The following is a 57,671-nucleotide window of genomic DNA, read 5'->3' on the forward strand; positions in this document are numbered from 1 at the left end:
CTTTAGATGAAGTACAAGAACATTTCTTCCCACAATTCTTATAATCCTTGCAAGTATATCGCTTATAATCCTTATCTTTGAATCTAAGTTCTAATACGTAACCCATCGGACATCGATAAGAATCTGTAGTTGGATCATACTTAAAGCTAGTTTTATCAAAACCACTCTCTCTTTTATCTCGATTTTCTTTTTGTCTTTTTATCAGTATTTCCGTACGTTCATCTACTGTTTCTATGATTTCTGACATATTAAAGTAACCTGTATCTGCTACTGCAGTTATGTTATCTTCTTCAAATACTTCCTTCACTTTGTCTACCATGTTAGATAACTGGCCTTGATCATTGACATCATTCACTACCTCAGCTTCAACAAGTAATTTGTGTTTACTGTCAACAACTGTTTGGAGGTTATAACACACTTCAAACTTTCCGTTGTTCTTCATTGACTTCGCTTCTGGATCCGTTAAACATACTTGAGTTTTATCTTGCTCTTTCAACTCTTGTTTAAGGTGTTCTAACTGTTCGATTCGTTCTCTATAATTTTCTACTTTCTCTTTGATTTCTTGTTTCATACTTTCTTTTTCTGTTGTTTTTAAAACATCATTGATATACTCTTCTATCTTCGATTCATAGTACTCTACTTTCTTTTTGATGAGGCTTTTATTATAATGCTTATTCTTTGCACTATTTGCTTTTATCTTAGTTCCATCAATAGCTACTAGACGGCCATCAATAAGTCCAAAGCCTTTTAACATCAACGTAAATTCTTTAAATAATTGTTTTATGGCCTTTTTGTTATCTTTCATAAACCCAGATAGAGTGCCATGATCGGGTTTGAGTTTACCTATGAGCCACATCACTTCAACATTTCTAGTCGCTTCTGTCTCCAATCTACGAGATGACCTGATACGATTCATATAACCATATATATATAACTTCAGTAAAATATCTCTCCTGTAAGGTTTTTGTCCTGCATTCTTCCCAGAAAAAGTGGTGAAACCTAGGTCTTCTAGATTCAAACTATCTACATAAGCGTCTATCACTCTTACTGGATTATCTTCACTCACATAATCATCCAATGTATTTGGAAATAAATTAATCTGATTTCTACCTTCTCCTTCTATAAACGCCATAGTATCATCTCCCTATTGTACTTATTCGACATAAAGAGCCAATATCTTTTGGATAAGAGTAGAAATCCCATAATTGTTAGACAGACTCACGTACGGTGTTGTGAGAGGGGCGAAAATAATGTCCTTATTTTCCCTCTACTCGTTTCGTCATAAATAACATCGTCTTCTTCTAAAGAATCCAATAGTTTATTACAATCACTTGACTCAATTACAACAATGGCATAATATGCTTTCTAATCAATTCAATTCTATCCTTGGCACGTGGCATAAAGCGAGAAGCAATAGCAACTACCAATTCCTTTTTAGGGTTTATGAATATTACATTTCCACCATCGCCTAAAGCTGCATAGCCATCATCAACAACCCACCACAAGTAACCATATGGCAAGTCTCCCCAGCGATTTTTTTCCTTTGTGCTTTCCTCTGTCCATTGTAAAGATAGAATTTGCTTACCGTTCCATACGCCGCCATTTAAATATAACTGACCGATTTTTATCATATCTCTTGGAGTTAAAGTAAGCCCCCAACCAGCAGTATTTACACCTTTAGGATCTGCTACCCAACCAGTTACATACTTATCCTTGAGAAAAGATAAATAGTCTTCTTTATTTTGTATAAAAACATTATTAGGAACTTTGATTTCAAGAGGTTTAAATAAGTTCTCCTTAGCAAAGTCAAGCACTGATTGACCAGTTGCGTTTGTAAGAATACCTGATAAAATATTTAAACCAACGGTTGTATATTTAAACTTCTCAACATGGTTTTTGCCCCCTAGCAAATCTAACGCAGCTTTTACCCAATTATCATTAGAATAGACCTTTGTATATGGTTCTGACTTGTATTTAAATGGTGCAGTCATTGTCAACAAATTTTTGATGGTGACTTCTTGTATAGTTTTTTCACCGCGCTTAATTGTATAATCAGGGAAAAATTCTAATACTTTTTGTTCAATATTTTTAACATATCTTTTATCTATTGCAATACCAATAAGTACTGATATGATACTTTTAGTTACAGATGCTACATGTAATACATCTTCGTGTGTATACCCATCAAAATATTTTTCATAAACCAAACTTGTATTTTTTGCAATAGCAATACCTGCTATATTGGAATAATCATTTTTTACTAAATCCTCAAAATTAGAAATAGAATTATTATTCATTTTCCCCTTTTCGTATAGACACATTGACGTCAAATATATCAAGACACTCCTTTTAGTTAAAATCTAACAATATTGTTATAATAAAGAATAATTTGTTATAAAAATATATTCAACTATTTATTTACAAAAAGAAAAAATGGTCCTGGTTCAAATAAATTAAAGAATGAGAACACCTGGATATAATGACTTTTAGAGATTAACTGTATGATAAAATACTGCAAAAAAGAATATTAATGATATAACTACAAGTACAACAAACCTAAATTTTTTTGAGGTCGGAAGAAAAATAAATTTTGCTGTTGTATGTGGAAGAAACAAGCCTATTGTAATGATTATTCCGATAATAGCCCAAAGAAAAGCTGTCTGAGAGATTTGATGTGGATATGTGATTACACCGACACTAAAGAGTAAAACTATTAACAAGGTATTAACTATCAATCGCCTTTTAAATTTGATCTCCAAAATTAATACCTCCCACTAGTTATCTACCTAATTATGATATATATTCAAATATATGAGAATTATTTAAAGAAACTTAAGTAATTGTGTAAATTAGATGTAAAAGTTAAGAATCTCAGATTCCCACCAATAGAAATATTAGCTATACCCGATTGTGTTTTAACATCAATGACTGAAACAGTGTTATTCCCAGAACTACATAAGTAATTATTTTCATATGATGATCAGCGGGAAAAATGAGAATAAATACAATTTCTAAAATAAAAATTCCTCCCTACTCTGGAAGCGGAAGGAGAGTAAAGAGGAACGCCATTACACAATCTTAAAATTTTCCCTGTTTGTTCGTAAAAGGAGGAAACAGGAGGAGAGTGATAATTATGGTGTGCTTCTATGTTATGCAAGAATTTTTGTTAAGCCTGTATTAATGTGCTATGGCAGATAAATCATTTTTATAAAACTCAATAACAAATAGGGGTAGTTATTATTCTATAACAAGCTTTTCATAATTAGATTTAATAGAAAAATAACAGAGGGAACTAGAGATGAAGAATGACTCAATTAACAATATCTTCGTATGATATGTTCCTTTACTTAACTGACCAAATAGGAAAAAATTAATATACCCATCACCACAATTGCCCAAAGTGATAGGAATTCCTTTGCTATAATTAACATATGTATATCCACCTTTCTCTATGGTGAATGATAGTCGGTTTAATGGTGAGTGTTAATAATCTATAAGCATAGTTGAATCTACTACATACTGAATTCTATGTAGTGGATTCAACTACGTAAGCTAATTTTCCATTAGGAGAGAAGGTAACTGAACCTATGTTACTTATTAGCATTGGAATTGGAATTGTAGTAATTACAGAGTGAGTTTTAACATCGATGACGGGCACAGAATTTTCATTTGAAATCGTAACATAAGCAATTTTCCCATCAGGAGTAATAGCAACATCATTTACATTAGCATTGATACTAGGATTAACAAGGGTAGTAGAAATTAATGAATGTGTTTTTACGTCTATGACGGATACGACACCACCGAAGTTTGTAGCATAAGCAATTTTTCCATCAGGAGTAAAAAGGACTCTAATTGGATCAACAACTTGTATTGTAGCAATGACAGAGTGCGTTTTTACATCAATAACTGATACATTTCCAGGTTGTTGTTGAGATCTAGTTGTAACATAAGCAATTTTCCCATCAGGAGTAAAAGCAATATCTCTTAGATTTTGACTAAAAGTCACAGTAGCAATGACAGAATGTGATTTAACGTCAATGACAGACAAAGTACCATCTCCACTATTAGCAACATAAGCTAGCTTTCCATCAGGAGAAATGGACATTAATTCTGGACCTGTATCAACAGAAACAGTAGCAATGACTGAATGGGTTTTAACATCGATAACAGAAACAGTGTTGTCCAATTGGTTAGTAATATAAGCTAATTTTCCATCAGGCGTGAAAACGATGGTACTAGGATTGCTACCCACTAGAACAGTAGCAATAATTGAGTGTGTTTTAACATCGATAATTGAAATAGTATCTCCAAATGGGGGACCTGTACCTCCGTTAGTAACATAAGCAATTTTCCCATCAGGAGTAAAAACAACATTACATGGATTAATACCAGCTTGAATGGTGGCTATAACCTCCTGTGTTGGTATATTTATAGCAGATACAGTGTTAACATCTTCATTTGCAACATAAGCTAATTTTCCATTCGGAGTGATATCTAATGGTGATGTACCAATAGCTATACCAATTGGAAAAGTTGTTATAGCAGAATGAGTATTAACATCAATTACGACAGTAGCCAAAAAGTCCACCCCTATCTAAAAAATAATTTTTTTACAGTGTATGAGAAAAATGTATCTTTGATGTAAAAATTGTATGTTTATAACAAAAATCAAAATGTTATAGTAAATACAAGATAGGCTGTGGTTGACAGGGGGATGTTCTAGAAGATAAAACGATGAGAGGTATATCAAACTAAAAGTTTAATTTTATTAGGGGCTTCCCCAGTTGGAGACAGGAAACATATTCATTAATGAGTCTATCAGTTTATTAGACTAATGATCAACATGGAAATAGGATTCTACTAAATCGTGCTGTTAAAAAGTAAATCTACATTAAATTGTACAAAAGACAGATTTCAACTTATTATTCCAAGAGAGAATGAACAACATATACTTCTAAGAAAAATATGTAACCTCCCTGTTCAGTACATGAAAAGGAGGGGATTTTCACCGATTACCATCTTCTGATAAATTCAAATAACTCATTTAAGGATATTTAAAGCCCTTAGTAATGCATTTAAACTATTATCTGCATCTTTCTTACTATGAAACGCATTTGGCACTGTTAACCCTAAGTGATGATAACCTGGATAAACATGCAATTCTGTAAGTACTCCGTCATACATTAAACGTTTTGCAAAATCCAATGTCTCATCAGCAAATAATTCAATAGAGCCTACACATAAATATGTGCTTGGTAAGCCCTTAAATGTTTTGGCCCTAGCAGGCGAATAATATTCTGAAATGCCTTCAGCTCCAGGTTCTTGTTTAAGAACTGACTTCCACGCAAAATAATTGATAGCATTATCGAAAAAATATTCACCATTAAACGGATGGGCTTCTTCGATAGCCGTACGATCATCTAGCATTGGTACAGATAATTGCAAATGATGAATATTAAACTCCTGACAATCACGAGTAAATAAAGCTAATCCGGCAGCTAATCCAGCTCCAGCACTTTCACCAACAACAGCAATTCTATTAATGTCAATCTTTAATTCTTTAGCGTGGTCGATACACCATTTAATTCCTGAATAACAATCATGTAATTGAGCAGGTTGAGAATATTCAGGGGCTAAACGATAGTCTACAGAGACACCGATAAAATTATAGTGATGTGCTAGAAATGCATGTTTTTCATTATTCATTTCTGGACTACCAATTATCATACCACCGCCATGTACAGAATAAATTAATGGATTTAGGTGCTCAGCTTTATTTTTCGGTTTTGTAATTACTAACCTTACTTTAGAATCATCAAACAAATTATCAATCCTTATTTCTTCTATTTCAACATCATACCGTTCTATCATACTAGAAGTGAAAAACGCATTGATTTGTTCTCGAACTTCTAAATAATTGTCTGGTGTTAAGCTCAAACTGCCCATAGCATCTAAAATATCTCGTATTTCTGGATCAATTAAATGTTCACTTCGTTTAACTCTTTTCATAATACACCTCCATATTTAATTGTACATTTTAAATCAAATGTTCCGTATTTTGAGTATTAAATTGCTTTCTCAAAATTTTTCTAAAATTTCTTATAACTTCCAACACATTATCTCTTACAAGTATTAATCATCCAATAAAGTTATTTTACATACAGTTTTTATAAAACCATAGACACTTTAGTGTTGATTTTCCTATCTGGAAGTGCATGCTGCCCATTTATCGCTATAGAAATTGAACTGAGTCGAACGAGATTTTAAAGCCATTTTAAAGGATAAGCAACAAGCTTAAATGACATAAGTTTTTAATCTATATTAGAAATCCCACCTCTTAAAGCTTTTAATAAATGAATATGATCGTCTGAGGTGGTATTTCTTAGAATAAAATAAATCCCCATTTTCAAAAAATTAAAAATAACAAACGACTATTAATGAAATTATTGCTATAATTTATATTGAAAGATCTTCTACTTATCAGACATCACAGTCTTGATTTAAAGTGGGGATTCCTAACAAAAAACTAAACAGTTCCTAAAATACTAGGCCACTCCTGTAGTAATAAAGTTATGGAGAAATAAATTGGCTAATTCACTTACAATAAATCACAAGTAATATTATGTTTTATATGTTTCGGCTACGAATTTAATAGGAAAAGGTGATGAAATATGAGTATTTGGGACTGGGTGTCAGATTTTTTTTACTTCTTAAGTGATCTTTTCTCAACAAACTCCAAGAAGAAAGAGGAGGAGGAGTAGAATTAAGTATCATTCAGCTTGTATAGGTTAAAATATAGCTTCAAAACGAAAAGGGCTGATTTAAGCCCTCTATTCAACTCCATTATTGATTACTCTACTGAAATTCCATCATTTAACATTGGTGCTAATAGTTCTTCATCAACCATACCAATTGCATGCACTGTTTTTAAATTTACTAACTTTTGATAACCCTCTATACTTTTCACATCAAAAATATCATCATCTCCATCCCAATCCGGCTTTAAATATGAGGTGTAAATTTCATTTCCACCATCAAATACTAGCTCTGTGATGGAATTCAGATCACTATCTTCAAGAACTAATTCACTAAAATATTGAATAAGCTCTGGTATTGGAGGATTATCTTCATACCATTCGTAATTGTCGACAAATTTTTCTTCTAACTTTTGCAAATCATCTTCAAACCTTGTAAATTCATCTGATTCAATCAAGCTATTTATCACCACTAATTTAAAATTAAAATCACTAAACAAGCCTGCCTTGTCTTTATATGTATTCATAATTACATCACCTTCCACAAATTAATTAATGATATTTTTTCGCCATGCACAATTAAAAATCCTCTATTTTTTATGGTGAACAATAAAGAGGGAAGTTTAGCTCAAGAATTAAATGATCATATTCCTATTTCCGTAACACTTATTCATCCAGGAAAGTTACAAACAGCGTCTGGAGCTTATGACGCGGATACGAGTCCAATTGATGCGGCTAATAGGATATATTCTTGGCTTTTAAATGAGAAACAAGATATATCCGGTAAATTCTTTGAGCCATTAGGAATAGAAATGAGCTGGTAAGGTGTTTTAGCAATTTTAATAGATTTTACCATCAAGGTGATGTTAATTAAAGTAGCCTATTCTTATTCCACTGAATAGCGTAAGAATGTAGTTAAGGCCATCCTGTGACATTAAGAATAATATCTATTGAAAATAGACAACCAGTCTGAATGTCAGATCCGCTTATAGTAGACACTCAAAATTAAGCTCAGTTTGCTTGTCTACTAAAAGAGGATTTTTTTATGATTAAAGGTAGCAAGAGTTATGATATTAACTTTTTTAAAAATAGTTTTCGAATAGTACCAACTAATAAAGAATTATGTTGCAAATGCTAAGGAATTTAATATTCATCGTAAAAATGCACACAAAAATGAAGAGTAAAGAGTACCTCGGGAAAGGCGAGGGAGAAAAAAGAATTTAGTAAAGTCACTGGTAATCGCAACGAACATCCAGAATAGAAAATAAAACGATTAGAAGCAGAGCATGAGTGAACACATAAAACAAAAAATAGTTATTAGCTCATTAATGATTTAGCTAAACTGAATTATTCAATTTATGTAGCCTCTATGTTAATGTCGTTCAAAAAGGTATATCACGATATATCCTCTTCACCATATCATAAATATCACTTATTTAATAAGCCTCCGTCCGTAGACTAAAAGATGGTTACTATATGTGGGTAGTAGCTTTTAGTTCATCTATGTACTCATTTCAAACGTTGTCACCACTTTTTATATCGATCTACTTCATGTCATGTTGTCCTAAAATTACCATATTTATTTTGCAACTTCAACATGAATTCATTCGTCTAGCATGTATAAATGAGTTATTTAGGAGGCAGTTAGCAAAATTGGTAGGATATTATTACTTCTTGGATTTATACAATTGTTGTGATGCTGAAAACGAGATATTTTTAGTGGATACTGTGCCTAATATAATATTCTGATGTTTACATGTTTAATGAAAAGAGGTGATTACATTGAAATATATTTATATGCTTTTTAGTACTGCAATGCTGTTGTCAGCTTGTTCTAAATTAGAGAACGTTGATGATAGTTTATCATTTGAAGAACAAATTCAAGATTTATTACTTCAAAATCAAATTAACTTTGGTACCATCATTGATTATGATGTTAAAGCTAAACATGTTTTTGTCATCTATTAAAGTAAAAAGTATTTAAGACCTATAGAAGTAGCAGTTTTAAAAATGGGTAATAATAACCTAAATTGGGTTACTGGGTATAAAGATTTTTTGTATGAGGGCTCGTCAACACATTGCCAAAAGGTTTCTATATGTGTAACTTTAATAAGAGAAAGCGATCCTAATATTAAAGATGTGAAAATGTTTGGCAAAGCTGATAAATTAGTTAAATCTTCTATTGAATTGACAGATGGCTACACGGAAGAGGTAAAATATTGGATTATTTATACCACTTATGACGAATATAACAACGCTATATCCAATGATGTAGAGTACGTGATGAAGTAATGTATAGCTAATATAGCTGAATCAGGTGATTATTAATTTTACATATAAGGAGAATATTACTATGAATAATTCGTTGGAAGTAATTGAACTTACATCTGTTGACGACAACATAATAGAACTTGCTAATTTGTTAAAGGAAGTTGTTAGTAAGGGTGCTTCTGTAGGGTTTTTAGCACCTTTAAACACAGATACAGCGATAGAGTATTGGAGCAAAGTGCTTAAGCCTGGAGTGATTTTGTATGTTGCAAAGATTAATAATGAAATTAGAGGAGCTGTTCAGTTGCATTTAGCTATGCAACAAAATGGAACACACAGAACTGAGGTTTCAAAGTTAATGGTTGACCCAAGTAGTCGTAGGTGTGGTATTGCCTCAACACTAATGAAAACTATCGAGTCTAGAACAACGAATGAAGGTAGAAGTTTAATAATCTTAGATACTAGATTAGGTGATCAATCAAATATTTTATACAAATCTTTGGGTTATGTAGAATCTGGGACGATACCATCCTATGCACAGTCATCAGATGGCAAACTACATGGAACGGTTTTTTATTATAAATTATTGGGACAAAAGCAAACAACGTAGGAAACACTTAAGCAAATTTACGGTCATAAGATTAGACATCAAAGGAGAGGCATTCATGAAATCTGTAAAAATATTATTGTTTTTTTTAACATTAGGGTTAGGTACCTTAACTGCTTGTAGCTCTGTAGAAATGACGAAGGAAAAAACAAGTAAGAATGATCTACAAACAGAAAATATGGAAATTGACACACATATAGATAAAGGCGAACTAGCACATGAAGAAAATGCTATGCAAGAAGAAAGTAAAGATCAAAATGAACAATCAAATGAAGATAATGTGTCAGCTGAAGAAACTATGGAAAATGAAGATCAAGCAAACGGGAATAAATCATTATCAGTTCAGATAATTAAAGAAAAATTAAAACTAGGCCAATCGAATGATGAAGTTGAACATCTTTTAGGAAGTGACTATCAGAAAGGGATAGGAGCCAAGAATAGTGAACAATTGTGGAGGTATGATATAGGTAAAGACGAAAATCATCAACCACTTAACGATGAATTATTTGATGCTATAGACGTGGAAGGTTTAAATAGTAGAGTTATTGAGGCTCAAATATTTATTACTTGGTATGAAGATGGTACAGTAGAAAAATATTCTATTTATTATATTAATAACGAAACTGGAAATGTGGACAATTACCGAGTATATTACGATGAAAAAGGAGATATACAAAGAATCATAAAATAATAGCTAATTCTACTTAAAGCTAGGAGTAGCCATATATACCCATCCTAAAAAGTAGTTTTGTACGAGTTTACTGTTAATGACAACAGGCTTTTAGATTAAATACGAGTATGTGAATGAATTGAAAAAGGATTGCCATTTCAGTCTAGGCAATCCTTTTTGTTTAGTATGTTAAGCATCCCGCTATAATCAAACCAACTGCTATTGATAAAAGTAATAGGAAAAGACCTACCGCTTGATTGTCTTCATCAATTGCTTTAGTAATTTTAAATTGCGGAGTAAGTAATTCTGCTAAGAAAAAGACTACAATTTGTGCGACGATTCCTATGGAGCCCCAAATCATTAAATCAATAAGGTTAAGTGAATTAGCAGATGTAGAATATAGAACTATCCCTAAACCTACTAATCTACCACCAAGAACATAAGCAGCTGCTTTATTCCCAGCTGCAATTAATCGAAACTCTTTGTTTTTTGTTGTCAGCTCCATTAAAAATAATCCTATAATAAGCATAATAATATTAGTTCCTAAATATAGTAAGAAATTTACCATTTGTTATTTCTCCTTAAATGTATTTCTCATTCCGTACCAATTGGTAAGAAATAAGATTCATTTTCCAATGTCTAATCCTTAGAGAACACCATCTTAGATTCTTATAAAATGTTAATATCTGCGTTGTAAACCTTTTCATAATGTATGTGTCACAGGTTTAGTACAAATGGATTAAAAACCCTCACTTGTTGTCCTCTTACTGTTCGGAAGATATTCTTTGAATCAACCCCCAAATCCTCCTTTTGCTCCGGAACCAAAACCGGCCTTTGTAGTAGCATTTTTGTACGTTGAGGTAGATTTGTAAGAGTTATAAGCTGAGCTCTTAATCAATTTACTTTTATTAATATAACGTTTGCCATATAAAAAATAGTGTCCATAATAATCGGAATCGTCGTCATCACATTCCCATACACCCAACTCATTGTCGAATTCCCAATCTAAACAATCTTCATTATCTGGTACTTCGGGTAAGGTTGATTCCCCGCATCCAGTTAATGAAAGTGAAACAACAGCAGCGCTTACGCCTGAAATCATTTTCTTTGTTTTGTTAACTTTCATCAATTATCCTCCTTTTCACTTAATATATACTCATACTACCAAATATTATAATCTAATATACAAAAAAAGGGATTACCATCAAATTTTTATGGATTAGAACCATTGAAGTATATTCTAATATGTTTAATTTTAAACGAAGAATTGGCAATAAATTCAACCTTATATTTTGCAACTTTTTTTAAAGAGATTCGTCTTGTATATGAGAAAAAAAGTTGGACAATATTTATAATTTAAGAATCGAGGAAGTGTTAATGAAAAAATTAGTATTTGCTATAGTTTTAATAACGATCACAGTTATCTTTGCATTCATTTTAACTTATACAAATGTAAAAAATACACAACTTCATTATTACGACGGTGTCTTACTAAATGTTGGAGTAATCGGGACACTACCAGACGTTCAATCCCACAATGTATTATTACATCAAGCTACCTTAGAACAAATTGCTGACGATAATATACAATATGATGCTTTCGTATTAACAGAAGATGTTTTTCAAGAAGCATCGTTACGTACAAATAAAGAAGTCTTCGCTAGCAACTTTCATACGCCAGTTTTCTTTGTAGGATTATACAAACCTCTCTGGGTGTTTTTAGAGGATGATTATAGAGGTACTTATGATGATGCATTCTCTCGTGATTATATGGGGCATACACAAGGATATTTAATGACAGATGCAGAAAATCATCGAACATGGATATTAGGTAAAGGTCTATTAAAGGACAAAATAAATAATAAAGAAATCAATAATATATACTATAATTTATTTAAAGTTACCGAAAACATTAAAAATGGCAATGTTGAAAATGCCCTAGACTCTATGTCAAGTGAATAACCTTTCCACAAACCATATAATTGTAAGACAATTAGGTGAGAAAAGCTAAATCTTTTGGTTGATTTTTGTTATAGCAATTTATCCTGTAGATTAGAACAAACGTTTCAAGTGAACTATTTGGATTAATCAATGATAATAAAAAAAGAATAACACATGCTGGATGATCACCTTATTTTTATATTCATTTAACAGCATGCTTATTCTTTTTTTAGTAAGAACTCCTTATGTAGTAATTAGTCATTTACACTGAAGAAGCTAGCTTAACAAATTTATTAAACAATGGAATTTAGCTAATGAACGTCATACTTATAGTGGTAGCCACCGGTTAAAGAAAACCATTCTTTAAAAATACGATCATTTGATAATCCTTTTTCTAAACCGTCTAAAAGATTAGGATATTATCTAGGTTATAGCGTTGTAATTATTTTAGCAGAACAACTAGGATAAAACTTGTTGGAAATCAGTAATTTAAATTATTTTATGGCTACATTATGATTCACACTTATTCATTTTTAACAAAAATAACTATTAGATTTAGCTATTTATTGAATTCATTAACTGGAAGAAATATTCAGATTTATGAAACTTATTTAGGTTATACCATGAATGTAATGTGTCTGGCGTGAATACATCTAATGTTTTCAGTACTTCCATAGCAAATTCCAGAGGAGCTATACCTGATGCTGTTACCAGATTTCCATCACATACTACAGTTCCCAATTTATAAAACTGTTCTCCTTTATAATTCGGACAGCTCATTTTCATATAATCTAAGTTATTGCTAGTATGTTTTCTAGAGTTTAGGTAGCCAGCATTCGCTAACCCTTCAGTTGCACCACAAATTGCAGCAACAATTGTACCAAAGTTTAAAGCATCTCCAATTTTCGCTAAGATAGGTTGATGAATATTTTCTCCCCATGTATTTCCTCCAGGTAATATTAAAAGGTCTTTACTCCTTAAATCACACTCATCAAGTGAAATATCTGGTTGTATGTTCAGTCCACCCATCGTAGTAACCGTTTCTTTATTAGTTCCAACTGTCATTATTTTCAAGGGAGCTAAACCTTTTTTGAAATATCTTCCAGAGTTTAATTCAGCAATTAAATATCCATATTCCCAATCTGACATCGTATTAAATACGTAAAGAAGAACTCTGTTTGTTTGCATCTAATAACACTCCAATCTAATATATTATAGAAATTATAAAATAACTTCCCTGACAGATAGCGTCAGGGAAGTTATTAAATTTCATAAAATTGTATTAAATCCGAAAGAATTTCGATCAACCTTTCTTTTATACTTATTGGCTCTTGAACTTGAATCGATTTACCATAAGGTAAAATGATATGAGGTACATATGTATTTAGTATTTCTTTCTCAAGTAGGAATATCGCTTGATTAGAAGTCCGTTCATGTAAATAATGTTCTAAAAACCAATGTTGGCATATATCATTCAATGTGTTTTTATTTCCGTTAATAACTAGAGAAATAATCTCTTCCTTATCATCTATAGTCGGAAGAATATTTTTTAAAAAAAATTCACGTGCTGAAAACTCTTTTGGTTTGTTAAACTGATATTCGGTTTGCTTGATGGTATCAATACGCTCAACTTTAAAACTGCGAATATTATTCCTAAGATGACAAAATCCAATTACATACCAGTTAGTTTTCCAATAAATAATTGTGTAAGGATCAATCAACCTAAACTTCGTTTGCTTTTCGCCACTTTTATGGTATTGAATATTAACAGTGTAATTGCCGGCAATTGCCTGCTCAAGTTCTTTCAGTAGAGGTACCGCAGAGAAGGAATTTTTTTTACTTATAACTTCAAGACTAGCTTTACGTTGGTTTATTTTTCTTTCTTGCTCTTGATTAGAATATTTACTTAGTTTTGAAACTGCCCTAGATAGTGCTTCTCCTCCGTAGTATCCCGCTTCTTTTGCAAAAACAGCAGCATGATATAAGGATGTTTGTTCCTCATTATCAAAAAAAAGAGGAGCTTTGATAAATTTAGTCAGTAACGTATATCCACCGTTATGACCTGAGTCAGAAATTATAGGTACACCACTTATAGAGAGTGTGTCAATATATCGATACACAGTCCTTATATTAATCTCTAATTTTTCTGAGATTTCCTTTGCAGTTATTTTTTTACCAGTGCTTAGCATCCATAATATTGCTAGTAAATTGTCAATTTTAGGCATCTGAAGCCACCTCTAAAATGTATATAATTTTTATCGTAGTTTAGTAGAATTTTACCAAATTCTAAATTGTTATTCTACTCATTCCTCAAGAATATGTAGTATGTTCAATTGTTATCAAGCTTCTTTTAATTAATAAACTTACTTAACAAATGATTATTTTTTTCAACATCTTTAGGAAACTATGATGCTACCTACAGTTATTTAAAACAGCTAATTTGTCGTTCAATTTGGTTACATAGTGTATAAGAAAAATACATATGTCAAACAATATGGGATATACGTTTTATACCATGATATTAAACAGTCACCTCATACAAAAGCAAGCTATTATTAGTCAACTTAGTTTTTTTAGACGAGACACCTTAACGATAACAAAGAATATGAAACAATCACTTTTTTTCAATGGACCATATTATAAGAAAATCAATGTTAACCAATATGTACCCCCTCCTACGTCATTTTCAAAAGCATAGTTAGGAGGGGGTGGAGTGATGATTAATGGTTACATGATATGTTATGCATTTTAAAGTGTGGTGCTTGTATTTATGTGCTAAGTCAACTTAATCATTCTTTAATAAATGATCAATTTAACTAAAGAGCATTTGTCGAGACTTGCTAGAATAAAAGCTTTACTCCATCAGTTTTAACAACGAATTAACTTAACATGCGATTGGACATAATTATTGACTACTCTGAACAGCAAAAACGTATGTGTAAGAGAGAAGGGGGTTGCTGTAAACGTAGCAGGCGGGAAATTCCTTTCAGGTATTGTAGCTATTACTGAATGGGATTTTGCATTAATAACAAATGTAGCCAAAATAAAAGCACCTCTTCATTTAGTCGTTGTTAAAATGATATGAAATATTTTCTACAGTGCTACTATATTGGGTATTTGTTATTCGAAAAATATGTGACAGTCATTTAAAAATATTAAATCTACTTCATCAAGCAGCATGAACTTACTATATAATGATGAGGAGAATCTACATTACGAAAGAACCACACCGCCCATTTATGTAAGAAGTCAAGCAACAAATTGCACAATGGAAAGAGACAATTCATGCAAACTATAGTGTAAACTGCTACATAAATTTCTTATTACATGTAATAAGATTCGTCTTAGGAAATAGTAGATCAATAACTTACAATTTTGAGAAATGTGTTAAGAGAAGTAGTAGTTAGATAATATACAAAGCACTCCATACCGATTCCATAAAATTTTCATAAGGTTAGAAAGGTGGGGGGATATGACTAATAAAATGTATTTTTCGGTATCAACTTATCTTAAAGAAGACTCATGGATAGGGGTACCGTTAAATTATGATTATTGGATTCCGTTAATTAAGCACTTTTTAAAACACTCAAATACAATTGAAATCCATTGTTGGAATGAGGAACAAGTAATTTTCGACGAGTTATTGCTAATAAATGAGGATTATACTATGGATGTCATGCATGGTATGACCATTATTAAAACAGCCTTATCTCCGGAATTAATTAGCCTACTGACAACAAAATACCTGGATAAAACAGGAAAGATAAAATGGTTTTCTTTATTCTTTTACAAAGATGGAAACATAACCTTTAACTCAGAACATTGGGGAACAGAATTTGTTGTCTCTGCTTTAAACAAAGGTGAAGCTCAAACAATTCGTAGCATAATGCCAAAGGATACAAATTTCCATGAATATGAATAACCGTATAATGTTATCCCGAATGAATACCTACTAGATTAAGTCATTCTACAAATATATATAGACACACGAGCAAATATAATAAAAGAAAGGCCTCTCTACACAAGTTTTTGGACTAACAAGGGTAGAGAGGCTTAAAATACATTATTTTTTATGATGTTTACATAGTTAAGTTACTTTCTTTTTACGTAAGTACTTTTGTAATCCTCTTTCAATAACCATAAAATTAATGATAAGTAACGTAATGACTAAACACGTCCAAAATGGAACCCAAGGGTTAACCCTTATATCTACGGCACTATTTTCTAACAATGCCATCCATGATTGTGAATTGCTAATCCACACCCATTGACCTGTAAAACCCATTTGTATTTTCTCTTGAGACATAAATACGCCAATGATCGCTAGTTGAGCAAGTAAAGTTGTCGTTTTAGCGAGATCAGACGTAAAATTAACGACAATTTTCGGGTACAAATGAGGTAAATAATAATAGCGATAATTTTTAAATGCCGTATTCCCAACGGCTACACCTGATTTGACGTACTCAGAACTAGAAAGCTTGTCTAGCTCATTAGACATTAGGTGAACAACAGCACCTAATTCAACAAGTGCAATGAGTAAAATCATCCAAAACGGTCTCCATTCACTAAGTACAAGCTGTGGAATTACCGAAATGATTAAAACAAAAATTATAGTTGGGACATAGCTCAATAAATCATTCCAAAATGTGATGATTCTTCTAAATATACTATTTGTATTTCTAACAGCAAAGCTAATGATGATGGCTAAAACGTATCTTAACAACACAATACCAACGATTAAAGTCAGTGTGTTCTTTGCTCCAACAATGAATAGTTCAATTAGATCTCTACCAAATTCGTCAGTTCCAAGTGGATACTCATCCATAGGAGCAACAGGTGGCATGAATAACTTATCATTGATGTATAAATGCTTAACACGGGTCATGTCAAATATCGGTAGAATACTAGTTATAATGCTTATCAGAAGTAATAAACTTATCGATAATAATCCGATCGTCAATTGCCAATTTTCTTTTATTTTTGCTTTTAAAAAAGTTATGATTTTTCTAAAAAGATTATTTGAATTGTTAACAGTAGAAAAGCTAAGCTGATCTCCGACTTTAAATGTCGGGGTTAAGAAAGTTTGTAATATCTTCGTGATGAGTATTGTTAAGAAAATGATCAACATAAAGGTGATAAGAAAAGCAATTTGTGTTTGATATTCATAATAATTTGTCGCTACGATAAATCTGTACGCTGCTCCCTTATAATCTGTGAAAAGCTCGATTACAGGTAGGCTTGTTAAAATATAAATCATCATTTTTGGAGCAGCGCTCAATATACTGTTCCATGAATTCCATAATCCGTGAACGAAAATCTTCCTAAACTTTGACATACCTTTTGCTGATAAATAGACCATATACAGTTTACTTTCCTCAAGCGTAAGATTATTATACATCACTCTCACCATGTAGATTGCTGGATATATAGATAAAATAATGGTGGGGATGACTATATTACTAGCTTGTTCATGACCATAAAGATCAATTCTTGGAAGTCCATATAAAGGAAACTTAATTAATACGAGTTGTAAACATAGAAGTAAAAAGAAATCCGGTATTGTAAACAATAAATCTAAAAATGATCTTATGTATTTAAAAAATCTCTTTTTTCTAAAATAGTATATAATTAAGCCAATTAATGATCCACCTACAAATCCTATTAAGAATGCAGGAGCAATCAGTTTAATACTTCTTCCCATATATCTCTTTATTTCTTCACTTATTTCGACCCCAGTATAAGATAGTCCAAAATCTTTGTTTTCTTTAATACTCGTAATAAAATTAGTTATTTGATTTTTATATGCTTCAAATCCAGTATTGTAATGTAATTGAACCCCATTTCCATCATTCAAATCCGCATTATACGATTCCCTCGGTATTAAAATGACAAGACTCATAATTAAGAATATTAAGACAATATAAAGTGTACTTTGCGCTAACTGTTTCAAAATTTACCCCCTCTGTAGAATTTGTTGAATATTGCAATATAATGTTTAGTATTATATCAAAAAAATGGATTTTTGAGAATAATTTAGAAAAAATTTGTAAATTTTTAAAGAAAATATAGAACAGAGTTATAGTAAACAGACTATAGAATTCCAGAAATTAGTTTCGATCAGTAGTGGGGGTTCTTAAATTTTAATATTTTTATAGTTCATTACTCATTTTAGTCTTCTAGAAGGCCTAGGATGTTCTGCATATTTTAACATGAATAATAATGTACATGATTTGTTCTATTGATGACTGTATGCCAAAGGATTAAATTTACCATTAATTTAAATAGGTGGATATTTATATCCAACCTAAAAAGGAATTCAATAAATATATTCATAGAACCACGAGCAAGATAATGATAGAAAGCCTCTCTATACATATTTCTTCAATTTATAAGTGTAGAGAGGCTTAAATTAAATCTTTCTTTATGATGTCAACAGTTATTTACTTTTTGCCAAAAAACTTTAGTAAACCTTTTTCAATTACCATAAAATTAAGAATGAGTAACGTAATAGCTAAACATGTCCAAAATGGAATCCAAGCGTGAATTCTAACATCTACAGCACTATTTTGTAATAATGCCATCCATGATTGTGAAGTGCTTACCCACACCCATTCTCCAGTATCAAGTTGAACTTTCTTATGAGCTATAAAAACGCTAATAATAGTTAGCTGCGCTAGTAATGTAGTCGTTTTTGCGAGATCAGATGTAAAATTTACGATTATTTTTGGATAAAGATGAGGCAAATAATAGTAACGATAATTTTTTAGAGCCGAATTACCTACAGCAACACCTGATTTGGCGTACTCAGAATTCGAGAGCCTGTCTAGTTCATTAGATATAAGATGTACAACAGCCCCTAGTTCGACAATAGCAATGAGTATAATCATCCAAAACGGTCTCCATTCACTCAACACAAGGCGTGGAATCGTTGCAATAAGTAAAACAAAAATTATTGTTGGAACATAGCTTAGTAAACCATTCCAAAATGATATGATCCTTCGAAATGCATTATTTGTATTTCTAATAGTAAAACTAATGATAAGCGCTAAAACGTATCTTAGTAATACAATGCCAACGATCAATGTCAGCGTATTTTTTGCGCCGACTATGATAAGATTTATTATGCTTCTTCCATATTCGTCAGTTCCAAATGGATAGTCACCCATTGGAGGTACTGGTGGCATGAATAACTTGTCATCGATCCATATATGCTTAACTCGTGTAATATCAAATAATGGTAGAATACTAGCTAAAATACTAAATAGAAGCAATGAACAAATCGTTAATAACCCGACAGTTAATTGCCAATTCACTTTCAATTCTTTTATCATAAAAGAATTGGTTTTTCTAAATACACTAGTTGTATTTGGTACTGTAGTTAAACTGATTTGACTTCCATCATTAAATATTGGGGTTAAGAAAAATTGTAGTGTTTTCGTTATGATGATTGTCAAGAAGATAGTCAGCATAAAAGCTAAAAGTAAACCAATCTGTGTATTAATTTCATAAGCCTTAGTCCAAGCATCTGAAGCAATTAGAAATCTATATCCTGCCCCTTTATAGTCTGTAAAAAGCTCAATAATTGGTAAGCTTGTTAAAATATAAATCATCATTTTTGGAGCAGCACTTAATATACTATTCCAGGAATTCCATAATCCATGAATGAAAATCTTTCTGAAATTTGACAATCCTTTTGCTGATAAATAAACCATATACAGTTTACTATCCTCAAGCATAAGATTGTTAAACATCACTCTCACCATGTAGATTGCTGGATAAATGGATAAAATTATCGTAGGGATGAGAATATTACTAACGTGTTCATGCCCATATAGATCAACCCGCGGAAGTCCATATACTGGAAACTTTATTATGATAAGCTGTAAACAAAGAAGTAGAAAGAAATCCGGTATCGTAAATAATACATCCAAAAATGATTTTATGTAGTTGAATAACTTTTTATTTCTATAGTAATAAATAATTAAACCAATTAATGATCCACCGATAAACCCAAATAAAAATGCGGGAGTAATGAGTTTAAGACTTCTCCCCATATACCTTTTCACTTCATCCATTACTTCAAGCCCAGTATAAGATAGTCCTAAACCTTTGTTTTCTTTTACGCTGGATATAAAATCCTTTACACTTTCTTTATATGCCTCCCATCCAATAGGGTAGTTTAAATGAATGGCACTTCCTTCTAGTGATAAATAGTACTGTCTAGGAATTAATATAATTAGACACATAAATAAGAATATTATGACAATATAAAACGAATTACGCGACAATTGTTTCAAAATTTACCTCCTCTGTAGAATATTGTAATATAATGTTTTGTATTATATCAAAAAAATGGATTTTCGAGAATGATTTAGTGAAAATACGTAAATTATTTAACACCGTTTTATAGAAGAGGAAGCTTATATTGGGAAGAAAGGCATACCTATATTTTCGATGCATTAAATAAAAAAGCATCTTATTATTCTATTAACAGTCAATATTACTTAAAAAATAAGTAATTTTTATTGTGGTGTCGCTTATTTTTTACATTTAAATGTTTATTTAGTAGTTCTTTGAAATAAAAGAATGTAAATTCAATTGATTCTTTTTAATGATCTAGAAAGCATAGGTTGTTCTGTATATTTTAACTTGAATAATATGATGTACATGATTTGCTCCATTAATGAATGGGCATATAACCCTTGAATACTTTCATAGCATTTAGTTTTGAAGTTATATACACATATATTATTAACCGAAAATCTATCATGGGCCGTATCGGTTTTATTATCTTTAATTAATAATAAATAATACCTACAGTATTCAGGTTCAGAAATGTTAGCATATTGTATTTCTAGTTCATCGTGTCTTTCACCAGTTCTCTTTTTAATTAATTTTACATCACATAGTTTATCAAGTAGATTATTCATAAAAAACACCTCTAAATAGATTAGATGTTTCTATGATTTCCAACAATTGTTGGATAAATACATGAACTTCTTATTACAAATTTCATATTATTCAATATTTGTACAATTCAGCCAATATTAGGAAGAGAGATAGTGTTGGTTTTCATATCCTTGGATCGACAAATAAACAGATGAGGAGATTTAGCGATATGAATCAGAGACTAATTAATGAGGTTAAAGAGGGGGGGATAGTCAATATTATTAATGAATATACTTCTATATAGATAGCTCTAAACATAAATTTTGGAGGAAGGTATATGGAATTTGTCAAAGCAGAACATTTAAAGAGCTTATATAGTGTAAAGGCAAGTTTTTATAAATTAGAAAAAGGTAATCAAGTGTTTGAATGTAGAAATTATGCACAAATCTACCACAAGAATAACATAATTCACTCACATTATGACGCAGTGTTTGTTTTAGTAAACCCAGGTTTATGCTCACCCAAGTATCCAACCTATCAAATCCCTCATTACAACAAAGGAAGCATTCCAAAAAACTTTACTCCGGCTAACATTGACAATACTCAATATCAAATTATGCGTTTCATGCTATTAAAGCAATGGGATAACATTCTTATAATTAATCTTTCAGATATTCGAGCAGGCAATATATCTACGTTTAAACAAATGGTAAGTGAAGCTTATAGTAAGGGCTTTGAAAAGCATAGCATTTTTTCAAGTCAGCGCAAAGAAGAGCTAAAAGATGTATTGGTGAGATGCCAGGGACCTATCATATTGGGGTGGGGCATTAATCCTATAGTAAAAAGCCTAGCAAAGAAAGCATATGCCTCATTACCTCTGGAGAAAATTATCGGGATCGAACATAAGGAAAGACCTTTTTATTATCATCCAAGTCCCACACTATTAAAAGGAAAAATAAAGTGGTTAAAAGAAATGAATGAAAGAATTTCTTGATTTTACAAGGCTTTTTTCGATCTCATGATTTATCTACCCAATAATGGTAAAACAATAGTATTGTAGTCGACCAATCTGGTACAACATCTCTTATGTTTGCGGTTGATCACCATGATCTTGAAATGGTGAAATATTTTATTTAATCCAAAATGGTGCAGACTTAAACATTCAGAACATGAGTTATGATACGGCACTAAGTGTAGCGATTGTAGGAGGAGATTTTAAGGTATTTCTTACATTACTTGAAGCTGGTGCGAACCCGAATATACTAGATGATCAGGGCTATACAATTTTAGTAGACGCTGTTTTCAGTCATAACATTGAAATGGTCCAAACCTTACTTAAACATTCAAGTATACATGATGAAAGTGGTAACTTTTCTCTCTATTTAGCTGCTAGGTGGGTTATCTTCATATCGTAAATGTCTTATTACTTGCTGGGATAGATCCTAATAATGATAACCGTCCTCTCAATGGTGCTGTAAGTTATGGTCATTTTGATATTGTTAAGGCTTTACTTGAAGCTGGTGCAGATCCTAACCACCCTAATCAGCAAACTAAAAGAGGTAAAACGCCACTATTTGAAGCTGTCTATTTAACAAATACCGATAATCAGTTAAAATTTGTCCGCGAGCTACATAGAGCTGGTGCTAATATTAACCATCAAGATCATTATGGAGACACAGCTCTTATTATTGCTGGTAGGGACAACCGACTACAAATTATAAAGAAACTCTTAGAATATGGTATTAACCCTAATATGCAAAACCATAAGGGAGATACTGCTCTCATTGAGGCTTGTCGAGCTGGAAATGTTGAGGTTGTGGAAGCTTTAATTCAAGCAGAAGTAAATATAAAGATAAAAAATAAAAAGTGGTTATCCGCTAAATATTACGCAAAGAAGAATAAAGACCAATTCATTATTAAATTGTTAAAATAAATCGTCTAGCTAAGAAATAATCATAAACGATTGTTTTATACAAATAAAAAAGACGTTTGGTACCCATTGAAATTAGTTCCATTACACGATTTGACAAATGAAGTGACATAATTTTCAAGAATATGACTATCCCTGAAGAGAAGAATTGCTGAAATATAGGAAAGAGTGAATAAATAATTGTTGTGATGATACCTGGTGTAATTTTCTAAGTTATATAAACTACTTTAATCTGAGGTAATAAGAAAACTAATATTTCTATTTAGAAGAAAATGTATATTTATTAAACAATGGCAAAGATGTGAATCGGATTGATAGAGAAAAAGATGTAGAGAGGTTCAACAGTCTTTGCGATTATGCTAAATCTTTTTATTCATTAACTAAGAGCTGATACCTTTTTGAGATATTCATTGAAGCATGCTGCTAGGGTTGTATAAATCATTCTACGCTATGGTTTAACAAAGCTAGTGCAAAATCCCTAAATAAAAAATGTACGAATATTAAAATAGAAAAATTAATCAAATTGGTTATAAATTCCCATTTTATATTTTTTACCTTATCTGTATTCCATGAAAAATTTAATATTGATATAATAATTGATGTTCAAATTAATGACTGGGGTTGGGGATTTTTGCTTTTTAACTCATATGTTTTTATTCTACTTTATTTGCCGATTGTCTTTATTTGTTACTTTTTATTGCAGAAATTAAAATTTAGAACAGCTGCAAAAGGTTTTCTTGTCCTTGCTTCCCTATACTTCTATAGTTACTGGAATGTTAAATATCTACCAATTATGATTGTATCAATCTTAATAAACTTTCTACTCGCAACTTTGATAAACAAGGGAATTCAAGGAAAAAAAGTCATTCTAGTATTAGGAATCATCTTTAATATTTCTCTATTAGGTTATTTTAAATACTCAGATTTCTTTTTAACTAATGTAAATACACTTTTTCAATCAAACTTTCCATTGTTGCAGTTAGCGTTACCATTGGCTATTAGCTTTTTTACCTTTCAGCAAATTGCATACTTGGTAGACAGCTATAGAGGAGAAACAAAGGGATATAGCTTTCTAAATTATTCTTTTTTTGTGTCGTTTTTTCCGCAATTAATTGCCGGACCGATTGTTCATCATTCCGAAATTATTAAACAATTGGAAGAACCCACTCATTATAAAATGAACTTTGACAATATATCCAGAGGTCTGTATATTTTTGTGATTGGGTTATTTAAAAAGGTCATAATAGCAGATACGTTTGCTATTTGGGCAAACGATGGCTATAGTAATCTAGCTAACTTAACTTTTGTGGATAGCTGGATTGTAACTATGTCATATACGTTTCAGCTATATTTTGACTTTAGCGGATACTGTGATATGGCAATTGGGATCGCATTAATATTTAATCTGAAGCTACCAATTAATTTTAATTCACCGTATAAGTCTCTTAATATTAAAGATTTTTGGCGAAGGTGGCATATTACTTTAGGTCGATTTTTTACTAAATATATCTACTTTCCGTTAGGTGGAAGTAGAGTTGGACCGATTAGAAGGAACTTCAATCTCTTTATAATATTTTTCATTAGTGGTCTTTGGCACGGTGCAGGGTGGACTTTTATTATTTGGGGAATATTGCATGGTGTAGCAAGCATTACATATCGGATATGGAATCAGTTAGGGTTTAAACTACCTAAACTCCTTGCATGGTTTGTGACCTTCCTATTTGTACATATTGCGTGGGTTTACTTTCGCTCTCCTGATGTAGGAACAGCTAATGCGATGATTGTAAAAATGTTTTCGTTTGGGGAATTACCACCAAAAATTGCAAGTGTAGTTATTGGGATGGGCCTACCAGTTCAATCAGCAGCAAATTTCTTTGATTTAAAACTAATAATACTAATCCTAATCTTTTTATTTATAGTAGTTTGGATGAAAAATTCAGTAGAAAAGCTAATTAACTTTTCCTTCACGATAAAAAATGCTGCGATAATAAGTATCTTGGCCGTTATTTCTATCCTTTATTTAAACCGTGTAAGTGAATTTCTATATTTTAATTTTTAATGGGGTGAAGAAATGTCAGCAAAGAATTTTTTAGCCATAGTTGGAGTCTTTATTTCGGCATTTGTATTGCTGATTTCAGCCTTGTTTTATTGGATAGATCCGCTATTTTTATATCGTCAAACGGAACTTTATGAACCACAATATATTGCTAACGAACGCTATCAGATGCCGGGTCTAGTAAAGACAATGGACTATCAAACCTTAATTACTGGCACATCGATGGGACGCAATTTTGAAGAAAACTATGTTAATGAAAAATTTGGTACAAAATCATTTAATGGGTCGTTGCCTGCCTCAACAGCAAGAGAGCAATCAATGGTAGTACAATTAGCCCTTCAAAACAAAGAAAAAGTCGACCGAGTATTCTGGGAATTGAATTTTTATTCATTTTCTGGAGAACCGGACTGGGTAACTGATTTTCCTGAATATATGTATGATGATTCAAAATTAAATGATATTAGATATTTATTTAACTCATATTCTTTAGAAGTTTTGGTAAAAAACCTTCAAGCTAACGTAAATGACATAAAAAGTAAGCGAGATGTTGAGACTCTTTATAAATTTGGAAATGATGCTCCTATGGATGATTTTGAAAGAATAGTAGGAGCAATTGATAACGTAGATAAGGAAGATGCAGTTCCAGAATTCGATACAGCTGAAAAGATGCTTCGTTCTTTTGAAAAAAATGTAATCTCGGTTGTGGAAGATCACCCTGATACTACATTTACTTTTTTCTTTGCTCCTTATCCAATTTACAATCAATTTAAATATTATAAGTCAAATCCTGAGTATTTAGAGGAAAGAGCAAAGTTTAAAGCCGAATCTTTTAAATTATTAAGTAAGTATCCAAACATACAGTTATATGATTTCCAATTAATTAAGTATATTACTTTTAACATAGGAAATTTTATGGGAGATGGCGTTCATTATTATCGTCATATAAATCGATGGATGGTTGATTATATGGAGGAGAATATCCCAATTCGTAATGTGCCTAGATATGAATACTTACTTCAACAGTATGTAGCTTTAGTCGAAGAGTTTTCACTAGATCAGCTTATTGAGCATCCATTTTTAAAAGAGAAATACGGTTTGTTAAATAGTCAGAACTAGCGCTGAAAAATACATTATATAAAATACTCATTCGTTGTTTAACTATGACGATTGATGGGGTATGGTTTGTAATTGGTAATAAAATGATTGATATGCCGATAAGCTCTTTTAGATTTAATTAATGGTAATGAACATGTTATTCAGTAACTCGTTCCTTTCTGGAATTACAGAAAAAGCCCGTTTCTCAATATTAATACTGAGAAATCGGGCTTTTTAATCTTGAGATTACCTCACCTTGTAAATCTTCACTTTGCTTAACTCTGAAGCGAGAACTATTGCAGCAACAAAGTTCTCACATCATTTAGATGAATTCGATGTTAATACTGAAAATAAATATGACCATTAAAGGTTTCCAATTAAATCAGCATTTTCTATGTCAAAATTAAATGAATGTTTTAAACTAGACGAGAAAATGAACGTGCTTATAATTCATTTAAGCACTCTAGCTTCTTAATATTTATTACTTTGACTTTCCTTTGCCTTAAGCCTCATATGCTTACTTCTATGGATTTTAATTCTAGATCTAGCTTGAACTCGTCTGTATTCGTAGGTTCTCTTCTTTCATATTGCATTCCAGAAGAATGCTTAACACATTTCTAATATTTAATCTTGAGACAATTAGCGTAATGGTATAAAAAATGAGAAAGTGAAATGGTGGTGCTCAATATTATAGTATTTTAAAAATGCAAAAAAATGAAACCGTTTCCAAAAAAACGTAACTATAAAACAAATTGGTAGAGAAGTAAAATTTAGAAGAGGCTATTAATTAATGAAGGAGGGAAAAAGACTGTTTGTAGAAAAATCTATCATTAGGGGGAATGAAAGTGGTTCGAAAAATAACTAAAAATAGTAAATTTAGTATTTTATTAATTGTATGTTTATTTACTGTAGGTGTGTTTTATTTTACCTTATCACCTAGTAAGGAATCATATGCTTCGACTGTAACCCCAGAGAAAATAAATGATACATACGATTACCCAACAAACATCGATATTCCTGAAGATATTGATCCAGAAGGAAAGGCTTTACTGACAAGGACTAAAACTGAAGCAGATGAAGATAAAGTCGAGAACTGGGAGCTGACATGGAGCGATGAATTTGATGGAGAGGAAATAGATCGCACAAAGTGGACATATGAGATTGGGAATGGTGCTGATTATGGAAATCCAGGTTGGGGCAATTCTGAACTGGAATACTATACTGATGAAGCACAAAATTCATATATTGAAGATGGTAATTTAGTTATAAAAGCAGTTAAGGAAGAGATCCCACGAGAAGAGGCGGGGCAGGAATTCTTTTATACTTCTGCAAAATTGACGACAAGCGGACTTTTTAGTCAAGCACACGGCCGTATTGAAGTTAGAGCACTGCTACCAGAAGGAGATGGACTCTGGTCTGCAATATGGACATTAGGTGAAAACTTTAATGAAGTTGGCTGGTTGCCATCTGGTGAAATAGACATTATGGAGCTTATAGGAAGAGAGCCAGAAACAATTGCAGGGACTCTTCATGGTCCACTGTCTAGTGGTCTAGGTATTACAAGTGATTATAGTTTACCAGAGGGAAAGAAATTCACAGACGACTACCATGTCTATTCTTTGGAATGGGATGAGGATGAACTAGAATTTTATGTTGATGATACGTTATATCATATTGTAAATAAAGATGAATCAAATTATGAGTATGGTGAAATAGAATGGGTATATGATAACCCTCAATACCTCATACTTAATTTGGCAGTAGGTGGACATTTGGGTGGAGCTGTAGGTGAGGATAACATATTTCCATCAGAAATGAAAATAGATTATGTAAGAGTTTATGAAGATACAAATCCTGAAACTGTTGAAGAAGAAATGATAGATACGATTTATGAAACACCTGGAGTAATAAAAGGAGAAAAGTCTAGTGGAATAGATCAATTTAAGAACGGCAATTTTGATAATGGAACTGATGGTTGGGACACTTATGTTGGATTTGCTGGTGACGCAGAGATCGCAACTGAGAATGGTGAGACAAAAATAGCTATTAAAAACGAAGGAGAACAATTCTATAGTATTCAATACTTTCAAGGATTTTTTGATCTTGTAATTGGTAAAGAATATGTAGTTGAATTTGATGCTAGAAGCACCATCCCTAGACAGTTTCAAGTAGTCGTAGATAACAGGGCATATGAAAGATACCTTGATGAAACGTTTGAGTTAACTGACTCAACAGAAACCTATAGCTTTAAATTTGTTATGCCAGCAAATGACAGCGTTTCGTTCAAATATTTAATGGGTCTTTTTAATGAGCCAATAGGTAACGAACATAATATATATATAGATAATGTCGTATTTAAAGAGACAGGTATCGTAAAAGATCTTGAGAGTAAAAATGATGAATCAACAGATATTTTAATTAATAATGGATCTTTTGATGATTCGTTAGACGCTTGGGAGACATATATACTGTCTGATGAGCTAGGTGAAATTATAGTTGAAGATGGCCAAGCTAAATTTGCTGTAAAAAATGAAGGAGATATGTTCTTTACGATATCCTTGAATCAAATGAACATCGGCAAAGCAAAAAAAGGACAAGAATACAGAGTTACATTTGATGCTAACAGTTCATTACCACGAAAGTTCCAGGTTATTGTAGATAATAAAGATTATGTAAGATATTTAGATGAAGTAGTTGATTTAACAACAGAAAATAAATCATATGAGTTTATATTTACGATACCAAACGATGATGATATAAATTTAAAATTCTTTGCAGGGTTAATTGATGGCGAAGAATCGTTAACGAAAGCCCATGATATATTCATTGATAATGTGAAATTCTCTCCTACTAATTTAGTAATGAATGGAACGTTTGAAGATTCATTAGAGTCTTGGGAGCCGTTTTTACTTTCTGAGGAATTAGGTGAAATCACTGTTGAAGAAGGTAAAGCAAAAATAATGGTTCAGAATGAGGGAGATATGTTCTTTACATTATCTTTAAATCAAATGAATGTGGCTACACTAGGAAGAGAGCAAGAATACATCGTCAAGTTTGATGCAAGTAGTACATTACCAAGAAAGCTTCAGGTTATTGTAGACAATAAAGATTATGTAAGATACTTAGAAGAAGTGATTGATTTAACCGCAGAAGATAAATCATATGAGTTTAAGTTTACGATGCCATACAAGGATGATGTTAATCTAAAATTCTTTGCAGGGCTAATGGATGGTGAGGAACCTTTATACAAGACTCATGAAATCTTCTTAGATAATGTGAGCCTCACTAGTAAGTAATGTGCTCATATTAAATACATGCTAAGGAAAGAAAAACTATACTGCTCAACGGGTCTGAATAGACGCTTGGGCAGTTTTTATTATGATAGAAGATGATTGAGATATATTCACTTTGAAGTTAAAGCGAGTGGTTGTCCAGAGGGTATCCTGCTGTTTCAAATGAATTGGACGTACAATCTAAGACCAGAGTGAAACGATAGACTGATGGAGCAATTTAAATATGTGCAAAAAAAATATTCAATGACAATAACAGCAGATACGAAGTCAATTACATCCACATGGAACTTGAGGTTTGTGTTTGTTCATGGAGTGGTAAACTGCGTAACGAGCTTACAAAAAAGATTTTTCTTAAATCATCCACAGGAGATTTGGACGAGGGTTAAAATTTTATGGGCAACAATTGATAAAATCGAAGCTTTGACAAAAGAGTTCTTTTTTCGATTTATGTCAAGTTTATTTAAACAACTTCATTACATAGTGCAAAAGGATGCTATAAACAAAACAGCAATAATTACAATAGACTGATTTTCATCCTAAAAATTATACACATATGAACTACATATGGCAGGATATTTTCTTCTATATGTTGATTAAAAAGACAGCTATTTATTGGGACTAACAGCAACTAAGCTTACGAAAAGAATCTTCAAATAATACGGATTATTCCATGAATAATTTCCTTCCAATTTAGAACAATATGGGTTCAAGACCCTAATATGGAACTACAACCATCTCCTCATGCAAAACAGAAAATGTTAGATATATAATAATCTCTGAATATGTTTAAGAGAATATTAACCCTCAGCCACTATCTTTCATGTATTCTTTTAACTCTTTAGTCATTACTTAAAACTACTAATTGAAGGAAGGACAATTTTGAAATGTCTATAAAAACAAAATCTTATTATAAGTTCCTAGCGGGTTCTATTTCAGCTGCATTCGTAGCAACCGCAGTCGTCCCGGTTGTTGCCAGCACTGATAGCTTTTCGGATGTATCAGCTGAGCATTGGGCTAATAACTACATTACTGAACTAGCAAATGAAGGAATTATCAACGGGTTTACAGACGGAACATTCGGGCCTAATGTTGAATTAACTCGTGGTCAAGCTTCGAAATTATTCCAACGCGCACTTAACTTAGAAGTTCCTGAAGATTTAACTTCTTTTAATGATGTAGAAGACTCTACTGATCTAGAGCTTAAAAAAGCTGCTGCTGCAGTAAAAGCAGCTGGAATTTTCAAGGGGAGTAACGGTATATTCGGAGCAAACGACACATTAACTCGTGCTCAAATGGCTTCAGTTATTGTTCGTGCATTCGGCTTAGAAGTTAATGATGAGATTGAAATTACTTTAACAGACATAGAGAATATTGATGATTCTCACAGAGCCAATGTCGCAATTTTATTTCAAAATGGCGTAACAACGGGTAAGGGTGATGGCACTTACGATGGTAACGGAAATGTTCCCCGTGCGAACTTCGCAGCTTTCTTATATCGTGCACTTAACCAAGAGGCTGGACTAGTAACTGAAGATGAGGATCCACCAATAGAAGAACCTCAACCTCAATCACAAGTTGTAAGTGTAATTGCAGACAACCTTAAAAAGATTGAAATTTTGTTCAATGAGGACATAAATGAAGGTTCTTTAACTACTTCAACTGTAAAAATTTTAGACGAGACTAACAAAGAATTAAAGGTTATGGATACTACAATTATAAATGGTGATAAGGTAGCCGTCATTCTTGAATCAGGAGAGTTAAAAGCTAGTGAGGATGTGACTGTTGTACTAGATCGTATAAAAACGGTTGATAATAATAATATTGAATATGAACAAGTAATAACTGTGAGAGATGTTAACACTCCTGAATTGTTAGATGTAAAAGTACTGAATGATAAACAAATTGAACTTTATTTTTCCGAGCCGGTTTCATTCTCACAATCTAGCTATAACACATTATCTGAAATAACGATTGATGATCAAAATGTAACAGCTAAAGTAACGCCTGACCATGCTACAAACACAGTTACCTTAGAATTATTTGAAAGTTTAAACACAAGAAAATTTGAACTAAACATATCAGGTATTGAAGATTTCAATAATAGTAAAATAACACCTCAAACCATTGACATCGAAGTTGAAGATGATGTATCTATTCCAGGAGAGGATGATACCCAGAACCCTGGAGATGAAGATAGTGAAGACGAAATAACTGCTTTTGTCGATGAAGTGTTTAGCTTAGTTAACATAGAGCGTGAAGAAGAGGGAGTAGATCCACTCATATTATCTAATGAGGTGACTGAAGTGGCGCAAATTAAAGCTGAAGATATGCGGGATCAGAATTATTTCGATCATATCTCTCCAACTTATGGAGAACCAGGTGAAATGTTACTACACTTCGGTGTTAATTATAATATGTCAGGAGAAAATATTGCTGCGGGTCAAACTACTCCAGAACAAGTTGTTGAAGCGTGGATGAATAGTGAGGGTCATCGTAAAAACATTTTGCGTCCTGAATTCACTGAAATTGGGATTGGATATATTGAAGGGTCAGAACATAATAATTACTCTACTTATTGGGTACAAATGTTTGTTTTGCCTGCTAATTAACACTATTTTATAAGGGATAGTTGGAGCAAATTTTAATATGCTCATCTATCCTTTTTTTTGATATCAGAGATCTAATTCAAATTTAAAAGATTTAGATAATTATAGTACTGTTTTTGTTTTCGAAGTATAAATTTACATAATGTTCTTTGAAAGGATACGTTGCGATTTTCTTTGCATAAATTTTTACTAGTTTTGTTCTTTTTGTAACTTTTACAGTCATGCTTGGAGAAACACAATTAGAATAATCATTATTTTACTGCTATCATACTTAATTGCTCTTATTCATTATTTAATAGATATGGTTAAGAAAAGACCTTGTAAATCATACTAAAACATCCTAAGGGTGTTTTTTTGTTTTTTTATGCATTAATTAAAAGTTATGGGTCAATAAATGAATAATTTGATAGTTAATAATACTTTGGATTGGTAAAATAATGAACAAGTGTTATTTGCCTATTGGTATTTTGAAAATTAACTTTCAAGATACTAGCTAAGGAAATTTAGTTAAAAAAGTTAAAGTTAGGAAATTTCCATTTGCAGAAATTAACTCTAATTTGGTTGGATATTCATTTAACTAAGGAGGACTCTGACCTAATATATATAGTAGGTTTCATGACTGAAGTAATGAAGCTACTAAAGCATATTGAGTAATGTTTTGAGAAGGGCTTTTATTTTTTACTAAAAGTGATTCTTCAAACTTAAAGAGTTTTTCTTGTGAATCAAATTTTACAAGTTGAATAGGGAAGGAAGGATTAAATGAATAAAGGAACACAGATTTTGTATTATGGAGTTGCTCTGTTATTGGTTATTCTATTGCTCTCCGGTTGTAATGGTGGTACAGACAACACATCAAATACCGATCATTCTGTGGTAGACATTAATGAAGTTGAGTCCAAGTCCACAACAGAAACAGAGGAATCTACTACGGATAATTCTAATGAAGCTTCTTTAGACGTAGACAAACGGAAGGAAGAACAAAATGCTATTGGAAGCGAGGAAAATATACCATTATCTAAATACTCTCAAGAAGAAATTGAATACGCTAGAATTTGGTTGCAACTAGGCCCAAATCAAGAGATAGATGAACTAAATGTTAGACATATTCTAGTTGGAAGCCCACTTAACCCCGATGATGACACTAGCGCTAAGTATCTTGAAGATGTTATTCAGTTAGCTGGGTCTCGATTAGTGGATGGTTCAGTTACATATAGTCGTAATTGGGACGGCACGATAAATGTCTACAACGTTCCTTTACGTTGGGATGGTATTTACCCAGCTAGTGAAAAATTCTACATAGATATTATTAACAACACAAAGTTAGTGTCCGTTGACACAGGTAATGATGAAGAAATTATAAATCTAGTTAAAAAATTAATATTGAGTAATTAGATATTCTTTTTACATTATCAGGAGCATATGCAGCAAGAGGGGGTTACAAGCTACGGCTAGATAGCATGGCAGCAGCTGTAAGACAAATATCCTCAAAACTTATTGAGATACCTTTACTGTTTACGACTATAAAAAATTCTTATATCGATTATAATAGTATTAAATGAAAATAATGAGAGAGGTTTTAACAATGTCAGTAAATTACCCACAAATAGAAGAAAGTGGACTAACGCAGTACATTCCACCTAAAGAAGAATACAATACATTTGAGAATGACGAGCATTACGAAGAACTGGGAAGGGAATGGGGCTTATTTGGCAAAACGCCTAAGAAAGATTTCTGGTACAAAGGAAAAGGATATAAGCGTTCTGTCAAAGTAGTCGGCTTTATAGAGTACGGTGTAACCGGAACTTTCCACACTTTAATTATTAAATTCGAGGATGGAAATATTTCTTGTATCCACCCTGATTATTTAAAAGAAATGCAAAAATCGACCTTTGGAAAAGAAACGGAAGAATCACCGGTCCCAGTTAAAAGCTCACCTAAAAAAGATAAATCGTTAACATCTACTACAAAGCCAAAAAATAAGTCAACAAATGAAAAAGCGACTAAATCAGAAATCGCTTTACCAGAAGACAAAGTTACTTTTGTGGCAACGGTAAAGGGGTTTGGTACCAAGCCCAATCCTTTTAGCGATAATGATGATGAAATTTTACTACTAGATAATGTTAAGATTACAGCAGATAAGCAATTGGAAGTTGGTTTCGCATGGTGCGGATACAGTAAAACATTGAAGAAATTAGAGTTACAAGAAGGGCAATCATTAGAATTTAGTGCGAAGATCGTAAAGAAAAAACACAAAGAGTTTCCATATAAAATAAATAATCCTTCTAAAATTAAGGTTCAATAAAACAGCAGCCCACTCCTAGTGTGAAAATGTTAGGAAGTGGGTTGATTTTTCCTTTAATGACACCTTCAAAGTTTCCTTATGGATGTCATGGATAAGATGTTAGTATCTATTATACAAGCAAAAATACGGAGACAGATTAAACAAAGATGAGAAAACACTAATACAGTTTTGTCTATAAGAGTTTTGATTTATGAAGTAGAGAAGTGCACTTATCACTGGGAGAGGTAAAAGGGGGTATTTTACTTGGATGTTACTAAAATTGTAAAAAGATTAGGGAAAGCAGGTATTAAATTTACAAGTGGATTAAATGAAAGTGAAATTACTGACGCTGAATCATTATACAACATTAAATTTCCACCTGACTTAAAATCTTTTCTAATGTATGCTCTACCAGTTTCAGAGGGATTTGTAAACTGGAGAGATATTAGTGGAAAAAATGTAAAAAGTATTAATGATCGGATAAACTGGCCATTAAAAGGTATTATTTTTGATATTGAACATAATCATTTTTGGATAAAAGAGTGGGGCAACATACCCGATTCTTTACAAGGTGCAATTAAGATAGCGACTCTACATTATCATAAGGCTCCAAAACTTATTCCTGTATATTCTCATAGATATATTTCATCAGAACCTATTGAGAACTGGAATCCAATAATGTCTGTATATCAAACCGATATTATCTATTATGGTGAAAATCTATCATCTTATCTACAGAAAGAATTTATATTAAAGAAACCTAAGCATTTAGATTTTAATAATATTAAACCTATACGGTTCTGGAGCAACATAATAGATAATTGGGATGAGGAATTATAAACTTATCTGTATACCAGAATATGGAATCAAGAAGTTGAAGTTTATAAGCACATTTCTAATATTAATTAGTGATTCTGATATCATTTTTCTAGCCATTTGAAATGAAATATACTAAATCTTGTCAACCAATAGCAAAAAATCCGCCGTGGTTGATTCATTTTAGGATTACCTACCCTTAACAAAAAACAGATTATATATTTCAATTGTATTGAACAGATCATAGTAAATACTTTTATCAAATTTTATATTGCAAATTAAAAAAGCAAGGAGAATGAGATGAAAATAAAGAATATTGAATTTCCTACAGCACTAGAAAAAGTAAAGGATATTGAAGATGATAATATTGATGTTTTTGTTGAGTTAGAAGATGGGATGACGTACACACTAGTAGTAGCAACTCCAAAAAATCTTTTAAACAAATGGACCAGGAACAAATTAATTATATTCCTGCAAGCCCACCATTTATTATTGTTAGAACACTAAATGAAGACATTATCAAAAGTGCACTACAAACCTATGTTAACGAAAATGCATATTGGTTAAAACAATATTTTCTGGCTTCAGAGTTTGATATGGATGTCATGGATCAGATGTTAGATAACATTAGATATAAAAAATAACAGTTTAGATTATTGCTTAGGTTACGGAGAAAATTGGAGAACAAAATAATAATTGATAAAGTTAATCTTTAATAGTGAATAAGTTAATAAGTTGCTAAAAGACCTAAACAATAACGTACAAAGATTATCTAGGTGATTCAAATAATTGTCGTGAAGTGGAGGATTGATCATACGGTATTTTTTTATATTTTTATCTAGTTTACATAATATATATTATAGGAAGCAATTATAAAAAGATATAAATTGTCTCATAAACTAAGTAAACTTATGATAGTGAGACAGAAAATGAAATTAATTGTTAGCATTAATAATCCCGTCAGAATTAGAATTATAATTCTAGTTTTAGGTCTATCCTGTTTATTCTGTATTTGTTCAAGTATTGTTTCGTTATTGTTCTACGAAATAAACAAGCTACACACCACATCATTTCTTCTAAAACTGAACCCAATCGGTTCAAATTAACAAACACTTATATATTCATTGATTATATATTTTCATACTCTTTCTGGGAAATTTATTTCCTTTGTTGTATGATAAGTGATTTCATTTGAACTATTATTTCATTTTCTTCCTTGCTCCAATTAATAGTAATTACGAAAACGGATTACTAATAGCTAAAGTGCTTCTTTGCTGATAATTTAAATCTTTAATAACCCCTCCCTTCTGTATTATTCTTCATATGTTTTTAGTATCTTGAACTAATATTAATTCCAGTGTTCTTATGTCTCTTTTTCTTAATCTTTGTTGCTATTTATATAAATAAACAGCATTCCTTCAATGGTCTAAGACCCCGATTATTCATCTTCGTTATAAAACCATAGCTCATTTATATATGGATGGAAAAAATTTCATGTTTTTTCTATAAAACTTTTTTAAAGCCCTTTTCGTTTAATTAACTGTGATCAACAATTTCATGAATAGATTAATAGATCGTCAAAAAGGTCCAGTCATTTTTCCCATCAATGTAATTGGTAAGTCTATGGCTTGAATTTTGACCAATCATCCTCAGTGTCATAGCAATTTTGTTTATAAAAATAATAATTAATAGAGGTGTTTTCCTTGAATTTAACTATTGATAAAGTAACAAAACAGTTTGGAGATAAGTTAGCAGTAAACAATGTTTCATTTGAGTTAACTGATGGAGTTTATGGATTTTTAGGAGCAAACGGTGCTGGAAAAACGACATTGATGCGCATGCTCGTTACATTAATAAAGCCGACTTCGGGTCGAATTTTATTAGATGGGAAAGATATTGAAGTGTTAGATGATGAATATCGTGACGTACTCGGTTATTTGCCTCAATACATCGGATTATATAAGAACTTTTCAGCTGAAAAGTATTTAATGTACATTGCTGCTCTTAAAGGTATTGAGAAAAAGGTAGCAGTAAGGAAAGTTGCTGAGCTTTTAGAGGTTGTCAATTTGACAGAGCACCGTAATAGAAAAGTTGGTAAGTTTTCAGGTGGGATGAAGCAAAGAGTTGGCATTGCCCAAGCACTATTAAATGATCCAAAAGTATTAATCGTTGATGAACCTACAGCGGGTCTAGATCCTGAAGAACGCATTAGATTCCGGAATCTTCTATCATCCATTTCAAAGGACCGAATTGTTTTATTGTCAACACATATCGTTTCTGATATTGAATTCATCGCAAAAGAAATACTTGTCTTAAAAGCAGGTCAGCTCATTCATAAAGAAAAGCCAGAAGAGTTACTAGAACAAATCAAAGACTATGTATGGACAATAAATGTAAAAGAGCATGAGGTACAAGCATTTCAAGCAAAATATAAGGTAGGAAATATTATTCGTCAACAACATGAAGTTGGAATTAGAGTCATTTCTGAAATGAAGCCTGACGAAAGAGCTATTACAGCAACTCCTAACTTAGAGGATCTCTATTTATATTACTTTGATCAGGAGGTAGCCATATGAAGCAGCTAGTAAAGTTTGAGCTATATAAATTATTTCGCCAAAAAGGAATTTACATTACTATGGGACTCATGTTTATCCTATTTAGTATGAATAGTCTTAGTGCTCATATTTCAACCTCCCCATATAAGGCTCTGGAGTTAAAGAGTGATTTACAGTTAGCCGCGGAAAATTGGGAAGGCACTATTACTGAGAAGAAATTAGAAGATGCGTCAAATATACAAGAATTGCTTACACCGAAAAGTATCGAAGGTACATTATCAGAAAAAGAAGTTGCTGAACAATTTGTGATAATGTCTTTATTTGAAAATGAAACGATGAATAGTTTAATAATTCCTAATAGATTATCTGAACTTCAAATTAATATGAGTAACTTAAACGAGAGTGTTTTTTAGTACAAGGAAGCTTTGTTAGAAAAAAATATGTTGGTAGATTTGAATTTTGAAACATTCACCTATAGTAAAGGACCACAAGAAACAATAGGCTTTGCATATTTTTCACGATTTTTTACAAGTATAATGATCTTAATCGGTTTAGCTACCATATTTGTGAATGAAAAGAATACGGGAATGGATCAGTTAATATATAGTAGTACACATGGTCGTCGTAAGAGTATCACAGCAAAAATTCTCGCTTCCATCATTTACGTATTGTTTGTGATTTTGTCTTGGTTAACATTTGATGTTTTAATGAACATGTATGTTTATGGGAATGGCGGATGGGATGCTCCTGTCCAAATGATCTCACAGCATACTCCATATAATTTGACTATGTTGGAGTTTTTCCTCATTCAAACCGGTATTCATTTTCTTGTGGCTCTTGCTTTTATGACATTAGTTTTATTAGTGTCTGTGCTTTCGAAAAATACATTAATGTCGTTCATTATTAGTGCATCAATTTTTATCTTACCAACAATTTCATTTAGCATTCCGTTATGGGATTATGTGTTGAAGTATAGTTTTGCGAACTTCATAACTGCACCTGATTTTGTTAATCCGTTCCATGCAATTAATATGTTTGGCATTCCAGTCTTAGACCCATTAGTACATTATCCTGCGATTTTTCTTATTAGTATCATTTTATTGATTACTATTTACAGAACTATCAAGAGAAAGCAAATAGCATAGCAAGTTCAACAATGTGAAACTTCATTCTTTATTTCAGAACCAGCTACTATTGACCATATTAGCTGGTTCTATTTTTTCATCATAGCTCTTATTCCATCCAAAACTTTTAACCTTAGAAAGAGATTGAGTGAACCTCTCTATCTCTCCTTTGAATAAGTATAATACATTTGTACATTTACACTATGATCAAATTAAAACACCTTCCGTGACGAGAAGGTGTCGATGAATATTGTACATCCATATGTTACATTTCTAATTGTTTAGCATCGTAAATCTTCACATCCAGTGGTGCAATGAGATATTCTGTTGCCTTGTTCGTAAAATATGTAAAATGTTCACTAGCGTTATGGCTGTTAACAGCCTCTAAATCTTTCCAAGCTTCTACCATTGTATACACACTATCCTTTTCGGTATCTTTCATTAGGTCATAGGATATATTCCCACCTTCTGCTCTAGAGGCAGTAATTAATGAACGAATATCTTCAAGAAATGCTTCTTCCTTCGCTGGGTTTACATGAGTCACAGCATGAATAATAATCATAAATCATCGTCCTTTCCTTTTTCATTTCCTAGGTTAACTTCTTCATATCGTTATGTTATTAATATTTGTTTTGAATAATAACAACAGAACTTCTTGTGAGAAATCAGTTCAATTTTATAGATGACAACCCTACATAATTTAATTATCAGTGTAGTTAAACAACAATCATTAATTTATACACTTCTTATTTTTTTATACATTCCATAAGGGCGATTGTTCTTTATCTTGTGGTGTATGTGCTGATTTAAATACTACAATGAATCAGATTAAATTCACATTCAATATGGCCATACTATTTAAGACGACTCTTTGTACTTCGGAGACAAAATCCTTAATTACGAGCTCCTTTATACTTGTTTATATTTTCTATTTCTACTAACAATATTTAAATATGTAATATATAACCATAATAATTTAAATAAATTGTTTATAATAAATGAGATTTTTACATCATTAACAAAAAACGTGTATCTTCTATATGTATTTACTATAGAGAAAAGAGTAGCGTTGAACACTACCCCCTGTTCCTATTTTATTATCTTGAGCATTGAATTAGCATTTTTTTGGAATTCATAGTTACTACTGAGTTCATCAACCTTATAACCTTGCGCTGTAAGGGAGTTGATGATCCTATCTATATGTTCATATCGGGTCCCTTCTAAATCTAATAAAGGAAAGATTCGAACTTCATCTTTTGTTACTCGCAATAGTTCATCTATGGTCTCTATATGGAAATCGTAATCTAATCTATCTGCATACATAAACAGAAAATGCGCAGATAACGTTATATCAAACTGTTCATTTGCAAATGGTAATGTTGGTAATGTAGCTGAAATGTAACGATCACTTGATTGTTTCATATGGGTTGTACAGTCATATAAAGCACTTTCCCGATGCTTTCTTAAGCCATCTAGATTACCGAAATAATTCCAAATATAATTACTTTTAGCTTGTTCCATATGCTTCATTGCGTGTGCTATGTCTCTCAACCCTTTCCCTTTTAAGGCTTCAACCGAATAGTCATAGACAATATCACAAGCAGTAATATTCAAACCTACCTTTTCCCCTATTGCAGCAAAAGAGCATGCACCAGCGGGACAATCTAATATCTTTTTAGTACTTAAATCATCTTCAGAGAATGAAAACATATCCATGTATTCTTTGAATGTTCTCCCAATGAATATAATTCTTTCTAAATCCAATTTTGTACTTTGCTCAACTATGCTCAACTAACTCACCTCATATAACAAGAATTAGAATTATACTAACACAATATATTCAATCATGCTCGTTATTTAGTGTTGTATAATTCTAAAGTAGCATAAAATCTTTTTATTAGTAGTACAGGCTTCTATATCAGATCTATCCGTTTTTAAATAATGGACAATTTCTTCTTGCATTTCAATCTGTATCAATTAACTAAAATAACCCAGGGTTTACACTTTATCCAAAGCACAACTCCACAGTTTTAACTAATATTTATTTTTTTGTAACTAATTAGGCTTATCAAGAAAAGGTTTTATATATTTGTAGTGGGGACAAAGCAGATAATTGCTACGAAATTTCTCAGTCTATTAGTGGAATTTTAACCTTCAATCTTTAACAACCACAATATTATGTCTGTTGGATGAAATTTGTTTTATGGAAATTAGGTTAGAAGCTTAATAAGTTGTATGATTAGATTTGTTAGTGACAACATGTTCAAGTCAGTGACCATAACAATTTACTTTGATGGTGTAGGTGACTTTGTACTTCCGTATGGTACTGTTAACAAATACACATCCTTTGTTTTATCATCTCGTTTTATAGCTAACTTTATTTCTTGCTGTGGAGGCATTTCAGTAATCACTCTTTCTAGATCATCATATGTCGTTACGGTTTGATCATTTACTGAAGTAATGAGGTCTCCGATTCGTAGTACTTCATCAGCCGGAGTGTTTGGGACAATCTTGACGATTTCTCGCGCTTTAAAGCCTTCTCGTTCTATTTTTTTGTGCTGCATACCTATCCAGCTGTTCCAAAACAAATGTCGAATATCCTCATTGTTTTCAATAACACTTTTCATATTTCTCATGAACTGGTATTGACCGAAAGAGCTATTTTCCATTTCCATCATTCCTAAGTCTCCAGTCCATAATCCATTGAACTCTAGTGTAACTAAGCTACCGTTATTTTGAGGGGTCACTGTCCAAATTGTTCTTCCATTATTTTCATCTTCCATAATGAGTCGCTTGTTTTCCACAATTTCAACGATTGTAGCGCTATGAGCTACACCCCATCCGTAATCTGCAGAAAATTCCCCACCGACTTTCAGCTCGATTTTACAACTTTTTGTTTCCCACTTATTGCGTTCCTCACCGATTGTTAGAGCCTTCCATACTTTTTCTGGTTTAGCATTAATAAATATCTCTCTTTTCACTGAATGATATGTTGTCACTTTAATCATCATCCTCCTCTAAATAATTTTTTAAGCTCGCAAGCTTATGATCTAATACCGCTTCTAGCTCTTGCTTCAACATCCCATATTGTTTTTGAAATATTTCCCTTTTCAAACCGTACAAACAGTATCTTCCCTCTCGTCTTTCATAAATCAACTCCTCTTCTTTTAAAATCTTTAAGTGTTTTTTAATAGCTGGTTGAGAAATATTGAACCTATTTACTATCTGAGATTGGGTTTTTTCATTATAAGATAGCATTGATAAAATGCTTCTCCTAATGGGGTCTGCAATTGCACGATAAAAATCTGTTATCCTCACCTCCGACATATAACCTTTTGGTTATATGTTAATATTACCATAATTTTCTTCATTTACAAGTGCTATTATTAAATTTTCAGAAAATACACATTGAAAAGTAATATTATTGTAAACAGATTGTATAACCATAATTTTTATAATAAACAGATTGAAATTTCTTAAGGTATGAAAATTACAGAGGAAATGATTGAGGAAAAGCATTGTGGATACCTTCAAGATGCTAATGCTATCAGTGAACACGTTATACAATCTTATGCTATAAGGTGAATAAGGTGAAGACTCACTCCACCTGTTTAGTAGATGTCGAGTAATAATCCCAAACCGTTGCTAGATTATTACCCTGTAACAACATAGACCACTAAATGTCGGCGTTATGGTGGACCATGCTTTTTCTCCATTCTCTATATACATCAAACAAAATGTTTGCTACATTATTGTCGGACTCACTATTTTTTAACCGATTTGGAATGTTATTACCTGCTATTACGTATAAATAAGGGGTTTTCGAGAAATGACCTAGGATACCTATATCCAAGATTAAGTCATGTAAACCACCAGTCATATGGACAAGGTATTGTTTAGGTATTTGACGATGAGCGTCCTGCTGCCTGACCATACCTGTCATTAGTGGTATAAATATTTCGGGTTGTGTTTGATAACCATCGTAAATCTTTATTAAAATGTTAAGTAGGTCATTTATTGACCCGTAGTTTTGAGTATCTTGCGGATTTTTAGTAAGATTAAAACTATTGAAGTTTTCATCCCTTAATTTATTGTTTACTTTCTCCCAACCACCGATGTATGAAACTATATGCTTTGCTATGACGTTATCGTGACAAGCTATCATGACTTCAATCATAGTACTTAACGGTAAAGAAGTCCTTTTTTGAAGGTGGGGGGCTGTCTTCTTTAGGGTCAAAGCTTACATGATTGATGATAGAGTTCCACGATAAAACCCCTTCTTCGATGTACTTTGCAACAACGTACCCCACTAAAACTTTACCTACTGAAGCTAAAGGTATAATAAAATCTGGATGATAAGAACAAAGTAGAGCATTCGTTTTTGTACAATAAACAACAGCACCATATTCCCCTTTATATTCTTCAAGAATATTCTTCACATTAATCATTAATAAATTCTCCTCTAAAAATAGTACAAGTTATCTTTTTTACTTGTTTTCAAATAGCTTGTTGCTTTTCGTACTTAAATATAACCACATCTATATCTTGCGGTAGTAGCATCTTTACTACTTTTTAAATTTTTGAGACCTCATTAAGCTCTTCATTCTGTTCATTTATTTGTAAGAATAGCAACATGTTTATGAAAGGAGCCGTTTCTATTGAAGAAAAGATCACTCGAATACGATTTGGATCCTTATTTTTTCCAAGTACAAAAAAAGAGAAAATAAGGCAATTAATATACAAAACTAATTTTGTTTAAAACAGTTTCAATTGTTGCAGTAAACGGTCGGCATACCTCGTTTTGCTTAAACCTGAAATATAGGCTACGTAAAAAATTTTTACGATTAACTAACAGACAATGCTGCTGCTGAGAGTTTTTTATTTGTTCAATATTATCAAATTGCTGTATCCAGGTTGTAATCTCTTCATCACTCAAGATATTTCTCTCCATAATACTTGTTACTGCAGTAATTAGACGTTCATCCTCTTCGTTTATATATGTGTAGTCTTTAATACATACTTTTTCTTTTACAGCTTCTAGAATATCAGTTAGCTGAATTTTTTTCATAACTTTACAAATTGCTAGTTCATTAAGTGCATCTGCTAAATGTGCTGTAGAATGAGCCCATCCCTTATTTTTCACAAATCCTCGAACATCATTTTCAAGTTTTGCATAGCATAAAACATTTTTATGTACGTGAAAAATTTCTTCTTCTGTCAGCAAATTTTCTCCATTTTGATTATGATACATTACAATTGAACTAACTATTAAAATAGCAAAAGCCCTATTAAAAACCGTATCATCTCCTTTTGCCCCTATGTTATAAAACAAATGTTGATCAGACAATGACAGCTTCAATAAATCTTTTAATTGATTATCTGATAAGGCTTTTTCTCTAATCAACTGGTGAAAAAGAGAATAAATTAGTTCATCTCTTAATTCTGAATCTGTTGATCCTAGATGTTTCATCATTGCAGTTGTTAATTGATCTAAATTTACATCTACTGGTACACTCCAGTTATTGGACTTAATTTGTAGTAGTAAAGATTTCAGCTGTTTAACTTCATTCATGTAAATCCAGCTCCTTATTATTTTGTAACTTTAAATCAAACACCCATTCATCATAACAAAACAACACTGACATAAACTTGTCAGTGTTGTTTATATTTTTTCATGATTTGTTGACATTTTTCAGATAATTGACTTATAAGCATAGGTGGCTCAATAATCGTCACTTCATCTATATTCGTTATTGATAATCTTATAATATCATCAACATACGCCCAAAACTGTAACGTAACTATATTTCCACAGTCTTTTACGACAGAATCTAGAAACATATAATCATGTTTAACTGTTTCATATAGGCTCTTATCCATTGATAACGTAACATTTATTTTATCGTCTTGCCCTTGCTTCTTGTTTTGCATTAATTCATCTAGTAATGTTGAAGAATATGTATTTTCTGAAATACTTATTTCCTTTATTCTGTCTAATCTAAAGCATCTATCCTGCTTTCTTAGGTGGCAAAAACTATTAATATACCAACCACCACTATCATAAAATAGTTGATATGGAGTTACTTCTCTTTCAATCAGTACATTTGTTTTAGGTGAGTAGTACTGTATAACTATATTTTTGTATTCAAGAAAGCTATCAATAATAATTTGAATTACATCTTTCTTATAAGAACCTGGGAAAATATCATTTATAAAAAAAGTTATTTTCTCTAATAAAGTAAGATATTTTTCCTTCTTATTGTTATCTAGGATGTTAAGTAGCTTATACTTTAATGATACGTAGTCTTCTTGCATATTCGGAACTTTAATAATTTCTCCTAACCGCAAGCTCATTAATAAATATAAGATTTCTTTTTCGTTAAAAGCAACACTTGGTATGAAATAGTTATCATCTATTTGATAACCTCCACCAAATCCTTCTAAGGATATGATAGGTATGTTTAATTGACTAAGTGCCTCTATATCCCTATAAATTGTTCTTTCACTTACTTCAAATAGATCTGAAATTTGCTTAGCTGTTAGCTGTTCGTGTTCTTTTAATGCATAAATAATTCCAACCAACCGCTCCATCTTTTTCATATATAATCTCCTATAGTTTACGAGTTTTATGTTAAAATTTTATACTTATGTAGATATAACAACAATATTTTTTTAAAAAGAGTACCAAAGCAAAGGCTTTGATTATACTTCAGCTCCTTCAAATATCGTTATTGTAATCCGATTATATCAGAGTTTCATATATGTGTAGTTATAAAAAAAGAACTGGTTATGCTATTTAAGTACATAGGTTCCGGTTTTATACCAGAACCTTCGTAATGGTTATATTATGTTTCCCAAATAAAAGCTAATAACTTGATTAACGCATCCACGATCCTCACACCTTTCCACATCGTAATTTAAGACTCTTTTCGGTATTTATTTGCTTCTTTTTTACTAACTTAATTGAAAAAGTGGTACCACGAACCTATACGAAAAAAGCCTTATTATATGTAGATGTTATGCGATAAGGTTATATGTGATACATGATCTATTGTACAATTTTAAACAATTGTGATATTCTAATCATAGACAAGCTGTTCTTGCATACAATAAAAAAGACCGCGAGTGTCGTCACCACTCACGGTATTGAACAATAAACGATTCCTAGAGGATCGGCTTATAGTCAAAGTAGACCACCCACTGCTCCGATAAAGCGTTAAGGGTGGTCTATTTTTTGTCGTTTTTGTTAAAAGACAGCATTGAAATGACGAGAGCAGCAAACGCTACAGCGAACATCAACGCTTCAAATACCGTCATATGCTTCACCCCCCTTTCAATGGGAATGAAGCCGACCACCCTTTAGAAATTCGTTATTGTATGCCTATTATATCACGATTACCTAATAATCCCCTAATTTAGTACAACCTCCAATTAATCCAACCCCTACCATATTATATGTAATCATACAAAAATACGTATGGAGTGATGTACAAGCATAAAAAAAATGTGCAAAGAACCGTCTAAAATCACCCATAACAAAATATTTCAGTTTTATACGTAACCTATTTACACCCTATTTAGTATACATCTCTATACATAAATAAAACACATCCATATAATAAATTATCACTTAGTTTAGGAGTTGAGGATGTGTGTAAAACACGATGTGGATGTAATCAAGCTGTTAGGCAAACCCTCGTTGATATGAATCAATTTGTATTACATCCAAATACTGCAAGTAGTATTGCTCAAAATATCCCCATTACACCAGATTTTTTGACATTAGCACAACTATCACTTGAACATCTTATGCCAGGGGATTTTGTTTTATTGAATGCCACTGTAGGGTCTGAGGTACTCAGTGATTCTCCAGAATTATTATATAGCATCTATCGTAACACAATTAGTCCATCAAACCTCATCTTTAGCACGAAAACAGAATTAGAAGGAAGTATTCCTAATTTTAGTAATGAATTCAGTATAGATACATTTAGACATGTAGATATGAATCCAACCTTAGGGAAAGTAAAATACATCCTAACAGTTGAGTGTGTTGATTTTAATGCTATGGCTCAAGTAGTAGGACCTCTCACTTTCGTTATACAACAAATCAGAAAACCTCAGTCAGGAAAGTGTATGTGTGACAAAACTGTTGCTCAAAAATTAATAGATATGAATCAATTTGTATTACATCCAAATACAATAGAAGCTTCGTCTGAAGATATACCATTATCACCAAATTTCTTGACGTTAGCAGAACTATCATTGGATAACATCATGCTCAAGGATCATGTTTTATTAGAGGCTACTGTTGGCACAGAAGCTTTAGCAAATGTATCTGAAATAATTTATAAAATATATCGGAATTCAGTAAGCCCAGCCAATCTAATTTTTAGTGCGAAAACAGAATTAGTAGCAGGTATTGATTTCAATATTGATAGCTTAACTCATGTTGATTTAAATCCACCTTTAGGAAAGGTTAAATATATACTTACAGTGGAAGGCCTTGCTCAAAATGCAATGGCCAGGGTAATAGGTCCAACTACATTTGTTATCCAACAAATTAGCAAAGATCAAATTGGAAAAAGTAGTTGCAGCATTCCTGCTAAAACAAAACTAATAGATGTACATCAATATGTATTAAACCCAAATACTTCAGCAAGTATTATGAAAAATATCCCTATATCACCACAGTTTTTGACACTAGTAGTATTAATTGTAGATAAAGTGATGATGGAAGAGAAGATTATATTAAATGCGACGATTGGCTCTGAAGTACAGGACGATTCACCTGAATTAATATATAAGATATATAGAAATACGGTAAACCCAACCAATCTAATTTTTAGTGCAAAAACCGAATTGGAAAATGAAGTAAACGATTTTAGCATTGATAGCTTTACACACGTTGATTTGAAACCAACTTTAGGTAAGGTGAAGTATATATTAACCGTAGAAAATACTGATATTAACTCGATAGGATCAATAATTGGACCCATAACTTTTACATCTAAAAAAATCATTTCTAGTTAGACAGCATAGTTCCACTTAAAGTATTGAATGTTAAAAGCCAATCTATTCATGAATAGATCAGCTTTTAACATTTAAATATTCTAGGTTATTTTTTAATCAAATCATCCTTAGGTGCCACCCAAAAAGCGAAAATTAATGATGTAATAACGATTAATATAGGTGCATAGAAAATAATAAAGCTATTCATTCATCATCCTCCTTACACATGATTGTTTCCCTTACCTTGGACGTACTCCTTATTAAATAGAAATAACTTCAGCAAAAGGTAGAGAGAAGGAATGAGTAATCCTAGTCCAGCAACAAACGCAATAATTAAAGCAATCGCCATCGTATCATTTGTAAAGCTATCGTACATTGTAAGATAGGGATACATTAAATAAGGATAATGCGATACGCCATACCCCAAAAAAGCTAGAAAAAATTGGCCTACTAACAATCCAAATGCTAATCCAAATGCTTTTCGTTTCCATAGTAAAATCACAGTACCAATAAATAAGAAAAATGACAAACCAAATATCCACCATAAATCTAATAAATTCTCAAAGTGAATTGAGTTATGTGATCGCAATTCAATAATAATCCCTGAGGCTGTAACAATGGTTGGTAATGCAGAAACGAGAGCATATCTTCTGAACAATTCTGTTGCTTTATGATCTTGTGCATAATAAGCATACCATGTTAAAAAAACAGCAGATATATATAGAACAGCGGACAAACTAAGAATGACAATACTCCACGTCAAGGGGCTTGTGAACAAGTCAACATAATTTAGTATTGGACCAGATGACTTCATTGTAACAAAGCCACCCTCGGAAATGGTTAAAACGATAGACAATGAAGCAGGTATAAATAATCCTGTCAGACCGTACAACATCGTATACGTATTTTTTTGACCCTTACCATAAGTTGCAAAAGCGTAATAAGATCCTCTTATGGCTATAAGTATAATCGCTAAACTAACTGGAATTAGTAATGTTGTGCCATAATAAAATGCAGTTTTTGGAAAAAAGCCAATCATGCCTACGAAGAAAAAAACGAGAAAAACGTTTGTAACTTCCCAAACTGGTGACAAATAACGTTGAATGAGCTTCGTTAAAATATGCTGCTTACGTGTAAGTGTGCTATACGCATTAAAAAAACCAGCACCAAAATCAATAGAAGCCACAATTACATAGCCAAAGAGAAAGAGCCATAATACTGATATACCAATTACTTGAAGAGTCATACTGAGCCACCTGCTTTCTCAAGTGCTCGATCTGACAATTCTTGTTCAACTGTATTTTTTCTAAACATTTGTGAAAGAACGATGATACTACTTATTGTTAAAACTACATATAATCCTGAAAATGCATATAGCATTTTATCAACATGTTGAGTTGTAGTTGCAGCATCGTTTGTTCGCAAAAGTTGATATAGTATCCACGGCTGTCGACCAACTTCTGTAAACCACCAACCTACCTCGATAGCAATCATTGCTAAAGGTCCACCAAGTACCACCATCCAACGGAACCATTTCGTCAAAATAAAATTCCATTTCTTCCAAATGGCTAATAAGTAAACGCCTGATAAAATTGTTAATAAAATTCCAATCGTAATCATTAAATCGAATAAATAATGAATATAAAGCGGTGGTATTTCATCTTCAGGAATTTGATCTAGCCCAATTACTTCAGCGCTTGGAAAACCAAAAGCTAATATACTGAGCGCATATGGTATGTTTAAGCTATACTTCACTTCCTCTTCACTTAAAACTCCGTATAAAACGAGTGGAGCTTCACTTTTTGTGTCAAAATGCCATTCAGCTGCCGCTAACTTTTCAGGTTGATATTCTGCTAGATACTTCCCAGAGAAATCACCAATTATAGCGGAAGCAAGTGAAAAAACTAGACCAAGTTTCATAGTTAAAAACAACGCCTTTTTATGATATTCATGCTTTGATCCTTTAAGCATGCGAAAAGCAGCAATTGATGCTAAGACAAATGCTGAAGTCATATAGGCAGTTGTCAACACATGTGCTACCTTCGTAGGCATTGCTGGGTTAAACATTGCTAATAAAGGCTGAATGTTGACAAGTTCCCCTTCTACAATGTCAAACCCTTGTGGAGCATTCATAAAGGCATTTACAATCGTTATAAAAATAGCTGAAAAGGATGCCCCAATAGCAACAGGTAATAACAATAACAAATGCTTTCGCTGATTTTCAAAACGATCCCATGTGTATAAATAAATGCCAAGAAATATCGCTTCAAAGAAAAAGGCGAATGTTTCCATAAATAATGGTAACGCAATGACATTACCTGCAAGCTCCATAAAGTTTGGCCATAAAAGTGAGAGTTGTAAACCAATTGCAGTCCCTGTAACTACACCAACCGCAACTGTTATAATAAAGCCACGTGTCCACCTTCTTGCTAAAAGGATGTAGTGTTCATCTTGCTTTTTAATTCCTACCCACTGTGCGATCATAATGATAAGTGGGACACCAACACCTATTGTTGCAAAAATAATATGTACGGATAGTGTTAACTCCGTCAAAATACGACTAAAAAAGACTGCCTCTTCATTTACCATGGAAAAGCCTCCTCCTTACCCTGAAAAAACACGTCCTAAAAAGGATAAACCTAAGATAAATGCAACTAGAAATGTTATTAAAGCTAATGTTTTCTCCTGTTTTTTATACATAACACCGCCCCTTCAAGATCAGAATATCACAAAATAAACGCCTTTAACGGTGACAGTTAAGCGTCATTTTTGTGTTGTAATTATGAAGTATGAACGTTTATTAATACCTGGATTGGAAATTGTTGTTGGTGGAAAAAAATAAAAAAAGGATAAACCTCACGACTCTTTCCCATTTATCAATTCTTGAAGATCTTATAAATGAAAAATATAGTTTGGTGAAGTAAATCCTTTTAGTAGCAATGTTATATTATTGTATACATATTGTTAAATAATCTATGCTTTTTGCCATGAGTCAATCATTTCTACCTGCGCAGCTTTTAGCATCGTGTATACAGGACAGCGAGATTCTACTTTATGTTGAAGCTCATTGATTCTTCCTTCGGGTTCAGTTGTTATGATTCTCACATCTACCTTAACAGCTTCGAAATATGGACGGATATGTGGGGTACCCATAAATCCGCGTGGATCAAATTTTCCACTGATTTTTAGTTCCATATCTTTAAAATCAAAGTTCATTTCTCGTGCTACTACACGTGCGGTAACATTTTCGCAAGCTGCTAGCGCACCTAACACTGATTGAAGTGGATTTGGCCCTAAATCTCTTCCACCCATTTGTTTACCTTCATCTAAGATAAATTCGTGTTTACCAGCTTTGTTCGTAATTGTTAGACCCTCTGAACGTGAGTTTACAATAATGTTTAATTTGTTTGTCATTTTATTATCTTCCTCTCTAGATGTACTATCCAATTGTTGTTCTTTGTGTCAATGTTCTTTGCTGTTGTTGATTAAACCAATACTTCTTCGCATATTTAATATAATAAACATGACCTTGTTGCTGAACAATAAAAGCTAACGTAACGATTAGTGCTGCATCAGCACCGAAAGATGTCGCTGCTAAACCTATTGCAATTGAAAGGTTTCTTAGTGCTACCCCGTTCACTAAAGCAATCCCATCTGAACGATTTAAAAGCCTCTTCGCAATTACTGTACTAATAATATAGTTTACTAGATAAAATAACACTAAAACGATAAGTGCAAATATGATTAACTGTGGCTTGCTAACAATCATTTCAGCCTTCATACTGATACTTACAAATACCACATAAAGCATTGACCATATACTTAATGGTGTTATATTAGGTTTAATTTTCTGCTGAAATTGGTCCAAAGTATATTTTTTTAATATTACTTTGAACGTAATATGTCCCAATAACATAGGTAAAAAAACAACTAATAATATGGTGCTGAAAATTTCAAACATATTAATATTAATAAATTCGCCAACCATTATTAATAAATATATCGGTGTTAACAACGAACCAAGTATTAAGCTGAAAACTGTTAATTTTATCGCAGCATGAACGTTCCCTTTTTGCATGGATGTCCATGAAATAGTCATACCACTCGTAGGTAATAGTGCCAATAACACTAAACCAGCAAACATATTAGGGTATTCATTTAATAACGTTTTACCTATTAATAGTGCAATTGCTGGAATGAATAAAAAGTTGATCATCATAGAATACAATAAAATTTTAGACCCCTTAAATGAGGATAATTCTTTCAACTTTAAACCAACCAACGATGTATAAATCATCATAATTGTCGCATATAATATTGTTGGTTTTAAAAAGCTCGTATCAGTAGAAATGCCTATGATAAAACCAAGTACCAATGTTAATGGAATACTTAAATGTAGAAACCTTTGTGGAAAAGTATATATCATTCTCATTACAACTCACCTCCAATCATTCATATACCCCGTATAGTATATAAAATACTATAAGGGGTATATATAGATTTGTCAATTTATTAAAGAAAATCATACTACTATTGAAATAAGTATCGTTCAAATATCTAGAATAACTATGTATTATCCTACAAAAATTACGGGAAATACATCCCCTTTAACACCATGCAAAAAGTATTCAATTTCTTAAAATTCTCTTAACGTTTTGTCGTTATTAGATCCAGTTGTACACTATCCTTTCATTCCTTTTGTATGCTTTATATTAATTGGTCTGCTTAATAAAGCAATTAAGAGGAAGTAAATAGCATAATGCCTACTACATGTGATAATTTCATATTTACACAAATAAAACCAGCTAATATTTTAAAATTAGCTGGTTTTGCTTGACAATTATTTACTTAAACCATCCTTTTTCTTTAAAATGAGTGATGGCTTCAATTCGATTTTTAACTTCAAGCTTATCAAGTATCGTTGAAATGTAATTTCTTACTGTACTCGTTTTTATTTGGAGTTCATCTGCAATTTCTTTCGTATCTCTACCATCAGCAACGAGTTCTAGCACTTCTTTTTCGCGATGAGTCAGAGGATGACCTTCATTATACATGTCGTCCATAAGTTCAGGTGCATAAATTCGCTTTCCAGCCATGATACTTCTAATTGAGTTTGCCAACTCCTCGCTTGGGCTGTCCTTTAATAGGTACCCTTTAACACCTGCCTTTAATGCTCTTTGGAAATAACCACTTCGTGCAAAGGTCGTTAAAATGATAACTTTACATGCCATTTCTTTCAGTTCCTCAGCTGCTTCTAGTCCGCTTTTTTCTGGCATTTCAATATCCATTATACAAACATCTGGCTTGTGTCTTTGCACAAGTGATATTGCTTCAGCGCCGTTATTAGCTTTACCTACCACTTCCATATCTTCTTCTAAATTGAGAAGTGACCCTAATGCACCCAGCATCATTCGTTGGTCTTCTGCAATAACTATTCGAATCATTTCAGTTCCTCCTCATTTCCCTGCTTAACTATGTTATTGGGCACTTTCATGATGATTGCTGTTCCTTCATTTGAAACGATATCTAGTCTACCATTCACAAACTCAAGTCTTTCTTTCATTCCTAAAAGGCCACTTCCTTTACCTAAATCGTGATCTATGGCGATGCCAATACCGTTATCACGAACGGTAATAGAAATTTCATTCCATGATTGTTCTATAGATATCTCACATAAAGTAGCGTTACTATGTTTCACTACATTTGTTACAGCTTCTTTGACACACATGCTTAGTATATTTTCTAGAAACAATGAAACATTGTTCAATTTGACATCCTCATCTATAATAAATTCAAGTTGAGCAGCTTTTAAAATTTCTTTTACTCGTACAAATTCCTCTTTCAACCTTATACCACGCATTTGTGATACCATATTTCTTACTTCATTTAAAGCTGTGCGTGCAGTTTGCTGAACATCCTTCAATTCGCTTTTGGCTTTTTCAGGATCTTTAGCAATTAGCTTTCTTGCTAAATCACTTTTTAAGCCAATTAAAGAAAGTTTTTGACCTAACGTGTCGTGTAAGTCACGGGCAATTCGTTGTCGTTCCTCTTGTTTAACAAGCTCAGAAATCCTTTTATTAGCATCTTCTAGCTGTTCTTCAAGTCTACCTTGTTTTTTCCGATTATAAATATTGAACGGTAGAAGGATCACGCTAATCCACACAATGATAATAAAAGGAATTTGTTTTAGAAATAGCTGTTCTTGAAGAATGACACTAAAGTTAATTAAGCCCGTTGTTATGATTAAATGTATAATGTAAAACGTCATAAAGGTGATACGACTTCTTATATGACCATTAAAATAGGCAATATAAAATGCAAAATAAATAAATTGAAATAAGATGGTCATTGTTACTGATATTGCTAATAATAATAACGTTAATAAATACATGATCCATCCTTTGGAGATGAATGCAAATCTATAAGAAACAAGAAATAAAACAGTTAATATAATTCCTATTACAACTTCAAGCTTTGAAGAAGATTGAAAAACAAAATAGAACGGTAAAATACTAAATACGCTCCATATGTATGGTGAAATGCCCTCACTCTTTTGAAATATCCATAACTTTTTTATCATTATTATAAACCTCTTTAATAAGTTGGTCTTATTTGTTTATTTTATCATGATTTTCCATTCGTTTTTACTATTTTGACTATCAATTCCTTTATATTACTAAATAACTCCTTCAATTATACCTTTAGTCTTTACTATTTATATATTCTATGACTTCATATACATAGCTATGTAATGGTTTGGATGAATCTACAATTAAACCGTAAGTATCAAATGGCTTTTTACTATTATTAATAGTTATACTGAAATTCTCTTCAGTAGCTTCACTTAATTGACTTTGCATACGTTTTCGATGCTTTAATCTGCGATTTATTTCTGTAAAATCATTGAGATAACACTCTACGTATTTATATTTTGTACCAAACTTTGTACATAGGCGCTGTCCTTTTTCTATCATTTCATTATATAAACATGGGCTATCCAGTATCACACTATTTTGTTGAGATAAATAATATTCTGCTAATGACCAATCAATATTGTATGAAATCTTACCTGCAATTTTTGGATCTTTTGCAAATTCAAGAGATTCTATTAATGCGGTTTTCACAATGTCGTGATCTACTACAATTGCACCTGTTCGTTTTGCTAATAGCTTTGCAAGAGATGATTTCCCTGAGCCTGGAAATCCTGACATTTGAAGAAAATAACACGACGTTTGCACCTCCTAGAAAACTAATTCTTTATAATCTTATTATGTAAGCAAGTTGCAAGCATGTCCTGTCGTGCTAGTAGCAACTACTTATTGTTATCACTCATATATACGCTAGTTCATATCATTTGATCGGCTCACTTCTTTACGATACATGACAGGACTCATTCCTTCATGCTGCTTAAAGAGCTTTGAAAAGTACGTGTAATCCTGAATTCCAACTTCCTTACCAATATCCATAACCCTTTTATCTGTCGTCGTTAGTAACTTTTTCGCTTGAAACAATCGATATTGGGTAAGAAATTGTAAAGGAGTCATCCCAAGTGAACGCTGCATACACCTTGTTATATAATCAGCATGAAAATGAAGGTCACGTGCTACATCCTCTAACAAAAAATTCTCCTTATAACGTTCTTTTAAATAGATCACTACTTGCTCTGCTAATTTTTCAGAAGCATCAGGAATACTAAGGGTTTCTTTTTGAAGATGAAAGATAAAATCTTGAAAATAGAGCTGTTGTTGTATATGGACTTCGGGATTTTGCAATTCATTTAATGAAATGACTTTTTCCATTACATTTTCCATATAACTCTGTCTTCGGACAGCACCAAGCCTTGGGAGCTGTAAATGAAAATGAGCTGGTGTGACAAAAGTAGGTTGTCTCTGAATGATATGAGACCAGTTTAAGGATCGGCTCTCCTCTAACTGATAAGTCTGCTCTGTTTGAAAATGCATCCATATGTATTCACTTTTCTCTGTACATCCTTGATGTCCATAATGTTCAATTCCTGGAACTAAAATAATATACTGCCCTTCTTTTATTTCGTATGGAATGTCATCTTCAGTTATATACACAACCCCTTTACAAACGTAGATTAAATCAAAAACGATAAATGTTCTTTTAAAATGCCTTTGTCCTTTATGAAATATTGCCCTCCCACCTTTAATATACGTAGGAAAAGGTGGGGCTGGTATAGTTATTATACTCATTTAAGTTCTCCTTAAAAAGTCGTAATACTCCAAAACATATCGGCTCAGTCTATTCATTATTATACAGAAAATAGATACACTAGGTATAGTTTTTCAAAAGCTATCAAAAGGAGTCTGCATTAATATTGAAAAAATCAAACATTCAACAAAATTTAACATTATTTGCCCTCACATGGCCGATTTTTATTGAACTGTTACTCCGAATGTTAATGGGAAGCGCTGATACGCTGATGCTTAGTCAATATTCAGATCTGTCAGTTGCCGCAGTGGGAGTATCTAATCAAATAATATCAATCGTCATTGTCATGTTTAACTTTATTGCAACAGGTACTGCCATTATTATCGCCCAACAACTCGGCTCAAAAGATTTGAAGCGTGCAAATGAAACTGCAGTTGTTGCAATTTCAGTAAACTTATTTTTTAGCATCTCTTTAAGTGCTATCCTATTTATATTTAAGAAAGACATTTTATTATTAATGGGGCTACCAGATGAACTAATGGGTGAAGCCTTAAGTTATTTACAAATCGTTGGTGGTTTTATGTTTCTTGAAGGGCTTCTAATGACGATAGGAGCTATATTACGCAGCCACGGTTTTACAAAAGACACGATGTATATCACAATGGGAGTAAATCTAATAAATGTAATTGGGAATTATCTTTTTATTTTTGGTGCGTTCGGTGTACCTGTATTAGGTGTAAAGGGAGTTGCTATCTCAACAATATTAAGTAGATTTATTGGTTTACTTATCATTATTTATGTTTTATTAAAGCGAACAAATGGTTCATTACCTTTTCATATTTTCTTTAAGTTCCCAAAACAGCCGATTCGTCAATTACTTAAAATTGGTGTACCGACTGCAGGTGAACATTTATCATATAATACCTCTCAAATGCTAATTACATTCTTTATAGCTATGATCGGTACTGATGCGATAACAACTAAGGTATACACACAAAACTTAATGATGTTCATCTTTTTATTCGCACTCGCAATAGGTCAAGGAACTCAAATTATGATAGGCCACCATGTAGGGGCTAATGAACTTAACAAAGCTTTTCACAGATGCTTGAAGAGCTTAAGATTAGCGGTTACTATTTCCTTGTCTGCGGCTTTAATCTTTTTCTTCTCAGGAAAAAACTTGCTGCAGTTATTTACGGATAATGAAGGTATTATATCATTAGGTAGTCAGTTACTGTTGTTAACAATTATACTTGAACCTGGACGTGCATTTAACTTAGTTGTCATAAATTCGTTAAGAGCAGCTGGAGATGTAAAGTTTCCTGTGTATATGGGCATTTTATCTATGTGGGGCATAAGCGTACCTTTGGCATATATGTTAGGAATACAAATGGGTATGGGCTTAGTTGGTATTTGGATCGCATTTATTGTTGATGAATGGTTTCGTGGTATACTTATGTTAATTCGCTGGCGTTCCAAAATATGGGTTCAAAAAAGCTTTGTAAGTGAAGCCAATGCTCATTCTACATCATAAATTAACTTGATATGTTAATCCTATAAAAGCGCCTTAGTATTTAGCCTATGGTACTTTTTTA

General features: G+C 32.2%; 56 protein-coding genes and 1 pseudogene. 25 read left to right on the forward strand and 32 right to left on the reverse strand.

Going from position 1 to position 57,671, the window contains the following annotated elements; genetic code table 11:
• The 7 genes and pseudogenes from JM172_RS08180 to JM172_RS08210 form a co-directional block, all read right to left on the reverse strand.
• On the reverse strand, window positions 1-1,132 hold a 1,132-nt coding region (locus JM172_RS08180), incomplete at its 3' end, for an IS1182 family transposase (protein WP_214481700.1).
• 208 nt (window positions 1,133-1,340) lie between these two features.
• Window positions 1,341-2,297: a serine hydrolase domain-containing protein gene (locus tag JM172_RS08185; protein WP_214481701.1), complete on the reverse strand. Its 957-nt coding sequence runs from the start codon at window positions 2,295-2,297 to the stop codon at window positions 1,341-1,343.
• A 189-nt stretch (window positions 2,298-2,486) separates the two neighbouring features.
• Window positions 2,487-2,759 (reverse strand): hypothetical protein, encoded by a 273-nt coding sequence (locus JM172_RS08190; RefSeq protein ID WP_214481702.1) that lies wholly within the window; start codon window positions 2,757-2,759, stop codon window positions 2,487-2,489.
• Window positions 2,760-2,818: 59 nt separating this feature from the next.
• Window positions 2,819-2,950 (reverse strand): annotated as a pseudogene (locus JM172_RS25400) (hypothetical protein); the annotation flags it as partial.
• A 576-nt stretch (window positions 2,951-3,526) separates the two neighbouring features.
• Window positions 3,527-4,582 (reverse strand): cytochrome D1 domain-containing protein, encoded by a 1,056-nt coding sequence (locus JM172_RS08200; RefSeq protein WP_214481703.1) that lies wholly within the window; start codon window positions 4,580-4,582, stop codon window positions 3,527-3,529.
• Between the two features lie 461 nt (window positions 4,583-5,043).
• Window positions 5,044-6,012 carry an alpha/beta hydrolase fold domain-containing protein gene (locus JM172_RS08205; RefSeq protein WP_250886575.1) on the reverse strand — a complete coding sequence of 323 codons (969 nt, stop codon included), beginning with the start codon at window positions 6,010-6,012 and terminating at the stop codon, window positions 5,044-5,046.
• A gap of 841 nt (window positions 6,013-6,853) precedes the next feature.
• On the reverse strand, window positions 6,854-7,285 hold the full coding sequence (locus JM172_RS08210) for a DUF6892 domain-containing protein (RefSeq protein ID WP_214481704.1): 432 nt from the start codon (window positions 7,283-7,285) through the stop codon (window positions 6,854-6,856).
• A gap of 72 nt (window positions 7,286-7,357) precedes the next feature.
• Here JM172_RS08210 and JM172_RS08215 point away from each other — a divergent pair, with 72 nt between their 5' ends.
• From JM172_RS08215 to JM172_RS08235, 5 genes are all read left to right on the forward strand, one after another.
• Window positions 7,358-7,582, forward strand: a complete 225-nt coding sequence (locus tag JM172_RS08215; RefSeq protein ID WP_214481705.1) for a Rossmann-fold NAD(P)-binding domain-containing protein — start codon at window positions 7,358-7,360, stop codon at window positions 7,580-7,582.
• A gap of 958 nt (window positions 7,583-8,540) precedes the next feature.
• Complete coding sequence (locus JM172_RS08220; RefSeq protein ID WP_214481706.1) at window positions 8,541-8,726, forward strand: hypothetical protein; 186 nt, start codon at window positions 8,541-8,543, stop codon at window positions 8,724-8,726.
• 42 nt (window positions 8,727-8,768) lie between these two features.
• Window positions 8,769-9,050 (forward strand): hypothetical protein, encoded by a 282-nt coding sequence (locus JM172_RS08225; protein ID WP_214481707.1) that lies wholly within the window; start codon window positions 8,769-8,771, stop codon window positions 9,048-9,050.
• Window positions 9,051-9,111: 61 nt separating this feature from the next.
• Window positions 9,112-9,636, forward strand: coding sequence for a GNAT family N-acetyltransferase (locus JM172_RS08230; protein WP_214481708.1), 525 nt, complete (start codon window positions 9,112-9,114; stop codon window positions 9,634-9,636).
• A 55-nt stretch (window positions 9,637-9,691) separates the two neighbouring features.
• Window positions 9,692-10,324, forward strand: coding sequence for a hypothetical protein (locus JM172_RS08235; RefSeq protein ID WP_214481709.1), 633 nt, complete (start codon window positions 9,692-9,694; stop codon window positions 10,322-10,324).
• A 160-nt stretch (window positions 10,325-10,484) separates the two neighbouring features.
• Here JM172_RS08235 and JM172_RS08240 read toward each other — a convergent pair whose 3' ends face one another.
• A complete protein-coding gene (locus JM172_RS08240; RefSeq protein ID WP_214481710.1) occupies window positions 10,485-10,871 on the reverse strand; it encodes a DUF350 domain-containing protein in 387 nt (128 codons plus the stop codon).
• Window positions 10,872-11,093: 222 nt separating this feature from the next.
• The gene (locus tag JM172_RS08245; protein WP_214481900.1) at window positions 11,094-11,429 is read right to left on the reverse strand and encodes a hypothetical protein; all 336 of its coding nucleotides are present in this window, start codon (window positions 11,427-11,429) and stop codon (window positions 11,094-11,096) included.
• Window positions 11,430-11,680: 251 nt separating this feature from the next.
• On the opposite strand from JM172_RS08245, the gene JM172_RS08250 reads away from it, so the two are divergent.
• A complete protein-coding gene (locus tag JM172_RS08250; protein WP_214481711.1) occupies window positions 11,681-12,265 on the forward strand; it encodes a hypothetical protein in 585 nt (194 codons plus the stop codon).
• A gap of 534 nt (window positions 12,266-12,799) precedes the next feature.
• Here the strand turns inward: JM172_RS08250 and JM172_RS08255 are convergent.
• Window positions 12,800-13,432, reverse strand: a complete 633-nt coding sequence (locus JM172_RS08255; protein ID WP_214481712.1) for a type 1 glutamine amidotransferase family protein — start codon at window positions 13,430-13,432, stop codon at window positions 12,800-12,802.
• A gap of 74 nt (window positions 13,433-13,506) precedes the next feature.
• Window positions 13,507-14,469, reverse strand: coding sequence for a helix-turn-helix transcriptional regulator (locus JM172_RS08260; RefSeq protein WP_214481713.1), 963 nt, complete (start codon window positions 14,467-14,469; stop codon window positions 13,507-13,509).
• 683 nt (window positions 14,470-15,152) lie between these two features.
• On the opposite strand from JM172_RS08260, the gene JM172_RS08265 reads away from it, so the two are divergent.
• Together JM172_RS08265 and JM172_RS08270 are read left to right on the forward strand one after the other, a co-directional pair.
• Window positions 15,153-15,329 carry a hypothetical protein gene (locus tag JM172_RS08265; protein WP_214481714.1) on the forward strand — a complete coding sequence of 59 codons (177 nt, stop codon included), beginning with the start codon at window positions 15,153-15,155 and terminating at the stop codon, window positions 15,327-15,329.
• 387 nt (window positions 15,330-15,716) lie between these two features.
• Window positions 15,717-16,166, forward strand: a complete 450-nt coding sequence (locus JM172_RS08270) for a hypothetical protein (protein WP_214481715.1) — start codon at window positions 15,717-15,719, stop codon at window positions 16,164-16,166.
• Between the two features lie 165 nt (window positions 16,167-16,331).
• Here the strand turns inward: JM172_RS08270 and JM172_RS08275 are convergent, their stop codons facing one another.
• The 3 genes from JM172_RS08275 to JM172_RS08285 form a co-directional block, all read right to left on the reverse strand.
• On the reverse strand, window positions 16,332-18,194 hold the full coding sequence (locus tag JM172_RS08275; protein WP_214481716.1) for an ABC transporter permease subunit: 1,863 nt from the start codon (window positions 18,192-18,194) through the stop codon (window positions 16,332-16,334).
• A 490-nt stretch (window positions 18,195-18,684) separates the two neighbouring features.
• Entirely contained in the window at window positions 18,685-20,541 is a 1,857-nt protein-coding gene (locus tag JM172_RS08280) for an ABC transporter permease subunit (RefSeq protein ID WP_214481717.1), read from the reverse strand.
• Between the two features lie 297 nt (window positions 20,542-20,838).
• The gene (locus JM172_RS08285) at window positions 20,839-21,174 is read right to left on the reverse strand and encodes a hypothetical protein (protein WP_214481718.1); all 336 of its coding nucleotides are present in this window, start codon (window positions 21,172-21,174) and stop codon (window positions 20,839-20,841) included.
• 296 nt (window positions 21,175-21,470) lie between these two features.
• Between JM172_RS08285 and JM172_RS08290 the strand changes: the two genes are divergently transcribed.
• From JM172_RS08290 to JM172_RS08360, 15 genes are all read left to right on the forward strand, one after another.
• Complete coding sequence (locus JM172_RS08290; RefSeq protein ID WP_214481719.1) at window positions 21,471-22,127, forward strand: hypothetical protein; 657 nt, start codon at window positions 21,471-21,473, stop codon at window positions 22,125-22,127.
• A gap of 142 nt (window positions 22,128-22,269) precedes the next feature.
• Window positions 22,270-22,548, forward strand: coding sequence for an ankyrin repeat domain-containing protein (locus JM172_RS08295; RefSeq protein WP_352223197.1), 279 nt, complete (start codon window positions 22,270-22,272; stop codon window positions 22,546-22,548).
• Entirely contained in the window at window positions 22,527-23,066 is a 540-nt protein-coding gene (locus tag JM172_RS08300) for an ankyrin repeat domain-containing protein (protein ID WP_214481721.1), read from the forward strand. The genes JM172_RS08295 and JM172_RS08300 overlap by 22 nt, the downstream gene beginning before the upstream one ends.
• A 628-nt stretch (window positions 23,067-23,694) precedes the next feature.
• Window positions 23,695-25,122, forward strand: a complete 1,428-nt coding sequence (locus JM172_RS08305) for an MBOAT family O-acyltransferase (RefSeq protein ID WP_214481722.1) — start codon at window positions 23,695-23,697, stop codon at window positions 25,120-25,122.
• Between the two features lie 12 nt (window positions 25,123-25,134).
• The gene (locus JM172_RS08310; protein WP_214481723.1) at window positions 25,135-26,235 is read left to right on the forward strand and encodes a hypothetical protein; all 1,101 of its coding nucleotides are present in this window, start codon (window positions 25,135-25,137) and stop codon (window positions 26,233-26,235) included.
• An 824-nt stretch (window positions 26,236-27,059) separates the two neighbouring features.
• The gene (locus JM172_RS08315) at window positions 27,060-29,510 is read left to right on the forward strand and encodes a carbohydrate binding domain-containing protein (RefSeq protein WP_214481724.1); all 2,451 of its coding nucleotides are present in this window, start codon (window positions 27,060-27,062) and stop codon (window positions 29,508-29,510) included.
• Window positions 29,511-29,750: 240 nt separating this feature from the next.
• On the forward strand, window positions 29,751-30,035 hold the full coding sequence (locus tag JM172_RS08320) for a hypothetical protein (RefSeq protein WP_214481725.1): 285 nt from the start codon (window positions 29,751-29,753) through the stop codon (window positions 30,033-30,035).
• A gap of 356 nt (window positions 30,036-30,391) precedes the next feature.
• Window positions 30,392-32,116: an S-layer homology domain-containing protein gene (locus tag JM172_RS08325; protein WP_214481726.1), complete on the forward strand. Its 1,725-nt coding sequence runs from the start codon at window positions 30,392-30,394 to the stop codon at window positions 32,114-32,116.
• Between the two features lie 756 nt (window positions 32,117-32,872).
• On the forward strand, window positions 32,873-33,505 hold the full coding sequence (locus JM172_RS08330) for a hypothetical protein (protein ID WP_214481727.1): 633 nt from the start codon (window positions 32,873-32,875) through the stop codon (window positions 33,503-33,505).
• A 190-nt stretch (window positions 33,506-33,695) separates the two neighbouring features.
• Window positions 33,696-34,415: a hypothetical protein gene (locus tag JM172_RS08335; protein ID WP_250886577.1), complete on the forward strand. Its 720-nt coding sequence runs from the start codon at window positions 33,696-33,698 to the stop codon at window positions 34,413-34,415.
• Between the two features lie 243 nt (window positions 34,416-34,658).
• Window positions 34,659-35,234 (forward strand): SMI1/KNR4 family protein, encoded by a 576-nt coding sequence (locus tag JM172_RS08340; RefSeq protein ID WP_214481728.1) that lies wholly within the window; start codon window positions 34,659-34,661, stop codon window positions 35,232-35,234.
• A gap of 276 nt (window positions 35,235-35,510) precedes the next feature.
• The gene (locus JM172_RS08345) at window positions 35,511-35,717 is read left to right on the forward strand and encodes a hypothetical protein (protein WP_214481729.1); all 207 of its coding nucleotides are present in this window, start codon (window positions 35,511-35,513) and stop codon (window positions 35,715-35,717) included.
• Between the two features lie 1,196 nt (window positions 35,718-36,913).
• Window positions 36,914-37,786 (forward strand): ABC transporter ATP-binding protein, encoded by an 873-nt coding sequence (locus JM172_RS08350; protein WP_214481730.1) that lies wholly within the window; start codon window positions 36,914-36,916, stop codon window positions 37,784-37,786.
• Complete coding sequence (locus tag JM172_RS08355; protein WP_214481731.1) at window positions 37,783-38,178, forward strand: hypothetical protein; 396 nt, start codon at window positions 37,783-37,785, stop codon at window positions 38,176-38,178. Before JM172_RS08350 ends, JM172_RS08355 begins: the two co-directional genes overlap by 4 nt.
• A 12-nt stretch (window positions 38,179-38,190) precedes the next feature.
• Complete coding sequence (locus JM172_RS08360; protein WP_214481732.1) at window positions 38,191-38,910, forward strand: ABC transporter permease; 720 nt, start codon at window positions 38,191-38,193, stop codon at window positions 38,908-38,910.
• 244 nt (window positions 38,911-39,154) lie between these two features.
• Here JM172_RS08360 and JM172_RS08365 read toward each other — a convergent pair whose 3' ends face one another.
• From JM172_RS08365 to JM172_RS25405, 9 genes are all read right to left on the reverse strand, one after another.
• Window positions 39,155-39,451: a putative quinol monooxygenase gene (locus JM172_RS08365; RefSeq protein ID WP_214481733.1), complete on the reverse strand. Its 297-nt coding sequence runs from the start codon at window positions 39,449-39,451 to the stop codon at window positions 39,155-39,157.
• A 527-nt stretch (window positions 39,452-39,978) separates the two neighbouring features.
• Window positions 39,979-40,680: an ACT domain-containing protein gene (locus JM172_RS08370; protein ID WP_214481734.1), complete on the reverse strand. Its 702-nt coding sequence runs from the start codon at window positions 40,678-40,680 to the stop codon at window positions 39,979-39,981.
• 494 nt (window positions 40,681-41,174) lie between these two features.
• Window positions 41,175-41,897, reverse strand: coding sequence for an SRPBCC domain-containing protein (locus JM172_RS08375; RefSeq protein ID WP_214481735.1), 723 nt, complete (start codon window positions 41,895-41,897; stop codon window positions 41,175-41,177).
• Complete coding sequence (locus JM172_RS08380; RefSeq protein ID WP_250886578.1) at window positions 41,890-42,216, reverse strand: metalloregulator ArsR/SmtB family transcription factor; 327 nt, start codon at window positions 42,214-42,216, stop codon at window positions 41,890-41,892. The genes JM172_RS08375 and JM172_RS08380 overlap by 8 nt, the downstream gene beginning before the upstream one ends.
• A 349-nt stretch (window positions 42,217-42,565) precedes the next feature.
• Window positions 42,566-43,054 carry a serine hydrolase gene (locus JM172_RS08385; protein ID WP_250886579.1) on the reverse strand — a complete coding sequence of 163 codons (489 nt, stop codon included), beginning with the start codon at window positions 43,052-43,054 and terminating at the stop codon, window positions 42,566-42,568.
• 4 nt (window positions 43,055-43,058) lie between these two features.
• Window positions 43,059-43,337, reverse strand: a complete 279-nt coding sequence (locus JM172_RS08390) for a serine hydrolase (protein ID WP_214481737.1) — start codon at window positions 43,335-43,337, stop codon at window positions 43,059-43,061.
• Window positions 43,338-43,621: 284 nt separating this feature from the next.
• Window positions 43,622-44,461: a DUF2785 domain-containing protein gene (locus JM172_RS08395; RefSeq protein ID WP_214481738.1), complete on the reverse strand. Its 840-nt coding sequence runs from the start codon at window positions 44,459-44,461 to the stop codon at window positions 43,622-43,624.
• Window positions 44,462-44,541: 80 nt separating this feature from the next.
• Window positions 44,542-45,489 (reverse strand): helix-turn-helix transcriptional regulator, encoded by a 948-nt coding sequence (locus JM172_RS08400; protein WP_214481739.1) that lies wholly within the window; start codon window positions 45,487-45,489, stop codon window positions 44,542-44,544.
• Between the two features lie 627 nt (window positions 45,490-46,116).
• Window positions 46,117-46,206 (reverse strand): putative holin-like toxin, encoded by a 90-nt coding sequence (locus JM172_RS25405; RefSeq protein ID WP_352223147.1) that lies wholly within the window; start codon window positions 46,204-46,206, stop codon window positions 46,117-46,119.
• Window positions 46,207-46,539: 333 nt separating this feature from the next.
• On the opposite strand from JM172_RS25405, the gene JM172_RS08405 reads away from it, so the two are divergent.
• Window positions 46,540-47,922: a hypothetical protein gene (locus JM172_RS08405; protein WP_214481740.1), complete on the forward strand. Its 1,383-nt coding sequence runs from the start codon at window positions 46,540-46,542 to the stop codon at window positions 47,920-47,922.
• Between the two features lie 85 nt (window positions 47,923-48,007).
• Here JM172_RS08405 and cydS read toward each other — a convergent pair whose 3' ends face one another.
• From cydS to JM172_RS08445, 9 genes are all read right to left on the reverse strand, one after another.
• Window positions 48,008-48,109: a cytochrome bd oxidase small subunit CydS family protein gene (gene cydS, locus JM172_RS25630; RefSeq protein ID WP_413785420.1), complete on the reverse strand. Its 102-nt coding sequence runs from the start codon at window positions 48,107-48,109 to the stop codon at window positions 48,008-48,010.
• Between the two features lie 12 nt (window positions 48,110-48,121).
• Window positions 48,122-49,147 (reverse strand): cytochrome d ubiquinol oxidase subunit II, encoded by a 1,026-nt coding sequence (locus tag JM172_RS08410; RefSeq protein WP_214481741.1) that lies wholly within the window; start codon window positions 49,145-49,147, stop codon window positions 48,122-48,124.
• Window positions 49,144-50,490, reverse strand: coding sequence for a cytochrome ubiquinol oxidase subunit I (locus JM172_RS08415; RefSeq protein WP_214481742.1), 1,347 nt, complete (start codon window positions 50,488-50,490; stop codon window positions 49,144-49,146). Before JM172_RS08415 ends, JM172_RS08410 begins: the two co-directional genes overlap by 4 nt.
• Window positions 50,491-50,874: 384 nt before the next feature.
• Complete coding sequence (locus tag JM172_RS08420) at window positions 50,875-51,315, reverse strand: OsmC family protein (RefSeq protein ID WP_214481743.1); 441 nt, start codon at window positions 51,313-51,315, stop codon at window positions 50,875-50,877.
• Window positions 51,316-51,340: 25 nt separating this feature from the next.
• Entirely contained in the window at window positions 51,341-52,333 is a 993-nt protein-coding gene (locus JM172_RS08425; protein ID WP_214481744.1) for an arsenic resistance protein, read from the reverse strand.
• A gap of 412 nt (window positions 52,334-52,745) precedes the next feature.
• Window positions 52,746-53,345, reverse strand: coding sequence for a response regulator transcription factor (locus JM172_RS08430; protein WP_214481745.1), 600 nt, complete (start codon window positions 53,343-53,345; stop codon window positions 52,746-52,748).
• Window positions 53,342-54,481 carry a sensor histidine kinase gene (locus JM172_RS08435; RefSeq protein WP_214481746.1) on the reverse strand — a complete coding sequence of 380 codons (1,140 nt, stop codon included), beginning with the start codon at window positions 54,479-54,481 and terminating at the stop codon, window positions 53,342-53,344. Before JM172_RS08435 ends, JM172_RS08430 begins: the two co-directional genes overlap by 4 nt.
• Before the next feature lie 121 nt (window positions 54,482-54,602).
• Complete coding sequence (locus JM172_RS08440) at window positions 54,603-55,112, reverse strand: P-loop nucleotide/nucleoside kinase family protein (protein ID WP_214481747.1); 510 nt, start codon at window positions 55,110-55,112, stop codon at window positions 54,603-54,605.
• A 129-nt stretch (window positions 55,113-55,241) separates the two neighbouring features.
• On the reverse strand, window positions 55,242-56,117 hold the full coding sequence (locus JM172_RS08445) for an AraC family transcriptional regulator (RefSeq protein ID WP_214481748.1): 876 nt from the start codon (window positions 56,115-56,117) through the stop codon (window positions 55,242-55,244).
• A gap of 125 nt (window positions 56,118-56,242) precedes the next feature.
• On the opposite strand from JM172_RS08445, the gene JM172_RS08450 reads away from it, so the two are divergent.
• On the forward strand, window positions 56,243-57,610 hold the full coding sequence (locus tag JM172_RS08450; RefSeq protein WP_250886580.1) for an MATE family efflux transporter: 1,368 nt from the start codon (window positions 56,243-56,245) through the stop codon (window positions 57,608-57,610).
• The last annotated feature ends 61 nt before the right edge of the window (window positions 57,611-57,671 follow it).

Source organism: Bacillus sp. SM2101, from assembly GCF_018588585.1.
Taxonomy (GTDB): Bacteria; Bacillota; Bacilli; order Bacillales; family SM2101; genus Nanhaiella; species Nanhaiella sioensis.

Excerpts from the sequence above, each read along its gene's own strand:
- JM172_RS08185 (WP_214481701.1), bottom strand. The coding sequence starts at position 2,297 with ATGAATAATAATTCTATTTCTAATTTTGAGGATTTAGTAAAAAATGAT.
- JM172_RS08205 (WP_250886575.1), bottom strand. The coding sequence starts at position 6,012 with ATGAAAAGAGTTAAACGAAGTGAACATTTAATTGATCCAGAAATACGA.
- JM172_RS08210 (WP_214481704.1), bottom strand. The coding sequence starts at position 7,285 with ATGAATACATATAAAGACAAGGCAGGCTTGTTTAGTGATTTTAATTTT.
- JM172_RS08215 (WP_214481705.1), top strand. The coding sequence starts at position 7,358 with ATGGTGAACAATAAAGAGGGAAGTTTAGCTCAAGAATTAAATGATCAT.
- JM172_RS08225 (WP_214481707.1), top strand. The coding sequence starts at position 8,769 with ATGGGTAATAATAACCTAAATTGGGTTACTGGGTATAAAGATTTTTTG.
- JM172_RS08230 (WP_214481708.1), top strand. The coding sequence starts at position 9,112 with ATGAATAATTCGTTGGAAGTAATTGAACTTACATCTGTTGACGACAAC.
- JM172_RS08235 (WP_214481709.1), top strand. The coding sequence starts at position 9,692 with ATGAAATCTGTAAAAATATTATTGTTTTTTTTAACATTAGGGTTAGGT.
- JM172_RS08240 (WP_214481710.1), bottom strand. The coding sequence starts at position 10,871 with ATGGTAAATTTCTTACTATATTTAGGAACTAATATTATTATGCTTATT.
- JM172_RS08245 (WP_214481900.1), bottom strand. The coding sequence starts at position 11,429 with ATGAAAGTTAACAAAACAAAGAAAATGATTTCAGGCGTAAGCGCTGCT.
- JM172_RS08250 (WP_214481711.1), top strand. The coding sequence starts at position 11,681 with ATGAAAAAATTAGTATTTGCTATAGTTTTAATAACGATCACAGTTATC.
- JM172_RS08255 (WP_214481712.1), bottom strand. The coding sequence starts at position 13,432 with ATGCAAACAAACAGAGTTCTTCTTTACGTATTTAATACGATGTCAGAT.
- JM172_RS08260 (WP_214481713.1), bottom strand. The coding sequence starts at position 14,469 with ATGCCTAAAATTGACAATTTACTAGCAATATTATGGATGCTAAGCACT.
- JM172_RS08270 (WP_214481715.1), top strand. The coding sequence starts at position 15,717 with ATGACTAATAAAATGTATTTTTCGGTATCAACTTATCTTAAAGAAGAC.
- JM172_RS08285 (WP_214481718.1), bottom strand. The coding sequence starts at position 21,174 with ATGAATAATCTACTTGATAAACTATGTGATGTAAAATTAATTAAAAAG.
- JM172_RS08290 (WP_214481719.1), top strand. The coding sequence starts at position 21,471 with ATGGAATTTGTCAAAGCAGAACATTTAAAGAGCTTATATAGTGTAAAG.
- JM172_RS08310 (WP_214481723.1), top strand. The coding sequence starts at position 25,135 with ATGTCAGCAAAGAATTTTTTAGCCATAGTTGGAGTCTTTATTTCGGCA.
- JM172_RS08320 (WP_214481725.1), top strand. The coding sequence starts at position 29,751 with ATGACAATAACAGCAGATACGAAGTCAATTACATCCACATGGAACTTG.
- JM172_RS08325 (WP_214481726.1), top strand. The coding sequence starts at position 30,392 with ATGTCTATAAAAACAAAATCTTATTATAAGTTCCTAGCGGGTTCTATT.
- JM172_RS08330 (WP_214481727.1), top strand. The coding sequence starts at position 32,873 with ATGAATAAAGGAACACAGATTTTGTATTATGGAGTTGCTCTGTTATTG.
- JM172_RS08335 (WP_250886577.1), top strand. The coding sequence starts at position 33,696 with ATGTCAGTAAATTACCCACAAATAGAAGAAAGTGGACTAACGCAGTAC.
- JM172_RS08345 (WP_214481729.1), top strand. The coding sequence starts at position 35,511 with ATGAAAATAAAGAATATTGAATTTCCTACAGCACTAGAAAAAGTAAAG.
- JM172_RS08355 (WP_214481731.1), top strand. The coding sequence starts at position 37,783 with ATGAAGCAGCTAGTAAAGTTTGAGCTATATAAATTATTTCGCCAAAAA.
- JM172_RS08365 (WP_214481733.1), bottom strand. The coding sequence starts at position 39,451 with ATGATTATTATTCATGCTGTGACTCATGTAAACCCAGCGAAGGAAGAA.
- JM172_RS08375 (WP_214481735.1), bottom strand. The coding sequence starts at position 41,897 with ATGATTAAAGTGACAACATATCATTCAGTGAAAAGAGAGATATTTATT.
- JM172_RS08380 (WP_250886578.1), bottom strand. The coding sequence starts at position 42,216 with ATGTCGGAGGTGAGGATAACAGATTTTTATCGTGCAATTGCAGACCCC.
- JM172_RS08385 (WP_250886579.1), bottom strand. The coding sequence starts at position 43,054 with ATGATAGCTTGTCACGATAACGTCATAGCAAAGCATATAGTTTCATAC.
- JM172_RS08390 (WP_214481737.1), bottom strand. The coding sequence starts at position 43,337 with ATGATTAATGTGAAGAATATTCTTGAAGAATATAAAGGGGAATATGGT.
- JM172_RS08395 (WP_214481738.1), bottom strand. The coding sequence starts at position 44,461 with ATGAATGAAGTTAAACAGCTGAAATCTTTACTACTACAAATTAAGTCC.
- JM172_RS08400 (WP_214481739.1), bottom strand. The coding sequence starts at position 45,489 with ATGAAAAAGATGGAGCGGTTGGTTGGAATTATTTATGCATTAAAAGAA.
- JM172_RS25405 (WP_352223147.1), bottom strand. The coding sequence starts at position 46,206 with ATGACGGTATTTGAAGCGTTGATGTTCGCTGTAGCGTTTGCTGCTCTC.
- cydS (WP_413785420.1), bottom strand. The coding sequence starts at position 48,109 with ATGAATAGCTTTATTATTTTCTATGCACCTATATTAATCGTTATTACA.
- JM172_RS08410 (WP_214481741.1), bottom strand. The coding sequence starts at position 49,147 with ATGACTCTTCAAGTAATTGGTATATCAGTATTATGGCTCTTTCTCTTT.
- JM172_RS08415 (WP_214481742.1), bottom strand. The coding sequence starts at position 50,490 with ATGGTAAATGAAGAGGCAGTCTTTTTTAGTCGTATTTTGACGGAGTTA.
- JM172_RS08420 (WP_214481743.1), bottom strand. The coding sequence starts at position 51,315 with ATGACAAACAAATTAAACATTATTGTAAACTCACGTTCAGAGGGTCTA.
- JM172_RS08425 (WP_214481744.1), bottom strand. The coding sequence starts at position 52,333 with ATGAGAATGATATATACTTTTCCACAAAGGTTTCTACATTTAAGTATT.
- JM172_RS08430 (WP_214481745.1), bottom strand. The coding sequence starts at position 53,345 with ATGATTCGAATAGTTATTGCAGAAGACCAACGAATGATGCTGGGTGCA.
- JM172_RS08435 (WP_214481746.1), bottom strand. The coding sequence starts at position 54,481 with ATGATAAAAAAGTTATGGATATTTCAAAAGAGTGAGGGCATTTCACCA.
- JM172_RS08440 (WP_214481747.1), bottom strand. The coding sequence starts at position 55,112 with ATGTCAGGATTTCCAGGCTCAGGGAAATCATCTCTTGCAAAGCTATTA.
- JM172_RS08445 (WP_214481748.1), bottom strand. The coding sequence starts at position 56,117 with ATGAGTATAATAACTATACCAGCCCCACCTTTTCCTACGTATATTAAA.